The 57,671-nt window shown below is 43.5% G+C and carries 49 protein-coding genes and 1 tRNA gene (2 of these 50 cut by a window edge); 26 read left to right on the forward strand and 24 right to left on the reverse strand.

Annotated elements, in window-relative coordinates:
- Positions 1-976: the 3' portion of a PAS domain-containing sensor histidine kinase gene (locus HMPREF9010_RS20060; protein WP_032852455.1), read on the forward strand. It extends 896 nt beyond the left edge of the window; 976 of the gene's 1,872 nt are visible here — the last part of the coding sequence; its start codon lies beyond the left edge, outside the window; its stop codon occupies positions 974-976.
- 72 nt (positions 977-1,048) lie between these two features.
- Here HMPREF9010_RS20060 and HMPREF9010_RS20055 read toward each other — a convergent pair.
- Positions 1,049-1,121 (reverse strand) — tRNA-Lys (locus tag HMPREF9010_RS20055).
- A gap of 120 nt (positions 1,122-1,241) precedes the next feature.
- Here HMPREF9010_RS20055 and ettA point away from each other — a divergent pair.
- Complete coding sequence (gene ettA / locus HMPREF9010_RS20050) at positions 1,242-2,933, forward strand: energy-dependent translational throttle protein EttA (RefSeq protein WP_004300352.1); 1,692 nt, start codon at positions 1,242-1,244, stop codon at positions 2,931-2,933.
- A 216-nt stretch (positions 2,934-3,149) separates the two neighbouring features.
- Complete coding sequence (locus tag HMPREF9010_RS20045) at positions 3,150-6,455, forward strand: TonB-dependent receptor domain-containing protein (RefSeq protein ID WP_032852456.1); 3,306 nt, start codon at positions 3,150-3,152, stop codon at positions 6,453-6,455.
- 171 nt (positions 6,456-6,626) lie between these two features.
- On the opposite strand, the gene HMPREF9010_RS20040 is transcribed toward HMPREF9010_RS20045, so the two are convergent.
- The 11 genes from HMPREF9010_RS20040 to HMPREF9010_RS19990 all read right to left on the reverse strand — a co-directional run bounded on the left by HMPREF9010_RS20040 (position 6,627) and on the right by HMPREF9010_RS19990 (position 20,433).
- Entirely contained in the window at positions 6,627-7,727 is a 1,101-nt protein-coding gene (locus HMPREF9010_RS20040; RefSeq protein ID WP_008647233.1) for an endonuclease/exonuclease/phosphatase family protein, read from the reverse strand.
- A gap of 77 nt (positions 7,728-7,804) precedes the next feature.
- On the reverse strand, positions 7,805-10,426 hold the full coding sequence (locus tag HMPREF9010_RS20035; RefSeq protein ID WP_032852457.1) for an ATP-binding protein: 2,622 nt from the start codon (positions 10,424-10,426) through the stop codon (positions 7,805-7,807).
- Positions 10,427-10,497: 71 nt separating this feature from the next.
- A complete protein-coding gene (locus tag HMPREF9010_RS20030; RefSeq protein ID WP_008647235.1) occupies positions 10,498-11,712 on the reverse strand; it encodes a glycosyltransferase family 2 protein in 1,215 nt (404 codons plus the stop codon).
- A gap of 64 nt (positions 11,713-11,776) precedes the next feature.
- The gene (locus HMPREF9010_RS20025) at positions 11,777-13,276 is read right to left on the reverse strand and encodes a hypothetical protein (RefSeq protein ID WP_008647236.1); all 1,500 of its coding nucleotides are present in this window, start codon (positions 13,274-13,276) and stop codon (positions 11,777-11,779) included.
- Between the two features lie 13 nt (positions 13,277-13,289).
- Entirely contained in the window at positions 13,290-14,144 is an 855-nt protein-coding gene (locus tag HMPREF9010_RS20020) for a glycosyltransferase family 2 protein (protein ID WP_004300359.1), read from the reverse strand.
- A gap of 14 nt (positions 14,145-14,158) precedes the next feature.
- Positions 14,159-15,316, reverse strand: coding sequence for a glycosyltransferase family 4 protein (locus HMPREF9010_RS20015; RefSeq protein WP_004306344.1), 1,158 nt, complete (start codon positions 15,314-15,316; stop codon positions 14,159-14,161).
- 39 nt (positions 15,317-15,355) lie between these two features.
- Positions 15,356-16,483 carry a glycosyl transferase gene (locus HMPREF9010_RS20010; RefSeq protein ID WP_008647237.1) on the reverse strand — a complete coding sequence of 376 codons (1,128 nt, stop codon included), beginning with the start codon at positions 16,481-16,483 and terminating at the stop codon, positions 15,356-15,358.
- Positions 16,484-16,546: 63 nt separating this feature from the next.
- Positions 16,547-17,458, reverse strand: coding sequence for an SP_1767 family glycosyltransferase (locus HMPREF9010_RS20005; protein ID WP_008647238.1), 912 nt, complete (start codon positions 17,456-17,458; stop codon positions 16,547-16,549).
- Between the two features lie 2 nt (positions 17,459-17,460).
- Positions 17,461-18,915: a lipopolysaccharide biosynthesis protein gene (locus HMPREF9010_RS20000; RefSeq protein WP_008647239.1), complete on the reverse strand. Its 1,455-nt coding sequence runs from the start codon at positions 18,913-18,915 to the stop codon at positions 17,461-17,463.
- On the reverse strand, positions 18,908-20,020 hold the full coding sequence (locus tag HMPREF9010_RS19995; protein ID WP_008647240.1) for a hypothetical protein: 1,113 nt from the start codon (positions 20,018-20,020) through the stop codon (positions 18,908-18,910). Before HMPREF9010_RS19995 ends, HMPREF9010_RS20000 begins: the two co-directional genes overlap by 8 nt.
- Positions 20,021-20,094: 74 nt before the next feature.
- Entirely contained in the window at positions 20,095-20,433 is a 339-nt protein-coding gene (locus HMPREF9010_RS19990) for a hypothetical protein (RefSeq protein WP_004306338.1), read from the reverse strand.
- A gap of 148 nt (positions 20,434-20,581) precedes the next feature.
- On the opposite strand from HMPREF9010_RS19990, the gene HMPREF9010_RS19985 reads away from it, so the two are divergent.
- From HMPREF9010_RS19985 to HMPREF9010_RS19980, 3 genes are read left to right on the forward strand one after another with little or no spacing between them, the layout of a single operon-like run.
- Positions 20,582-21,550, forward strand: coding sequence for a Lin1244/Lin1753 domain-containing protein (locus tag HMPREF9010_RS19985; protein ID WP_032852598.1), 969 nt, complete (start codon positions 20,582-20,584; stop codon positions 21,548-21,550).
- Positions 21,538-21,693: a hypothetical protein gene (locus tag HMPREF9010_RS26285; RefSeq protein WP_008647253.1), complete on the forward strand. Its 156-nt coding sequence runs from the start codon at positions 21,538-21,540 to the stop codon at positions 21,691-21,693. Before HMPREF9010_RS19985 ends, HMPREF9010_RS26285 begins: the two co-directional genes overlap by 13 nt.
- A gap of 16 nt (positions 21,694-21,709) precedes the next feature.
- Positions 21,710-23,503, forward strand: coding sequence for a bifunctional DNA primase/helicase (locus HMPREF9010_RS19980; protein WP_032852458.1), 1,794 nt, complete (start codon positions 21,710-21,712; stop codon positions 23,501-23,503).
- A gap of 132 nt (positions 23,504-23,635) precedes the next feature.
- On the opposite strand, the gene HMPREF9010_RS19975 is transcribed toward HMPREF9010_RS19980, so the two are convergent.
- Positions 23,636-23,893: a DUF4248 domain-containing protein gene (locus HMPREF9010_RS19975; RefSeq protein WP_004300371.1), complete on the reverse strand. Its 258-nt coding sequence runs from the start codon at positions 23,891-23,893 to the stop codon at positions 23,636-23,638.
- 180 nt (positions 23,894-24,073) lie between these two features.
- Here HMPREF9010_RS19975 and HMPREF9010_RS19970 point away from each other — a divergent pair, with 180 nt between their 5' ends.
- The 4 genes from HMPREF9010_RS19970 (at position 24,074) to HMPREF9010_RS19955 (ending at position 27,183) form a co-directional block, all read left to right on the forward strand.
- Positions 24,074-25,633 carry an ATP-binding protein gene (locus tag HMPREF9010_RS19970; RefSeq protein WP_008647255.1) on the forward strand — a complete coding sequence of 520 codons (1,560 nt, stop codon included), beginning with the start codon at positions 24,074-24,076 and terminating at the stop codon, positions 25,631-25,633.
- Between the two features lie 194 nt (positions 25,634-25,827).
- The gene (locus HMPREF9010_RS19965) at positions 25,828-26,370 is read left to right on the forward strand and encodes an HU family DNA-binding protein (protein ID WP_008647256.1); all 543 of its coding nucleotides are present in this window, start codon (positions 25,828-25,830) and stop codon (positions 26,368-26,370) included.
- A gap of 56 nt (positions 26,371-26,426) precedes the next feature.
- The gene (locus HMPREF9010_RS19960) at positions 26,427-26,732 is read left to right on the forward strand and encodes a hypothetical protein (protein ID WP_008647257.1); all 306 of its coding nucleotides are present in this window, start codon (positions 26,427-26,429) and stop codon (positions 26,730-26,732) included.
- A gap of 4 nt (positions 26,733-26,736) precedes the next feature.
- A complete protein-coding gene (locus HMPREF9010_RS19955) occupies positions 26,737-27,183 on the forward strand; it encodes an N-acetylmuramoyl-L-alanine amidase (protein ID WP_008647260.1) in 447 nt (148 codons plus the stop codon).
- A 103-nt stretch (positions 27,184-27,286) separates the two neighbouring features.
- Here the strand turns inward: HMPREF9010_RS19955 and HMPREF9010_RS19950 are convergent, their stop codons facing one another.
- The 7 genes from HMPREF9010_RS19950 to HMPREF9010_RS19920 all read right to left on the reverse strand — a co-directional run bounded on the left by HMPREF9010_RS19950 (position 27,287) and on the right by HMPREF9010_RS19920 (position 36,262).
- On the reverse strand, positions 27,287-28,405 hold the full coding sequence (locus HMPREF9010_RS19950) for a glycosyltransferase family 4 protein (RefSeq protein WP_008647262.1): 1,119 nt from the start codon (positions 28,403-28,405) through the stop codon (positions 27,287-27,289).
- A 26-nt stretch (positions 28,406-28,431) separates the two neighbouring features.
- Positions 28,432-29,625 (reverse strand): glycosyltransferase, encoded by a 1,194-nt coding sequence (locus HMPREF9010_RS19945; protein WP_008647264.1) that lies wholly within the window; start codon positions 29,623-29,625, stop codon positions 28,432-28,434.
- Between the two features lie 5 nt (positions 29,626-29,630).
- Positions 29,631-30,557 carry a glycosyltransferase family 2 protein gene (locus HMPREF9010_RS19940; protein ID WP_008647266.1) on the reverse strand — a complete coding sequence of 309 codons (927 nt, stop codon included), beginning with the start codon at positions 30,555-30,557 and terminating at the stop codon, positions 29,631-29,633.
- Complete coding sequence (locus HMPREF9010_RS19935; protein ID WP_008647272.1) at positions 30,554-31,882, reverse strand: O-antigen ligase family protein; 1,329 nt, start codon at positions 31,880-31,882, stop codon at positions 30,554-30,556. The genes HMPREF9010_RS19940 and HMPREF9010_RS19935 overlap by 4 nt, the downstream gene beginning before the upstream one ends.
- Positions 31,872-34,094 (reverse strand): GumC family protein, encoded by a 2,223-nt coding sequence (locus HMPREF9010_RS19930; protein ID WP_004326955.1) that lies wholly within the window; start codon positions 34,092-34,094, stop codon positions 31,872-31,874. Before HMPREF9010_RS19930 ends, HMPREF9010_RS19935 begins: the two co-directional genes overlap by 11 nt.
- 12 nt (positions 34,095-34,106) lie before the next feature.
- Complete coding sequence (locus HMPREF9010_RS19925; RefSeq protein WP_004300382.1) at positions 34,107-34,853, reverse strand: TolC family protein; 747 nt, start codon at positions 34,851-34,853, stop codon at positions 34,107-34,109.
- 137 nt (positions 34,854-34,990) lie between these two features.
- The gene (locus HMPREF9010_RS19920; protein ID WP_004300383.1) at positions 34,991-36,262 is read right to left on the reverse strand and encodes a BamA/TamA family outer membrane protein; all 1,272 of its coding nucleotides are present in this window, start codon (positions 36,260-36,262) and stop codon (positions 34,991-34,993) included.
- 218 nt (positions 36,263-36,480) lie between these two features.
- Between HMPREF9010_RS19920 and HMPREF9010_RS19915 the strand changes: the two genes are divergently transcribed.
- From HMPREF9010_RS19915 to HMPREF9010_RS19840, 16 genes are all read left to right on the forward strand, one after another.
- The gene (locus HMPREF9010_RS19915) at positions 36,481-37,875 is read left to right on the forward strand and encodes a C1 family peptidase (RefSeq protein ID WP_008647276.1); all 1,395 of its coding nucleotides are present in this window, start codon (positions 36,481-36,483) and stop codon (positions 37,873-37,875) included.
- Between the two features lie 172 nt (positions 37,876-38,047).
- Positions 38,048-39,397, forward strand: a complete 1,350-nt coding sequence (locus HMPREF9010_RS19910) for a Na(+)-translocating NADH-quinone reductase subunit A (protein ID WP_008647277.1) — start codon at positions 38,048-38,050, stop codon at positions 39,395-39,397.
- A 121-nt stretch (positions 39,398-39,518) separates the two neighbouring features.
- The gene (locus tag HMPREF9010_RS19905) at positions 39,519-40,691 is read left to right on the forward strand and encodes an NADH:ubiquinone reductase (Na(+)-transporting) subunit B (RefSeq protein WP_008647278.1); all 1,173 of its coding nucleotides are present in this window, start codon (positions 39,519-39,521) and stop codon (positions 40,689-40,691) included.
- A gap of 13 nt (positions 40,692-40,704) precedes the next feature.
- Positions 40,705-41,379, forward strand: a complete 675-nt coding sequence (locus HMPREF9010_RS19900; protein WP_004306320.1) for a Na(+)-translocating NADH-quinone reductase subunit C — start codon at positions 40,705-40,707, stop codon at positions 41,377-41,379.
- Positions 41,380-41,400: 21 nt separating this feature from the next.
- Entirely contained in the window at positions 41,401-42,042 is a 642-nt protein-coding gene (locus tag HMPREF9010_RS19895) for an NADH:ubiquinone reductase (Na(+)-transporting) subunit D (RefSeq protein WP_004300389.1), read from the forward strand.
- A gap of 124 nt (positions 42,043-42,166) precedes the next feature.
- Positions 42,167-42,793, forward strand: coding sequence for an NADH:ubiquinone reductase (Na(+)-transporting) subunit E (gene nqrE / locus HMPREF9010_RS19890; protein ID WP_004306319.1), 627 nt, complete (start codon positions 42,167-42,169; stop codon positions 42,791-42,793).
- Positions 42,794-42,811: 18 nt separating this feature from the next.
- Complete coding sequence (gene nqrF, locus HMPREF9010_RS19885) at positions 42,812-44,086, forward strand: NADH:ubiquinone reductase (Na(+)-transporting) subunit F (RefSeq protein WP_008022130.1); 1,275 nt, start codon at positions 42,812-42,814, stop codon at positions 44,084-44,086.
- 250 nt (positions 44,087-44,336) lie between these two features.
- The gene (locus tag HMPREF9010_RS19880; RefSeq protein ID WP_004300393.1) at positions 44,337-44,516 is read left to right on the forward strand and encodes a hypothetical protein; all 180 of its coding nucleotides are present in this window, start codon (positions 44,337-44,339) and stop codon (positions 44,514-44,516) included.
- Between the two features lie 46 nt (positions 44,517-44,562).
- The gene (locus HMPREF9010_RS19875; RefSeq protein WP_008647280.1) at positions 44,563-45,897 is read left to right on the forward strand and encodes a DEAD/DEAH box helicase; all 1,335 of its coding nucleotides are present in this window, start codon (positions 44,563-44,565) and stop codon (positions 45,895-45,897) included.
- A 205-nt stretch (positions 45,898-46,102) separates the two neighbouring features.
- A complete protein-coding gene (gene serC, locus HMPREF9010_RS19870) occupies positions 46,103-47,170 on the forward strand; it encodes a 3-phosphoserine/phosphohydroxythreonine transaminase (RefSeq protein ID WP_004300395.1) in 1,068 nt (355 codons plus the stop codon).
- 99 nt (positions 47,171-47,269) lie between these two features.
- Positions 47,270-48,190 carry an NAD(P)-dependent oxidoreductase gene (locus HMPREF9010_RS19865; RefSeq protein ID WP_004300396.1) on the forward strand — a complete coding sequence of 307 codons (921 nt, stop codon included), beginning with the start codon at positions 47,270-47,272 and terminating at the stop codon, positions 48,188-48,190.
- A gap of 162 nt (positions 48,191-48,352) precedes the next feature.
- Positions 48,353-49,600, forward strand: coding sequence for a DUF1015 domain-containing protein (locus HMPREF9010_RS19860; RefSeq protein WP_008647282.1), 1,248 nt, complete (start codon positions 48,353-48,355; stop codon positions 49,598-49,600).
- A gap of 255 nt (positions 49,601-49,855) precedes the next feature.
- Positions 49,856-50,473 carry an IMPACT family protein gene (locus HMPREF9010_RS19855; RefSeq protein ID WP_004300400.1) on the forward strand — a complete coding sequence of 206 codons (618 nt, stop codon included), beginning with the start codon at positions 49,856-49,858 and terminating at the stop codon, positions 50,471-50,473.
- 96 nt (positions 50,474-50,569) lie between these two features.
- A complete protein-coding gene (locus tag HMPREF9010_RS19850) occupies positions 50,570-51,316 on the forward strand; it encodes a C39 family peptidase (RefSeq protein ID WP_008647284.1) in 747 nt (248 codons plus the stop codon).
- A 35-nt stretch (positions 51,317-51,351) separates the two neighbouring features.
- Positions 51,352-52,437, forward strand: a complete 1,086-nt coding sequence (locus HMPREF9010_RS19845) for an HpaII family restriction endonuclease (RefSeq protein WP_004311625.1) — start codon at positions 51,352-51,354, stop codon at positions 52,435-52,437.
- 68 nt (positions 52,438-52,505) lie between these two features.
- Positions 52,506-53,075 carry a nitroreductase family protein gene (locus HMPREF9010_RS19840; protein WP_004300403.1) on the forward strand — a complete coding sequence of 190 codons (570 nt, stop codon included), beginning with the start codon at positions 52,506-52,508 and terminating at the stop codon, positions 53,073-53,075.
- Between the two features lie 186 nt (positions 53,076-53,261).
- On the opposite strand, the gene gcvP is transcribed toward HMPREF9010_RS19840, so the two are convergent.
- The 4 genes from gcvP to HMPREF9010_RS19820 all read right to left on the reverse strand — a co-directional run.
- Entirely contained in the window at positions 53,262-56,111 is a 2,850-nt protein-coding gene (gcvP, locus tag HMPREF9010_RS19835; protein ID WP_008647286.1) for an aminomethyl-transferring glycine dehydrogenase, read from the reverse strand.
- Positions 56,112-56,223: 112 nt separating this feature from the next.
- On the reverse strand, positions 56,224-56,862 hold the full coding sequence (locus HMPREF9010_RS19830) for an MBL fold metallo-hydrolase (RefSeq protein ID WP_004311627.1): 639 nt from the start codon (positions 56,860-56,862) through the stop codon (positions 56,224-56,226).
- A 43-nt stretch (positions 56,863-56,905) separates the two neighbouring features.
- Positions 56,906-57,526 carry a 16S rRNA (guanine(527)-N(7))-methyltransferase RsmG gene (gene rsmG, locus HMPREF9010_RS19825; protein ID WP_004300406.1) on the reverse strand — a complete coding sequence of 207 codons (621 nt, stop codon included), beginning with the start codon at positions 57,524-57,526 and terminating at the stop codon, positions 56,906-56,908.
- Positions 57,527-57,639: 113 nt separating this feature from the next.
- Positions 57,640-57,671, reverse strand: the final stretch of a protein-coding gene (locus HMPREF9010_RS19820; protein ID WP_004326964.1) for an RsiV family protein. It continues 820 nt past the right edge of the window; the window shows 32 of its 852 coding nt (coding positions 821-852); its start codon lies off the right edge, out of view — the gene reads right to left on this strand; it ends in the stop codon at positions 57,640-57,642.

The following is a 57,671-nucleotide window of genomic DNA, read 5'->3' on the forward strand; positions in this document are numbered from 1 at the left end:
AGCGGATGAAACTCCGTTGTCCGACATCTTTGGCACATACCAGCATTTCCACCCCGATGACCGTGCCTTGTTGATTCGGTTTTTGGACGACGCACGAAAGGGGCTTACTACCAAACTTAGCAAAGAGATGCGTGTCCTTAGGGAGGATGGCACATACACATGGACGCATGTCAATCTGTTAGTAAAGAAATATGCCCCGCAAGACCGGATTATCGAAATTATCAGCATCAATTATGATATCACAGAACTGAAAAGGACAGAAGAAATGCTTGTCAAGGCACGTGATAAAGCTGAAGCATCCGATCGGTTAAAGTCTGCTTTCCTGGCTAATATGAGTCACGAAATCCGTACTCCTTTAAATGCTATTGTCGGCTTTTCAAGCCTGTTGACTAGTACGGAAAATGCAGCGGAAAAGGAACTATATAATTCTCTGATTGGACATAACAACAAACTATTATTAAATCTGATTAATGATGTAATTGATCTTTCTAAAATAGAATCCGCTTATCTGGAATTGCGTCCGGACTGGGTTAATCTTACCGAGCTTCTTGACGAGAGTGTAGCGGAGTATGCTCATCAAGTACCATCCGGCGTTGAACTTCTGACTAACTATCCGGCACATGATTCTCTGGTAGAACTGGATAGCCTGCGTATCAAACAGATCTTGAGTAATTTTCTTTCGAATGCCTTAAAGAACACTACCACCGGACATGTGGAAGTCTTCTATGAGGTAGACCACCAATCTGTCAGAATCGGTGTTAAAGATACCGGTCGGGGCATCCCGCAGAATATGCTTGAAAAGATATTCGAAAGGTTTGAGAAGTTGGATTCCTTTGCTCAAGGGGCCGGTTTGGGTTTATCTATCTGCAAACTAATCGTTGAGAAGATGAACGGGCGGGTATTAGTTGATTCCCAACTGGGGATCGGTACTACTTTTGTAATCGAACTGCCGTGTCGTTCTATGCTTGTTGAGTAAGTATATGTGAAGAATCTTAAAAGAAAAATCCCTTGATAACGACTGATTATCAAGGGATTAATTTTGTTTTTGTGATCCGCCTGGGGCTCGAACCCAGGACCCCAACATTAAAAGTGTTGTGCTCTACCTGCTGAGCTAGCGAATCGGTCCTTCAGTGCTTTCTTTCGAATGCGGGTGCAAAGGTAGAACATTTTTTTATAACTCCAAAAGAATTCAAACATTTTTCTTATCTTTGTGCCATTATCAACAATATATAATCATACGTATGGCTGCTGACGATAAAAAAATTATCTTCTCGATGGTGGGAGTGAGCAAGGCTTTCACCCCCAATAAGAATGTGCTGAAAGACATTTACCTGTCGTTTTTCTATGGAGCGAAAATCGGTATTATCGGTTTGAACGGTTCCGGTAAATCAACGTTATTGAAGATCATCGCCGGTTTGGAGAAATCCTATCAGGGAGAAGTGGTGTTCTCTCCGGGATATTCCGTGGGTTACTTGGCACAGGAACCTTATTTAGACAACACAAAGACAGTAAAAGAAGTAGTAATGGAAGGCGTGCAACCCATTGTTGACGCACTGACAGAATACGAAGAAATCAATCAGAAGTTCGGTTTGCCGGAGTACTACGAGGATCAGGATAAGATGGATGCTCTTTTTGCTCGTCAGGGCGAACTGCAAGATATCATTGATGCGACTGATGCATGGAATCTGGACAGCAAACTGGAGCGTGCGATGGATGCTCTCCGTTGTCCGCCTGAAGATCAGCCGGTAGAAAACCTGTCCGGAGGTGAACGTCGCCGGGTAGCTTTATGTCGTTTGTTGTTGCAGAAACCGGATGTGCTCTTGCTGGACGAACCTACCAACCATTTGGATGCAGAATCTATCGACTGGTTGGAACAACATCTTCAGCAATATGAAGGTACGGTTATTGCCGTGACGCACGACCGTTACTTCCTCGATCATGTTGCCGGATGGATTCTCGAACTAGACCGTGGTGAAGGTATTCCCTGGAAAGGTAACTACTCTTCCTGGCTGGAACAGAAGACAAAACGTATGGAAATGGAAGAAAAGACCGTCAGCAAACGTCGCAAAACACTGGAACGTGAGTTGGAATGGGTGCGCATGGCTCCCAAAGCCCGTCAGGCAAAGGGTAAGGCACGTCTTAACTCTTATGACAAGTTGCTGAATGAAGACGTGAAAGAGAAAGAAGAAAAACTTGAAATCTTCATTCCGAATGGTCCGCGTCTGGGTAATAAAGTCATTGAAGCGAAACAGGTGGCTAAAGCATACGGCGATAAACTGTTGTTTGACGATTTGAACTTTATGCTTCCTCCTAATGGTATTGTTGGTGTGATCGGTCCCAATGGTGCGGGAAAGACGACACTGTTCCGTCTGATTATGGGATTGGAGACAGTAGATAAAGGAGAATTTGAAGTAGGAGAGACTGTAAAGGTGGCGTATGTAGACCAGCAACACAGAGACATTGATCCGAATAAGAGTGTTTACCAGGTAATTTCCGGTGGTAATGAGCTGATCCGCATGGGAGGACGTGACATCAATGCACGTGCATACCTTTCTCGTTTCAATTTCTCCGGAGGCGATCAGGAAAAACTTTGCGGTGTACTGTCCGGTGGTGAAAGAAACCGTTTACACTTGGCGATGGCTTTGAAAGAAGAAGGCAATGTACTGTTGCTCGATGAGCCTACCAATGATATTGATGTAAACACACTGCGTGCTTTGGAAGAAGGTCTGGAAGATTTTGCCGGCTGTGCCGTAGTTATTTCGCATGACCGTTGGTTCCTCGACCGTATCTGTACACACATTCTGGCTTTTGAAGGAGACTCCAATGTATTCTACTTCGAAGGGTCTTATTCAGAATACGAAGAAAACAAAATGAAACGTTTGGGAAATGAAGAGCCGAAGCGTGTTCGTTATAGAAAGTTAATGACTGACTAGTGTAAAGTAATAGATTGAAGCATTTCTAATGCTTTCTGTTTCAAAATAAAAGGCTCTGCAAATATTGTAGAGCCTTTATCGTTTTATAACGTGGCGAAACGTTTATCTCTCTTAAAAAATTGTAGTGTAATCGTAATGTAGTTCTAAATATTATTAATTATATTTGTGCACAGTTTTTAAAAGCAAACAATTTATATTAACTAATCAACTACATTTATGTTAAAGAGAATGCGATCTTTCTTAGTGCTAGTAATGTTGTTTATTGCTGTCACGATGAGCGCGCAGGTTACAACAGCCACGATGAGTGGTAAAGTGACCGCACAAGATGAACCAATCATTGGAGCAACAGTCGTTGCGGTTCACGAACCATCAGGCACTCGTTATGGTACAGTGACTAACGTCAGTGGTCAATTTAATCTGCAGGGTATGCGTACCGGCGGCCCTTACAAAGTAGAAATTTCTTATGTTGGTTATCAAACAGCAATTTACAAGGGAATTAATCTTTTACTGGGAGAGAATTATGTTTTAAATGTTTCTTTAAAAGAGAGTTCAGAACTGTTGGACGAAGTAGTAGTGACTGCTTCTAAAGAGAGTAATATGAAGTCTGACAGAGCAGGTGCTATTATGAATGCCAATCGTGATATGATTAATAGTACTCCGACTATTTCTCGTAGTATTAGCGATATCATGCGTCTTTCTCCACAAGGTGCTGATGTTGGTAACGGTTTTGCAGTAGGTGGTGGTAACTATCGTCAGTCATTTGTAACAGTTGATGGTGCTGCTTTTAATAATACATTCGGATTAGGAGGTAATCTCCCGGCTAACGGATCTCCAATATCTTTGGATGCTTTGGAACAAGTTACAGTGGCTGTAACTCCGTTCGACGTTCGTCAGAGCGGTTTTACAGGGGGGGCAATTAATGCAGTAACCCGTTCAGGAGATAATCAATTCCGTGGAACTGCCTATATGTATTTTAATAATGAGAATCTAAAAGGCAGCAAGGTTGATGATTATGAACTTTTACGCTCCAAAGCTCAATATTATACTTATGGTGCAAGCTTTGGTGGTCCGATTATAAAAGATAAGTTGTTCTTTTTTGTGAATGGAGAATATGAAGACAATGTAACTGCGGGATCAAGTTATCGTCCTCGTACTGCACTTGGAGAAAGCTATAGCGGTGGTAATGTACATCGCCCTCTTCAAAGTGATATGGATGACATACGCAGTTTCTTATTAAAAAAATACGATTTTGATCCAGGAAAGTATAATGGCTATTCAACGGATACTCCTGCTTATCGTATTATGGCACGTGTTGATTGGAATGCCAATCAAGATAATAAGGTTAGTTTCCGCTTTACCAGAACGCATACTAAAGATTCTAACTTCCCTACTAGTTCAACCAATCCATTGTATTCATCAGATCTTTATCCAGGAGGTAAATCTAATGAAGTTATAGATGGTAAGCCTGTTGGTGACATTGCCAAAGGACAGGGACGTACTTCTAAATATGCCTTGAGTTTCTCGAATTCCAACTACTATCAAGTGCGTGACTTTACTTCTGTTGCAGGTGAATGGAACTCGCGTATGGCTCAAGGAGCAATGAATAATATGTTGCGTTTTGCATATTCCTATCAAGATGAGCCTCGTTCATTTGATGGTCCTCTTTTCCCGACAGTTGATATTTTACAAGATGGTGCCGTATATGCTAATTTTGGCGCAGACCTTTTCACAGCAGGTAATCTGCGTCAGACAAAAGTATTCACTATTACAGATGAGTTCAACTGGAATGTAGGTATTAATAAGTTTATGGCTGGTTTCCAATATGAGCATACGAAAGCTATTAATGGTTATATGTTAGGAGGTGCTGGCTACTATGTCTATTCAACTTGGGATGATTTTGTAAATGATAGAACTCCGCAGGCTTTTGCTATAACTCACTCAAATTCACCTGATATGTCTCAATTCCTTGCAGAATTGAAATTTCAACAATATTCTTTGTATTTGCAAGATGAGATCTCTATTTCAGAAAACTTTAAAGTAACAGGTGGACTTCGTTTTGAATTGCCGACTTATCCTTCTTTAAAGAATAATTATAATGAAGAGTTTGCCAAATTAGATTTTGGTGGTCAGCATTATTCTACAGATCAACTTCCGGGTGCGAAAGTATCTGTGTCGCCGCGTGTTGGTTTTAATTGGGATATAACAGGAGACCGTAAGTATGTACTTCGTGGTGGTACAGGTCTATTTGTTGGACGTATGCCTTTCGTATGGCTGATTTCTGCTGTAGGAAATTCAGGAGTGGGACAAACTACTTATTATTATACAGATGCTGCTACTGCTCAATACAAACCGAGTTTCCATGCAAACCGTGATGAGATACTGAAAGATCTCTATGGTGGCCAGACACATTCAAAAGTAGAGCTTCCTAAAGACCCTACCATTATTGATAAAGATTTGAAGATGCCTTCTACTTGGAAGACTTCATTAGCCCTTGATATGAGATTGCCGGGTGATATTAATTTTACATTAGAAGGAATTTATAGCCGTGATTATAATCCTGTTGTGATAACTAATCGTGGTTATGAGGTGCAAGATGCAAAATTAACTCTTTCTCCAAATGACGTTCGTGATACATATAAGATATATAATAAAGGTCAGAATGTTTATCTTTTAGAGAATTGGAAAAAAGGTGCATATTACTATTCAATTTCAGCTCAATTGCGTAAGAACTTTGATTTTGGTTTAGATTTATCATTTGCTTATACGCATTCAAAATCTCGTTCATATAGCGATGGTATTGGTGATCAGGTAACTTCTGCCTATAAAACTAATACTTATTCAGTAAATGGTATTAATGAACACGAATTGGGTTATGGCACTTATGTAGCTCCTGACCGTATCTTGGCTACAGTTGGTTATAAGAAAGAATATGGTAAGCATTTTGCAACCAGTGTTTCTTTATTGTATGAAGGAATGCAGATGGGATATGCCGGAACATGGGGATATAGCCGTTACTCATATACTTTCTCTGGTAATGTTGTTGGTGATGCGGGTGCAAATAGCTTATTGTATATTCCTGCAACACGTGAAGAATTGGATAACTGGAAGTTTAGTGATGCTGCTTCTTATCCTGCTACACAACAAAGAGATGATTTCTGGAATTATATTAACCAAGATAAATATCTGAAGAATCGCAAAGGTAAATATGCTGAAAGAGGTGGAGCTGTTATGCCATGGCATCATCAGGTTGACTTTAAATTGAATCAAGACTTCTATTTAAACGTTGGTGGTAAGCGTAACTTGTTGCAAGTAGGAGTTGATATCAAAAATCTTCCTAACTTGTTAAATAACAGTTGGGGACTTTATAAGCAAGTAATCAATTCTAGCTTGTTGCAATATAAAAATGGAGAATTCACTATGAATAAGAATGCTGGTGAGACGCTGACAAGCACTTATCGTGATTTCCAAAGCTTTAAATCTACTTATTCAGTACAGTTTAGTGTACGTTATATCTTCAATTAATAGTAGTTTAATATCATAATAAAAGAATGCCGGGCAATTTTTAAATTGTTCGGCTTTCTTTTATATTATAAGAATAATATTCAATTAAAGATTTACTTTAAAGAATAATCCCTTATATAGACCTTATTCATTATAATGAGGAAACTAATATAAGGGATTTCTTATCTTCTTTTATAACTTCACCCTCATCACCACCGGATTATGATCGCTATAAGTAAGATCCGGCGAGAAGTAATCCGTACTATTCACTTCCGGTGAATGGAGAATATAGTCGATTCTTAACAGATGCTTGAAGAACTTGAAAGTATACATATACCCATGACCACTCGTCTGAAAACCATCCTGCAACTTATCACCTTTTACAGTGTGATAAACATACGAAGACGGCAGAGAGTTAAAGTCACCGCAGATGATAGTAGGATAGGGAGAGGCAGCTATCAGTTGCTTTAGAGTATTAGCTTGTACGGCACGTTTCCGGAAATTCTCATGTAATCCGTCAATCAATCCCAAAGCAGCACGTTCCACCCTTTGAGAATCATCCGTGCGGAGTCCCTTTTCCAGTTTGCGCTTGTTCTGGCTCACTTCCGTTGTTTGGAGATGATTGTTGAACAGGCGGATAGTACGGGCATTAGTCTCAATATCACACCAGAGACTGCAATTTTTCGAATCAGGATAGACGATAAGATTCTCCTCCTTGATGGGGTAGCGGCTGAAAACAGCCAGCTGCAACAAATTTTTTCCTTCGGGAGAAATAGGGATATAATAATACGGCCAATCAGAAAGAACCGCAGCTATACTGTCTACACCAAACTCATCATTAATGCCAAACTCCTGAAAACAGAGAATATCTGCTTGCAGATTTCTCATGTAAGAGGCTATCTCTTTGCATGAATAACCGGTATGCTCATGATTAAAAGCGTCAACATTGTAAGTAGCAACAGTTAAAATACCAGGAGTATACGCGTTCATTTTGACCATTGGAGCCGAAGCCGGGCTGAAAAAAGGAGATTGAATCACACAACTAATATAGCTCCAGTTACTAAATATAGCAATCAGAGGGATGAAAACCCAACACCGCCAACGGATCGTCCAGTAGATGACAGAAGCAAGGTTAGCCAACAAAAGTATCGGTAAAATCAAACCTATGAAAGGCATAAATTTGAAACTATCCGGTGCGGCATTACCTACGAAGGCGCCCGCAATGGTAACTCCTGCCAAAATACTGGTCAGCACGATGGATATGTAATAAAACAGTCTGTAAAAGGCTTTCATCTAATCTAAGTTATTGGGTGATTATATCACTATTAAAGCGTTTTCTATACAATATGTACTCTATAATATGTGCCCTTTTACGGAGGCGACAACCATTTATGAATCATAGCTTTCAGCTTATCATCCGCTATCGGTTTAGCTATAAAATCATTGCATCCGGCCTCTTTTGCCGCTTTCCGGTCCTGCTCATAGGCAAAGGCACTTTGAGCAATGATAGGAACAGTGGCAGACAGCTCCCGAATGATTTTCGTTGCCTCCAATCCATCCAAATTCGGCATTTTGATATCCATCAGGATAAGATCGGGTTTCACCTCATCGAACATCGTGACAACCTCCATTCCGTCATGCGCACGAATAATCCGGTGCTCCTTACCTAAGATAGCCTCCAATAAATCAAAGTTACTGTCCGTATCCTCGGCAACCAAAATACAAGCATGCCGTGTATTTATAGCACTGCTCATACCTCCGCTTGTCTCATCACCATTCTCTTTCTCCGAATCTGCATTTACAGATTTTGCAACCGTATACGGCAAAGTAAATGTAAACGTCGTTCCCTTACCAAATTCGGAGCTGACGGAAATCTTGCCCCCGAGACGTTCAACGATAGACTTACAGATAGATAATCCCAACCCAGTGCCCTGTGCATGATTGTTCAGCTTGGCAAAACGTTCGAACACACGACCCACTTTCTCCGGCTCAATTCCTGTTCCGGTATCCGTTACGTGGAAAACAATCTGGTTATCCACCAGCTTATAACCATAACTGATACTTCCTTCTTTCGTAAACTTAACAGCATTCCCAATCAGATTCGAAATCACCTGGAACACTCGATTCTTGTCCGTCTCAATCATCAGACTCTCGTCCGAAGACTCATAGACAAGGTTCACTCCCTGCGGCGTACGGAATATATGGGCATCGTGTACTTCCCGGCAGAGATTATGGAGACTAGCCGGTCCGAAGGAAAACTCAATAGTCCCCGATTCAATCTTCGAGAGATCGAGAATCTCGTTGATAAGTTGCAAAAGACGCTCGTTGTTCGCGTTTACGATGTTGTAGTACGTCTTTCGTTCTTCCGCATCATCACTTTCGGCAATGAGATGCGAGAACCCCACAATAGCATTCAGTGGAGTACGTATCTCATGACTCATATTGGCAAGGAAAGCCGATTTCAAACTATCAGACATTTCCGCTTTTTCCTTCGAAGACAGTAGCTCCCTCTTCATCATTTCCAGTTCCGTGACATCCCATTCGATGCTGACGATGATAGGCGAAGACAATTCGTCCCCATCCACCCGGATCTTCCGCTTGTCAAGGATAATCAGGTTTCCGTTCCGGTCCTTTCCTTCCACCGTCCAGTGCATACCTTTTCCGCTGGTGGCCACTTGAATATCCTCCTGTCTCTTCTTCTCTGCCACGATAGGCGGGTAGAAATCGAAGTCATTCTTACCGACAGGATCGTTCTTGTAAAGATCGCGGTTATAAGCCTCCCGGTTCCGGTAAATGTACCGGAAATCATTATTGATCTCCTTCACAACAATCCCCGCGGGGAGATTATTGATCGTCGTATCCATGATTTGATTCAGCCGTTTGATTTGGGCTTCATACCGAATCCGTTCGGAAATATCATGGGCAAACGACCAGTAACTTTCTTCACCGGAATCATTGGTGACGTTGTACATCGTACCTTCGTAAGCCAATATATCTCTATTGATTTTCGACGGATGGTGAGCCACAAAGTTACTGCTGCCACCGTGTATGACATCTTTGCAACGTTCGTTCCAAGCCTCTTGCGTAGGCATATCTGCGGCAACATTGTAAATCTTTAATTGACTGATGTCTTCGTTTTCTGAAATACCATGATTGTACAGGAAACGACGGTTAGCGAAGATAATCGTGCCATCGGGTCTGGCGGCAAAGATACTTTCTTTGGCATTGTTGATGGCATGAGTCAGTGTGTTGATGTCATTTCTGCGATGCTGTATATCCGTGATGTTCTGAATATACCCTTCGATGTTGAAACTACCGTCGGGGCGCTCTTCACGCAAATAAGTCTGGATACGCATATAGAAGATTTCTCCGTTCAGGCGAACGCGATAACTGATGCTCTCCATGTTGAGCTCTTTCTCGTTCACGTGGCACCATTCAATAAAACTCTGACGATCTTCTTCTACAATCAGTTCCACATATTTCTCAATGGCAAGGTTTTGTACATTTTCCTCGCACAAAACACCAGTATATCCAAGATAATGAAAAATATTCTGTTTCGTATTATACGTCCATTGTCCTATCTGGGCTACCTTTTGAATGGCCCGCAGGGTGAGATTTGCCTGTTCCAACTGTCTTTTTACGTTGCTTCTTTGCGTGATGTCGCGATATTGGCAAAGCACCATACCGTCATAAGGGAACATGAGGCATTTGAAGTAAAAAGTTTCGTCTTTCAGCACCAACTTGAAGTTCTTGCTGATGCTTCTTTGTTCTTCGAGTACAATCTGGAAGATGGGCATCACCCTCTCTCTCGTATATTCTGGTAAAAGCTCAAATATATTTTTTCCTAAAAGTATATCCTCTTGCAGAAACCATAGATCACAATGAGGTTCAATGTCTACGCAGACTCCGTGCCTGTCAACCAATAGCATTGTATCTGCCGTCAGTTTCAATATTCTTTGTGCGTTATTCGCATCATGTAATATTCTGTTCATGTCTGTTTTTTATTAGATGATAGAGACTAATGTCTTAATAGTAAGGATAACAAAAGATAATAGTATTTGTTTTACCTTTCGGCACGCTTCGCCTTTTCCCAGGCTCCGCTTCCTTTTTTCTTTTTCAGATAACGGATGCCTTTCAATACATTGACATTCATAAATAGGAAATAGTAGGGGATAAAAAGCAACTTGTTTTTTATCTGTTTGGTGGATAGATAATATCCCCAATATCCCAATCCGTAAAAAAGAACCTGCATGGCAAGCAGCACTCCGTAGAATATCGCGGAACCGCCCAACAGCAGAATTACAATATTCAGCGGGAAGAGCGCGAACAACAGGAACGGAGTAATAGACCACCGCAATACCCGGTGCGACGTATATTGAAAGCTAAGTATCCCGTAACGGAAAGGATTCAGCAACGGACGAAGTCGCCAGATAGACTGCAATCCTCCGGCAGCGATGCGCACTTTCCGCTTTTCTTCTTCGCGCATATCTGCCGAACCGCTTTCGATGGCGTAAGCATTGGTGCAATAAGCAATGGTGTAACCTTTCATGGTGATCCGGAGCGAAAGAATAAAATCATCGAGCAACGTGTCCGGTTCCATTGCTTCGAATAGTTCACGACGCACGGCAAACAGTTCGCCTGCTGCTCCTACGGCCGAGTAGAGCCGTGCATCAAGTGCTTTCAGGGTTGATTCGTATTTCCAGTAAATACCTTCACCACCGGCAGCCGCCCCGTCTTTGGTCTGTACGGCGATCCGTTTTTCGCCGGCCGCGCAGCCCACTTTCGGGTCTTGGAAAGCAAGTACGATTTCCCGTATGGCTTCCCGGTTTACCATGGTGTTGGCGTCCGTAAAGACGACGAGCGGAGTGTCCACCAACGTCATTCCACGTGTCATTGCAGCCGTCTTACCCTGTCGTAGGGGTTGGAAGTGTACGGTCGCTTTCCCCTGCCAACGGGTTTGCAGTCGTTCGTTCGTACCGTCATCGCTTCCGTCCGTCACCCATACGATGTGCAGCTTGTCCGCAGGATAATCCAGCTCAAGACTGTTCTCCATCTTTTCGTCTACAACATCTTCTTCGTTGAATGCCGTAATGAAGAGGGTAACTTCCGGCAGGTCTGCGTCCGATGCCGGCAACGAACGCTTCACAGGCTTCACGAAAAGCTCTTTCAACTTGACAAGAATATAAAGCACAATTCCGTAGCCCAGGTATGTGTAGAATACAATGAACAGGGCAAGCCAGAAAATAATTTCAAGACAAAGGGTAATGGTTTCGTTCATAGCTATATTTGTTTATTTTTCTTGTATCGTTTACATTCAGCTCTTATTAGCCTCTTATTTCATTTTATTCAGCTCGTTTCTTCAACTCCGTCTTTTTATCCGAATCTTTCAGCATATTCACAAAGTAGTTGGCGTCCGCTTTGGCAGAAACATCTGTCGGATTCGCTTCATATCGTTTCACGAAATTCTCGGCGTGTTCCGCTAGGTATTTCCGGCAGTCGATATTTAGCATGAAGAAATCTTTATGGTCACCATAAGAGAGTCCTGTAACATCTTCATTTGATTTTATGCTTTCAATGTCCTCCATTTTAAGCCCGAAAATATTTACAGTCACGGAAGGGTAATAGAAAGGAGCGGAGTCCTCTCCATTCAGATTTAGTGTCAGTTTCCACGTGTGCGTATTTACCTGTTTGATTTCCGGTTTGCTGTGCAAACGATAGTAATAATATTCATAATATTCTTCCTGGTTGGTAAACCACATAGAGTCGTCACCATCTCGTCCGTATGTGTCGTTGAGCCATTCCAAGAAGTTTACCCAACCGGTATCTGTATTATGGGCACCTATAGAAATAGCTGCCCGCTCTTCTTTTGGATTTTCCATTTCCTTGAGAATAGCCGCCTTAATCATATCCGGATTTGTCAGCCCGCTACCTTCGGGTGGGTCATAGAAAGCTCTTTCGATCACTACTTGTTCAATATCTCCGTTTTCTTGAAATGGATAGAGTTTTGTAGCTCCGCTTTGTGCACACAGGGTTCTGATTTTATCATATCTCAAAGCCGCTTTGATATAATTTTTATCTCCATTAGGCTCTGCCAGCATTTTACAAGTTCGATTATTCAGTTTCTCACGTATCATGCTTTGAGCAACAGGAAATTGTGCCAGCAACTTATCTTCTGTTTTATCTTCGTCAGGTAGATTCAAGTCATGGAAAGCGATGCTTACTCCGTAATTCATCATTTCCTGCAAGTTGCCCCATACTAACATTGTTTTTTTATAAAAGCGGAAATAATCTCTTGTATATCCATTTTGTACCCATGTTTGTGTGTTCATTAAATCATCGTCGGCAGCCACGGTAGTTCCGAAAGAGAAACGTACTTCCTGTCCGGTACCATTGGTGGTAGCTAATGTTTTTCCCAATGAATAATAATCAGGAGGCAAATCACCGTTTTGCAGATGAGCCAGATCGCAGTAGTAAATATAAGATAAAGGTTTGCCATGAATGGCAGCCCATGTATATGAAAAGGCTGAATGCATACAGTCGTCCTGTGTCATCAGAAACAGCCAATCTTTGTTATATTTCAATGTTGGTATTTCCGTATACAGATATCCTACCTGTCTGTCTGCTTTCAGGTGGATGGTTATTTCTATTTCTTTATCGGCTGTTTCATTACCGAACGGGTATATGAATTCCGTTTCGCAGATGACATCCCGCCTCTTTCCATTATCCTTGTTTTCATCCTCGTCTTTATCTCCTTGATATAGATTCAGTTTGCGGATACATCCCGACATAACTAAGCCAATAATTAAAAATAAAACGATACCGATATTGAGATTCTTGCACATAGGCTTTCCTTTCTTACTTCTTTTTTACTAGATTACTCTCCTCATCCTTATATTCCTTCTTTTGGGTGAACAGTCCTCCGATACCTTTTAATCTGCTGACGACACGCACCTTGAAACTATTGAACAGAGTTCCGTCGGCTCCCACCGTCCCATATCCGGTGACGGCACGCGCACGTCTTTTCCGTACAAATGCAATCTTTCCAAATTGCTTGAGCTGCAAAGCCAGATATCCGTCTTCACCGCGGATAATATCCGTGCGGATTCCCGTTTTCCTCGCACATTCCGTCCGGTAAGCAAATACCAGTCCGCGCACACTAAGCTCCGGACGCTTGAAAGACTGCAACCATAAATGCAAGTCGCGTGCAGCCTCATAGATTTTCAGCCCCATCCAAGAGTGATCCTTGTCGGGAATATAACTCCAAAGCGAGCTGACAGCCACTACACCCGGCTTTTCGAGCGCATCCACCATTGTTTCCACATACTTTGCCGGATACATCGTGTCAGAATCAATGTTGATATGATATTTTCCACGGGCATGGTTCAGTCCGCAAAGACGGGCAAAACCACAACTATGTTGCGTTTCCGTGAAATAAGGCACACCGCAAGCCTCGTAAATCTCCGCAGTGCGATCTTTCGATTCGTTGTCCACACCAATGATTTCTACAGGATATTTACATTTCATCTCGCTCAACGACCAGAGACAGGCGAGCAGATGTTTTTCCTCATTGTATCCGATGAGTGATACAGTGACAAGCGGTTCGTTACTCTGCAATCCGGCCAGATTGCGGCGTACTTCCTCGATAACGGCTTGCGGAGCTTCCGCAAAAGGTTTCTCATAAACCTGTAAATACTTAGAATACCATTCCATAGATATTGAATGCTTTATTTGTTTTCATTAACCGGGATAATCAGGCTTTCAAATAGTTGTTTCCATTGTTCGGCAATATTTTCTATTCGGAAGCGCTGGACGTCCATACGCGCCTGCTGTCCCATTTTCTTACGTATATCTTCATTCTCTATTAAATAAGAGATTTTCTCCGCCAGTTGTTCGATATTCCCGTCTTCTACCAGCAGACCGTCTTTTCCGTCGCTGATAATATCACGCGGGCCGCAGGGACAGGTGAATGATACGGGCGGCACGCCACATGCCATTGCTTCTATAATAACCATTCCAAAACCTTCGAAACGTGATGAAAGGGCAAAAATTGAACTTTCACAGTACTTGTCGACAATATTGGAAACAGTAGGTTCCAATATACAACTGGCAGTAATTCCTAAAGAGTCAATCTGCTGTTGCAGTTGCTCACGCATACCGTCTCCGTAGATACGCAGTATCCAGTCGGGATGCTTTCTGGCAACGAGTTGCCAAGCCGGGATCAGGCGGTCGAATCCTTTCTGCGGAACATATCTCCCTACCGCTATTACCTGTTTATGGCTATTGTCAGATATTTGGTCGGGAAAAAAAGGAAGAGGGTTATGGATCACTTCAACATTATCCAGTTCCGTCCATTCCTGTGCATCCTCGTGGCTCAATACGATGAAACGTTTCAACTGGCGAAGTTGCCGGTATAACTGCTCTCTCCAATAATTGCTTACGATTGCCCGTAAGAATGCGGGCAGACGGCTGTTGCTGAAATCTCGGTAATTAGATTTGTTAAAGTGTATTTCACCCAACTTTGTGCTGCCGTCTGTCATCCGATTGATGAAATTGATGTCACGACGGAGCAGGGAGATAGTAATGTCCGGACGAATTTGGTGCAGACATTCGTTGAGTTTCTTTTTAAAACGTCCTTGTTTCGCAATATATTTAGGTAGTTTTTTATAGAATGACATTCCGTTCAATTCATCATAATCAATGTCAAGTTGATGAAGAGTGATGGACGGATGCAGTTCGTAGTACGGTTTCTTGCCCTTCCCGTCTGTGAGGATGATATGTATTTCATAACCAAACACTTCGGCGAAGTAATTTGCTTTCAGGGTCAATACTCGTTCCATGCCGCTAGGGTAGTAGAGGGCGGGGATGCAGTAGGCTATTTTCATGTTTATCAGAATATTGTTTGTTATTAATTGTGTTTTTGTTTATTTATCTTTGGTCTTTATGGCGTCGATCACTTTCTGCATTTGCGCCTTCCACGATAGTGGGCAGACTGATTCGCGTATCTCGGCAGGCGTCATTTTCAGCGTTTTCCGGAAGTCGATCAGTCCCTGAATATCCACCGGAGATTCGTCGGGTTCCACCTTCCATACATACGGCATGTGGTCGAAGTCGTCGTCGGTTTCCGAGTAAGTGAACGCGAAGCCACGTGCGGCATACTCTCGGTTTTTCAACGTTTTGATATACGTAATTCCGCTGCGGTGGCGTCCCAGGCTGCCAATGGCAAAATCTGCTTTTTCGAACATCGCATCCAGTTCGTCGCCATGCAAAGGACCATGCAGAAGAACATACGGTTCGAGATGGTTGTCACGGACAACAGGCAAGATCCCCGCCCGTTCCCGTTCGCCGGACAGCGGGCCTACAATATGGAAATATACTTTATATTCCGGATTGTTGCGGTAATAATCTGCCAATCCGCGCACAAGGCGGTCGAAGCCGTGCCAGTAGTGCACTTCCGCCACTCCGATCAAGTGCAACTCTTTCGAAGTGTCATTCTGCTGCTTCTTCATCGGAATCGCCTCAAAATCAATTCCGTTGGAGATGCGTATGGTGTTTCCGCCAAATATTTCTTCCGCATTGGAGAAAGTGACGATACCGTCCAGAGCCTTTGCGAGCTTGTGACGGAAACAGCGGTCGATGGCTAGATGAAATTTCATGGAACGGGTGACGTACTCCTGATCGTAAGGATAAGTAGGAATTTCCATCACCACTTTTGCGCCTGTACGTTTCAACGACTTCACCAGCCGGAGGGTGAACGGACTGGCATTGTGAAAAGAGCGCATATATACAAAGTCGATTCCTTCGCGGCGTGCATAGTCAAGAATAGGAGAGTAGTAGACACGTTTCCAAATCTTTGCGGCAAAGCCCGTGCCGAAATCAGCGATCACTTCGTCATCCACCATCCAACGCTGTTCGCCATAAGAGGTCACATCATAATGACACAAGCGAACATCCACTCCACAATCTTTGAGGGCTTTCACCTGATAACGTATCTTCTTACTAATTCCGTTGGCCTCATTGAAGCCGTGAAATATAAGGAAAAGAGCTTTCATTCTTATTTTCAGTATTCAATAATTGTTTATTCTGTTTTTTCTTTCTCAAATTGTTTTTCTTCCTCAAACGATTTGGGCGATGATTTGTTTCCGGTATTCTTCTCCGGCATCCGCCACTTCGCTGCCAATGGCAGTTTCGTTGACATATTTTCGTTCCAGTTTCACTTTTTTATGGGCTCCCATCCGCCACCATTCATACTCTACGTCCACATGACCAACGTCGATGGCCTGATAGCCGGCTTTAAACAAATCGTAGGCCAACACAGTGGCTGCAGGGCCGAGGGCAATCAGAAACAAGGCTTCTTTTTCCACTTTGCAGGCCTCCCGCTTGATGTCTTCCAGGCGTTCGAATGCATCTCTGGGCGGACAAAGAATACGCCGGATGCTCCGGGCATTATCGAAAAGATCGTTGCCCACTCCGAGCCGGCTTTTCTCCCCTTCGATGAAGACGATGTCCCGGTTGTCCCAAATGCCTTTCATGTCGTGAAACCATCGGGCGGAATCTTCTTTGCGGGCAAAGTCCATATAAGGACGGGTGACGAATGTATTGTAATATTTTCGTCCCGCTACCAGCAAACGGTCCCACCACGAACCGTACAGATAAAAATGAGTTCTCCAGAACCGGCGACTTTTGCGATTGTAGCGATACAAATCGCGGAATGCGTCGGAGATGCAGACAATATGTCCTTCTTCGTGACTTTGCAGCACTTCGGTTAGTCTTTTAGCCAATAACGGGTCACCTTTCTGGAAACGGATTTCCTTTTCCGGACTGGTGAGCAACACTTCACCATCGCCAAAACGGCTGACAGAGCAACGGTCGTCGATGATTTTACGTATCGTTTCGTCGATGGAAGCTACTTGCGGTGTGATTTTTCTCTTTTTTCGCAAGACGATGTACCAGAAATTGTACCATTCCACAGTGCTACCATAACTTATTTTATAACGTAGCGTTATAAAAATGTCGCGTATATTCATAGCTATAGACTTTTTTTTCTTAACGACCGCACTTTACCGATCATGTCATACTCATGCATCATCTGTATATAAATGCCAAAGATAATAAAACTAACGATACCTTTAGCAATAATTGTCACAAAAATATTCATCCCTTCCAGTGCATATTGCATTGGAATGAGGGCTAATGCTATCAAAATGCTAATCACCAACGGAGAAATAAGCTGACGGATGAACGGCCAGGCACTTTGCCGGAAGGTCACCCGGTACATCTGCCAATAACACTGTATAAAGTTGATGGTGAATGTCACCACAATGCAACTGGCCACTGCTGTCAGGGTTCCGAAATGGAAGATGCCGAGCAAAATTCCCGCCACGTTGAACGCGGACGAAAACACTCCGCACACAAACAAACTTCGTGTATCGCCTGCTGCCTGAAAGATGGAGCCGGACGAAGAGAGTATAATCTGAATCCCTACGGAGAGTGACAGTATCCGGAACACGGGTACGGACGGCATCCATTGATCGCCGAAAATAATAAGCGTCACTTCCTCTGCCGTGAAGAAAAGCAGCACGCTAAGCGGCAGACCGATAAAGGCGAGGAAACGGACGATGCGTTCGTAGGAACTCAACAGTTTTCCCTTGTCATTCTGGAAATCGCTGAAGATAGGGTGCATTACCGGAGTGATTACCTGCGTGATATTCTGCAAGGGCAGCATCATCAAGCGATACGATTTTTCGTAATATCCCAGATCGGACATACTCATATATTTACCAATCAGCAGTTTGTCCAGATTGCGGCTGAAATAGTTGATGACATTGAACAGGAATTGATAGGCGGAATAGGAAAATATCTTCCGGAGTACCGTCAGTCCGAGTGTGAAACGCAACCGTTGCGGGTAACGCTGAAAGGAAATTACGAAGATCAGTACGCTGGATACGATTGGATTGATAATCAATGCGTACAATCCTGCTCCGCAGAGGGCGGCGGTTACCGCGGCTGCACCTGCCGAAATCTGAATGACGAAGCTACGGATAGCAATGAATTTAAATTCTTTGTTCCGGTAGAACATGGCTCCCGGCACAATGGTGGCGGAGGCGAAGAACAGGTTGACGGACAGCAGTTGGCACAGGATGCGCAGGGTGTCACTTTGGTAGTAATCGGCGATGATCCACGAAGAAGCGAAAAACAGAATGCTGATTCCGATGCCCGTCCATATAGTAAATGAGAAGATGTCCGACAAATCATCTTTAGTCAGCGATTTGTGCTGCACGATGGCGGGAGACACTCCCATGTCGGTGAGAAGATTGAAGAAGGCGATGATGACGGTGGCAACAGCTACGATGCCGAAGTCGTCCGGTGATAGCAGACGGGCCAGAATTCCTGCCACAACAAGGGATATGACGACGCCACTGTATTTGGCCAGCGCTGTGTAAAATACCCCCGAAAATAGTTGACTCTTAATGTTATTAGCCATTGATTGCTTGTTTATATGTTTGCGCGTATGCTTGTCCCACTTTGCGGATGCTCATGTTTTCCATACCGTATGCGTAATTCACTTCCCCTTGTCCCCATGCGGCAAGTCGGCGGGCTTCTTCGAGTGCTCGCAGGATGTCTTTCTTGTCGTCGGGATCGAAAGTAGGGTTGCCGGTTTCGGAAAGCAGTTCGCCGATGTTTCCCACCTTGGGACCCACCACGACTTTGTGGTAGAGGAAGGCGAGGGGGACATTACCCGAATTCAGTATATCTTTCCGCTGGATGAATATCACGTCTGAAGCAGCCATATAGTAGGGCAGATCGCAGTTGTCTATCAGCTCGTCGTTGGCTCCCGCCTGTAGTTTATACATACGGTTGAGCAGCGGCATGAGCAGATAGTATCCGGCTTTTGAAATCCATCGTTTGATGAAATTCCTGCCATAGCTGTTGCGTCTCGAGAAAGGGTAGAGGCGCGGAGCCAGCAGCATCTTGTGCTCCTCGTCCCAGGCGCGGAAAGCTCCGAGCACCATGCGTATTTCTTCACGGTTGCGGAATTTTCCGAAAGCCGTGACGATGAATGCATCTTGCGAGAGGTTGAGATACTGACGTGCACGCTCTACGCTGATATCTTCTTTATAGGTATACTGGTAAATGTGATGAGGAATGACAATATTCTGACTGTCAGGATATTTTGTGAGAAATTCATCCCGGCTAAACCGTCCCATGTGTACAACGATATCACTCTGCGATTCGATAATGTCGTAGGCCCGGCTGATGATTCCGTTTGCGTAATGCGGGCGGATATTATGTCGTGTGTATACGAAATGGGCTCCCCGTGAGCGGAAGAAAGCGATGCGTTCTTTCAGACGGCGGATGACGTCGTGGTCTTCGCATATCCAGCCCACTACCTCCTCCGGCCATTGGAAATGGATGATGTCATAAGTGGTGTCCGATTCCCAAAAATCTTTCTTGGAGCATCTTACGTCGATTCCAGCCATTCTGATAGCATCGCATAAGATAGGAACAAATAGATTGTCGGTTTCTCCGTTTTCTCTGAAAACGATCAGTGCTTTTATTGATGGGCTGTCTGTTTCGCTATCAATCATTTTTTAAGTTTTAAAGACTTTTATTACATTGCAAATGTAATAAAACTTATGATAAGTTTCTCCTTTTCTGTGTTTTAATTGCAGTTTAAGTTGCTATTTGAGGAAATCTGAAACAGGTCTAATGTTTTTATAAGCCGTTTTTCTTCTTGGGTATAAGGAATGTGGTTGCTTTCGATATATTGCTTGAGGAAGAGACAAGCATGTATGAAAATGTCTGCTTTCATATAGCTGGTGAAATTTATGTAACGGTAGTAGGAGGCTTCACTGATGTTGATATGCACGCAGAGGTCTACTGTGGCTAGCCGTGATGTTTTCAGGAGCTCTTTTATCAGCATTATTCTGTTCCGATAATGCTCGCTTACTATTTTATTTTCTTCTATTTCTTCCAACGTTTGGTTGCGTTTTGTGTCCATATTGTTTGGGATTATTGATAATTTTTGGCAAAGGTCTGATAAAAAATATATAATCCCCCTCTCATTTTTGCGATAGCTGGAATAAAATACATTTCGCACCTTTGCGCCCCGGAAGTATTAAATGTGGAATAATAAATGATAAATGAAAATGAAGAAAGATCAGTATTTCAATTTGGAGGTAAATTTGTTGAATGACGACAATATTGCCAGTATGATGTCGGAGATGAATGCCGCGGAAGCACTCGGAATTTACGTGATCTTGTTGTTGCATCTGCGCACTAAAGATGCTTATGAGGCGTCGTGCAAACCGGTTTTACTGAAGGCCATGGCCCGGCGGTATGATGTGGATGTAGTTGCGGTGGAGCGGGTACTTCGCGAATTCGATCTCTTCGAACTGGATGAGGAACGACAGATGTTTCGTTCTTCTTACTTGGATAGGGTGATGAAAAGCTTGGAAGAGAAGCGGAAAATGGACATCGAAAACGGTAAAAAAGGAGGGCGTCCGAAAAAGGTGGCAAAAAGTGCTGAAACGCCTGTCAGTAAAGGGAGAAAACCCACTGAAAACCAGAAGAGGAGAGAAGAGGAGAGTAAAGAAGAGGAGAGTAAAGGAAGTGTTTCTGTTGTAAACAATAATAGGAGTGATATAGAAACACCGTCTCTTGTGAGCCGTTTGGCGGATGAAGGCAATCATGGTCCGTTACAACCCGTGTTGCCTTGGGAAAAGTTGGTGGACCAACTTTCTACTTTCCAGTCATATATGGAATTGGCCGGGCAACATTCCGGTTTGGGAAAGCTTTTTGTAGACCATCAAAAACTTATTTTGGAAATCTTCAAAAAACATATCCGGCTTTATGACAAAGGAGCCGGACTGCTTTTCCCGGAGGACGTGAAACGGTATTTTTCAAATTATATCGCGGCCGGTTCCGTTACTTGCCGCACGTTGAGGGAAACCTTGCTGAAAGAGCTTGAGAATACGGTCGACAAGGATGTGAACCGCTTTGAAAGCGTCGTCGACGGGCGGCGAACGTATCTGGGACATCTTATTCCGGCTGATGCGCCGCCACGTCCCGATGCATCGGCTGTGTGGGATGATGTGAAGAAAAGATGGGCGCATTAATCCGGCAGATGACTGGCTTCGTCCGGCAGGTGGCCGATGTTCGTCCGGCAGGTAACGGAAGTTCGTCCGGCAGGTGGCAGACACTCGTCCGGCAGGTAAGTCTTCTGCGTGTGAATGATTATTTTAAACTATTTTTTAATTAGAAAAAAGGAAAAAATTATGAGAAATTTTGCCAACTATGATGTCGACATCCACGGTAAATCGAGTGGAGTGCTCAAGACGATTTGTAAAAAATGTCTTCCTACCCGCAAGAATAAGCGCGACCGTTCGCTACGTGTCAACGTCGACACGGGCCACTGTCACTGTTATCATTGTGGCGCTGATTTTTATGTTCCCGATGATGTAGAAGAGCGTAAGAATGCCGAACGTGTGGCAGCCCGCAAGCGTCGTGCGGCAGCCATTCCGCAGCATTTTCAGCGTCCGATGTTCGATGTCTCGAAAACCACGCTTTCCGAAGACACGGAGCGTTGGCTGGTGGAGACGCGTTGCATCCCGCAGTCTGTCATAGCCGCTCTGCGTATCACCGAACAGGAAGAATTTATGCCGCAATCCGGCAAAAAGGAACGTTGCATCTGTTTCAACTATTTTGAAGGGGAGCAACTGATAAACACCAAATTTCGCGCTCTCCCGAAACTTTTCAAAATGGTGCAGGGTGCCGAACTGATTCCCTACAACATCGACTCCATTGTGGGGCAGACCTCCTGCATCATCCACGAGGGCGAACTGGATGCTGCTTCCTCCATCGCCGCCGGATTTCAAAGTGTCATCTCCGTGCCGGCCGGAGCCAATTCGAACCTCTCCTGGCTCGACCGTTTTATGGAGACGCACTTCGAGGACCTGAAAGAAATCATCATTGCCGTTGATGCCGATTCTGCCGGAATCCGGTTGCGCAATGAACTCATCAACCGGCTGGGAGCTGAACGCTGCCGGGTGGTGACTTACGGTCCGGAGTGTAAAGATGCCAACGAGCATCTCTGCAAATATGGTATCGCCAGTCTCCGTATCGCCATCGAACAGGCAGCAGAAGTTCCGCTCGAAGGTATCTTCACCGCTACCGACTTGCATGACGATCTGCGGGCTCTTTTCGACAACGGCTTCGGTCCCGGAGCGGAAACGGGATGGGAGGAGATGGATAAGATCTGCACGTATGAACGTGGGCGAAGTGTCTACGTCACCGGAGTTCCCGGTGCAGGAAAATCCGAGTGGGTGGACGAATTGGTGTTGCGTCTCTGCCTGCGGCATCAATGGAAAATCGGGTTCTTTAGCCCGGAAAATACCCCTATCGTCTATCATCTCCGCAAACTGATTGAGAAACTCACCGGACACCGTTTTCAAAACGGCTGTGGCATGACGGAGGGACTCCTTGCGAACTCGGAAGATTTTCTGACTGAAAACGTCTCTCATATCTCTCTGAAAGGTAATGTTTCTCCGGATCGTGTATTGGCCAAGGCTCATGAACTTGTTGTCCGCCGCGGCTGCCGCATTATTGTCTTCGACCCGCTCAACCGTTTCGACCATAACCCGCAGCCGGGACAGACGGAAACGCAATATATTTCCAACCTGTTGAATAAATTTACAGAATTTGCCGTGCAGCATAATTGCCTGCTCGTGGTCGTAGTCCATCCTCGTAAAATGAACCGTAATCCTGTCACGGGCATTACCCCTCGTGTGGAAATGTACGACATCAACGGCTCTGCCGATTTCTATAACAAAGCGGATTATGGTATCATTGTGGAACGTGACAAGGAGGTTGGTGTCACCCGTGTATATGTGGACAAGGTGAAATTCAAGCATCTTGGTGTCGGTGGAATGGCATCCTTTGTCTACGATCCCGTAAGCGGACGATACCTGCCCTGTGAAGAATCTCATGACCCTTCTCTCTCCGCTGACCAGCGTGTCCGAAATACGATGTTCGACAACTCCTGCTGGCTACCTGAAAAAGAACTGTTTTAGGGTATTAGGTATCAAGTATTAAGTATTAGATGTTAAGTATTATGATGTTAAGCATTATGATGTTATCCGTTGTTGTGATGCGTTTACCACGGTTAATACTTGATACCTAATACCTAATACTTGATACTTTAATTAGGGTTCTTGTAGCACTTCGATGATGAGCCTTACTTGTGCGGGAGTGTAGTATCTGGCGCGTGGATTCATGCCGGTGGCCAGGAGCCGTTCTTTTAGTCCGGGTGCAGCTTCAATCCATTCGTTGAATCGGTCTACTGCGCTTTGTTGCAGGATATTGGGGAGGTACAACAAGGCAAGTTCGCCTTTCCCATAGGTGCGGTATTGGAATGTTTTTTCTTCTTCTTGTTCGGGGAGAATCTTGTTTTTTGTTTTCATTTATAGTTGTGCCTTTAGATTGTTATATTTGAAGTAAAGTTACTCATTTTTAGTGGGATAGGCAAATTTTGAGAGCAGATGTTCGAGCGTATTCATAAAAGAATTGATACTAATAGAATACCGATTCTTGAAATTTATCGTATCTTTGTTTACGTTTCACGTTAAAAGCATAGAAAAAGGATGGAAGGAATATTCAGGCGTTATCCGATAGGGATACAGAGTTTCGAAGATTTACGCAATAATAATTGTGTGTATATTGATAAGACAGAGTTGATTTATCGTTTGGCTAATTCGGCTAAGACTTGTTTTCTTAGCCGTCCCCGACGCTTTGGAAAGAGTCTATTAGTTTCCACTCTTGAAGCCTATTTCTCTGGTAAAAAAGACCTGTTCAAGGGTCTGATGATGGAACAGTTGGAGAAAGACTGGACGGTTTATCCCGTGTTGCATATTGATTTCAGTATCAGTAAGTATATGAATGCGGGGATGCTGCGCTCCGCTATCAACAATCGCTTGGTGGAATGGGAACGAATTTACGGATGCGACACGAGCGAAGACACTTTCAGTCTCCGTCTGAAAGGTATTATCAAACGTGCTTACGAGCAGAGCGGGCGTCAGGTTGTGTTACTTGTAGACGAATATGATTCTCCTATGTTGGATAGCAACAACAATGAGGAGTTGCAAGCTGAAATACGTGGCATCATGCGCGACTTTTTCAGTCCGTTGAAAGCGCAGGGAGAATATCTTCGTTTTCTTTTTCTAACCGGTATCAGTAAATTTAGTCAGATGAGCATCTTTAGTGAATTGAACAATCTTCAGAACATAAGTATGCAAGATGCTTATAGTGCCATTTGCGGTATAACGGAAAATGAATTGCGTACACAGTTGGAAGAAGATATAAGAAGGATGGCCGAGGCGAACGGTGAAACGTATGATGAAGCGTGTATGCATCTGAAGCAACAGTATGATGGGTATCATTTCAGTAAGAAATGTGAGGATGTGTACAATCCGTTTAGCTTGTTTAATGCATTTGCGCAGAAAAGTTATGAGAATTTCTGGTTCTCTACCGGCACTCCCACTTTCCTGATAGACATCTTGCAGCAAAGCGATTTCGATATTCGTCAACTGGATGGCGTTTCGGCTACTGCCGAGCAGTTTGATGCACCTACCAATGTCATTACAGACCCGCTTCCGGTACTTTACCAAAGCGGTTATCTCACTATCAAAGAGTATGACCGGGATTTTCAGATCTATACATTGGCTTATCCTAACAAAGAAGTTCGGAAAGGCTTTATCGAATCATTAATGCCGGCTTATGTGCATTTGCCTGCTCGCGAGAATACATTTTATGTAGTATCGTTTATCAAAGACTTACGGGTCGGCAATCTGGATCAATGTATGGAGCGGATCAAATCATTTTTCGCCTCTATCCCCAATGATATGAATAATAAGGAGGAGAAACACTATCAGACCATCTTCTACCTCCTGTTCCGGCTGATGGGGCAATATGTGGATGTAGAAGTGAAGAGCGCTGTTGGCAGGGCTGATGTTGTGATAAAGATGCAGGAGGCTATCTATGTATTCGAATTCAAAGTAGACGGTACTCCTGAAGAAGCGTTGGCGCAGATCAATAGCAAGCAGTATGCGATTCCTTATCAGGCAGATCATCGGAAAGTCGTTAAAGTGGGAGTTAATTTCGACAGTAGTACGCGAACTATTGGAGAATGGGTCATTGAAAACTAGGGAATGATCTTACATATTCCTACATATTTCCACATATTCCGGTATAATTTGTATAATTCGGTGTAATCCGTTTTAATCCGGCATAATCCGGTGTAGTCCGGTGCAATCCGGCAAGTCGTCAACGTGTTGTCGTATCTTTGTTTCACCAACAGAAAGGGAGAATGTACTTCTTTTCGTAGAAACAATTTTTAAATATGGCAACAGTTACAGTTGTGCGCTACAAGCGCAGAAAACGGCTCGGTGATGATAAATCACCGATGATGTATCTTCTCAAGCCCAAGGCTGGGGAGTCGAAAATCTATTCAATCGATTCACTGGCACAGGAAATCGAGTCTATCGGGTCGCTTTCGGTGGAAGACGTGTCGCATGTGATGAAATCCTTTGTCCGTGCGATGAAAAAAGTGCTTGTGGCAGGGAATAAGGTGAAAGTGGATGGACTGGGTATTTTTTATACCACACTGACCTGTCCGGGTGTGGAACAGGAAAAGGATTGTACGGTGAAAAATATCACTCGCATCAATCTCCGTTTCAAAGTCGACAACTCATTGCGTCTTGCCAATGACAGCACGGCAACTACTCGTGGCGGGGATAATAACATGATGTTCGAATTGTATACGGAGAAGAAGTCCGCTGCCGGAGGAAACGGTAGTGACGGCTCCGATGATGATGGTAAAGGCGATGGGGGAGAACCCGGTGGTGGTAGCGGTGGAGGAGAAGCTCCGGATCCGGCAGCATAAACCGCTTTGATTGACTCTGTTCTCAATTTATTAATTTATCATCTCAATCTATTAAAATGTTAGATAAAATTATCGAAATCATCATGACGATTCTGCCTTTTCTGGGCAGTAGCCGCAAGAAGCGCCAGATTATGGCGCAAGAAGTGAAAGAGTTCAGCGAACTAGTGAAAGACCAGTATACTTTTCTGATGCAGCAGTTGGAGAAAGTATTGAAGGATTATTTCGACCTTAGCTCGAAAGTGAAAGAGATGCACGCGGAGATTTTCTCGTTGAGAGGACAGTTGACGCAGGCTGCGGCTCTGCAGTGTAGCAGCAAGGAATGTGTGCAACGAGTACAGATGGTCGCTGAAACGGAGGGATGAATTTATGCGAACCATCAATTTGATTGTGATCCACTGTTCCGCCACAAGGGCGGACAGGGATTTTACGGAAGATGATTTGGAAGTGTGCCACCGTCGGCGTGGTTTCAACGGGACGGGTTATCATTTTTATATCCGTAAAAATGGAGATATAAAGACCACCCGTGAGATTGAACGAATCGGTGCGCACGCAAAAGGACACAACCAGAACAGTATTGGCATCTGTTATGAGGGTGGACTTGACTGCCATGGTCATCCCGCCGATACCCGTACCGAATGGCAAGTTCATTCAATGCACGTACTGATTCTTACGCTCTTACGCGATTATCCCGGCTGCCGGGTGTGCGGACATCGGGATTTGAGCCCCGATCTGAATGGAAACGGAGAGATTGAGTCCGAAGAATGGATTAAGGCATGTCCGTGTTTCGAGGTGAAAGCCGAGTGGAATGGTTAGATAAAATCACCTTCGCTACAACTATCTGTGGCGAAGGTGATTTCGTTAAAAAGGGTAGTTTTGACACATTCTCTTTTTGATTTAGTTATTGCTTTTTGGTATTTTACTTGGCAAGTTCTTTGTATATTTTCAGCAGCGATTCTGCCGTATTCCGCCATGAAAACAACTGGCTGCGTTGTATGCCATATTCCACTTGTTGCTGATAGAGTGTCTGGTCGTTTTCCAGTTGCAGTATTTTTTCAGTAATATCATTGGAGTTGAACGGATCTGCCAGTAAAGCCCCCTCGCCTGCAATTTCGGGCATGGCTGATGTGTTTCCCGCAATGATGGGCGTTCCGCAAGCCATTGCCTCCAGCATCGGGATGCCGAAACTCTCGCGAAGCGATGGATAAAGGAATGCGAATGCACCGCAATAGAGTGCCGCAAGATCAGTATTCGCAATGTATCCCGGAGCGTGGATATAACTCTTGATTTCTCTAATATTTTCTTCTTCCAATATCTGGTCGATAACATCTCCTTTGAGGTCGGCAATGAGCAATGGCAACTTTTGGGTGGATTGTTTCAGATAGTCGCTATATGCTTTCAGCACTCTGGGAGTGTTCTTCTTTGGGTCGGTGTTTCCCAGAAAAAATAGATAATTGTCTGCATCAATATATTTTCGGGTAATTTCCGGAGCTTTGGGTTGTATATGGAAATGACTGTTGAAACCGTTGTACACGGCTACTAATTGTTCTTCCGGCAGATGCAACACGTCAAGGATTCGTTCACGCTCAAACTGCGAGACGGTGATAATTTTCTCACAGTTGGCCAATACGCGTGGTACTACCATTCGTCGATAAAACCATCCCATTTCCTGATACCAGGTGAAGCTGGAAGAATGACGCTTTTCTAAATAAATAATGTCGTGTAGTGTTAGTATTAATGGTACGGGACATTGCAATGGGGCAGTATTGCTTGTGCAGTGCAATAAATCGGGCATGATTTTTTTTACTGCGCGTGGAAGAGCCACTTGTTCCCAAAGGGGGTAAGTGGGGCATTTTAGTTCGATAATATGCACATTTTCCGATTCTTCCAAGCATCTGTCTTCACCAGGAGCAACGAAAATGAAATATTCGTTCTCATGGTCTATTTTTTGCAATTCCCGGATAGTTTCAAGAGCAACGAAATCCATTCCGTGTTTATTAGTGCGGAAAATTCGTTGGGCTTCAATAGCGATTTTCATTGTTATTTTCTTGTTATGTTTGATTTTTATTTATGGTGTTCACCATGCTCCGTATGGATAAACTTTTTATTGGCTCCTTTCAATTTAAATAAGTTACCAATCATAGTAACAGCCAGCATAGGCATTTTGGTGATTGCTTTCCCTACCTGTTTGCTAAATAGTCTGCCGCCCGGTACGGGTAGCGTCATGGCCGCTACTTGTGCAGCCGACAATATCCACCATTTGATGGCTATCATCCATTCGTTGCTGCCATTGCATAGGCTCAATATAAGGCCGATAACGGTAAAGACAAAGGTCAAGCCGAATACTCCTGCCAACTGAATCAATCGTGGCGGAAGCATCCATTGGCATATCTTGTCGCAGTAATCGAAATTTCCTTGCAAAAATGCTTTGGGTAGGTGAGGCAGCGAAGCACGGAGTGCACCGAATTGTGCAGCTATCCAGCGTTTGCGCTGGTTGCTGATGGCCTCTTTCTTTTGCGTTTTCTCGTCGAACACAAGCAGGTCGGGCAGATAAACGGTATAGATGCGCTGTTGCAGGAGCATGGCTTCCAATTCTTTGTCTTCACCTGCTGTCTGGAGATATTTCACGTTCTGATGAAACCATTCTGCTTCGAATGCCATTCCCGAACCGGATAGCCCGGCAGAAAGTCCTACTGCGTTGTGTCCGCTGCGGAAGAATCCATTGTTTATTTCTTCGCTGGCGCTGTCGAGTACGGAAATGTCTGTGTTCAGATTCTTTCCTGTCCGGTGCGCCTGTACGGATTTTATGCCGCTGTCAAAAACACGGTTGATGGTAGACAGGAAATCGGGCGTGGTCATGTTGTCGGCATCCATGATGACTACAATGTCGTATGCATTTGTATCAATGGAATCCATGGCCATTGCCAGTGCTTTGGCTTTCGAACTTTCCTTGTAATTCGCCATCAACAGGCGGATGGGAAGGGCTGCCAGAGCGTCGTTTGTTTCCGGTCGCATCTGATCGGAAATGACTATGATCTCATAGAGTTCTTTCGGATAATCCTGTTCAAGAAAGCTCTGTATGGAAGCAACAATCACGCGGTCTTCCTTGTAGGCGGGAAAGAGCACGACGATGCGTCGGAGCGTACGTGCTTCGGGGTATTGGGGAGCCCGGTAAAACTTGGAGGCAATAGCGTATAGCAATAGGTAGCATACGCAAAATACCAGGGGAATGTAGAGAATCCAGTCAATAATGTTCATAGTATCTAGAGTTTTTTAAGTGTGCTATTGTTAGTATCTGATGAAGACATGAATAGCCCTGTGCAGACTCCATAATAGGTGGCACAAAACAGGTCGAAACGGCCTTTGAAAGCGAATGACAGACTGTTTTTGCCGGCTGCAATGGTGCTCTGGTAAAGTACGGACATCAATCGTTCCATGCCTTTCATATTACGGCGGGCATAGAGCAGGCGATTTCGTGTCAGGAAATAGGTGCGTAGTTTGCTTAGTTGACCGGTGCTTTGGCTTTCTTTATGAAAAACAGTGCAACGCGGCTCATACCATAGCTCGTAGCCGGCACGGGTCATACTTGTGCTCCAGTCGAGTTCTTCGTAATAAAGGAAGAAGATTTCCGGCATCATTCCGATTTTTTCGATCACTTCGCGTTTGATAATCATGGCTGCCCCGTGTAGATAGGGGGTAGGATGGGGGGTATCGTAACTTCCGTCATCGGGACAGTCGAAACCCAGCATATTGTTGCGCAATGTTATCTTTGTCAGCGGGGTAAATCCTGCAAACTGTATGTGTTGCGGCGGAAAGGCGAAACGTATTTTAGGAGACACGCCTCCGATTTCCGGACGACTTTCCAATCGTTCCACCAAGTAGGCGATTTCATCGGATTCGATATATGTATCGTTATTGATAAGGAAAATGTATTTGCCTTTTGCTGCACGGATGCCAATGTTGTTGCCACCGGAAAAACCTCCGTTCTCATTGCTGCGGATGCTGATAACCGTTGGGTATAATTCGTGTATTTTGGCTGCTTCATCTTCGCGTGAAGCATTGTCTACCACTATGATTTCATAGCTCACAGACTTCAGCTTTTTGTGCAGTGATTCTATCAGTTCACAGGTGTCTTTGAACCCGTTGTAACAGATGGTAATAAATGATATGTCGGGACTATTGTTTGTCATTCTTGTTCGTTGATTTCGTTATTAGATAGCTGCCGTTCTTTTTCTTTCGCTTTCTTCTTTTTTTCACTGATGCGCTTGTCGATATGTGGAGCTGCAAAACAGAGTGCAAAGCCTATGTATACGGGCAACTGGTTGGGATACTGCATAATGTCGTTGACATAAGTGGCGATAAAAAATCCGGCATCCATACAGAGCCATGCCGCGATAAGTCCACGCAGGCCTTTGTTGCGTACTTTAAACATGAGTATCCAGGAGCACCAGGCAAAGAGAATACCGTGTATGGAAAGGTAGAGTATCAGTCCCACAATTCCCGTTTCCACCCATACGCTGACTAGCCAGGAGTCGGGAGGGTAGGGCATCTGCTCTCGTGAATCGAAGTTACCGGCTTTAGAAAGCCCAATGCCGTAGCCTAACGGTTTCTTTGCCATCAACTCTTTCATTCTTTGCCGGTTTTCGACACGCACCTGGTAGGAAGCGTCTTCGGACGGATGGAAAGAGGAGCGCATCTTGTGGATATATTGGTTCCCGCTTCCGATATTGGTATAACTGAAGAACACGAAAACGCTGATGGATATGAATATACCTGCCAATAACGCTTTCCAATTTTTGGCAATGACGGTTATCATCAACATTCCTCCCATGATGACTCCCATAGCTGCACGGGTTCCCGAAATACCCATTCCGTAAAGTCCCTCGACGGCGATGCAGAGGAAGTAAATGCGTAGCCATTTGGACTCCACAAAGAAGGCGGAGATGGCAAAGACTACAGCGGACATGGCGGCATGTACTCCGTAGTTTGCTGCGTCGGAGAAGCAGGAAAAATAGCGGATACCCGACCAGATGATATGTGTACGCCATCCACCCAGCACGTGCAGGAAATAGAGGTCTTTGGAGCTGAAACCATAGTTTTTTTGCCAGTAACCTTTTATCGTAAAGACGAGGACGAATACCGACCAGATGATTAATAGCAGCTCGATGTCTTTTTTTGTGCGGACAACGAGCGGAACAACAAAGGCGCATATTAAAGGTATCAGCGCATAAGGTGTAAGGTTGATGTTCCATGCTGCCAGCACGTTGTTGGGATTAAGAATTTCGAGAAGATAGAAGCACAACCAGATTGTGAACATATAGGTCATGATGTTTTGACCTGCTTTCCTGTTGGTTTGTTCATCATTGTTAAGTTGTATCAAACAGATAGTAGTAAATAACAAGATAATTATCATAGAGAATAACCCTATCTTGATATTTACTAACATACCTGCTGCAACCAACACAAATTGTAAAGCAAACAGGATATGGAAAGTCACTATCTTATTATTCGTCATCGTCTTCTTCAGTCTCTTTCGCTTTTCTACTTAGATTGAATATGATTTTTTCTGTAAGTGACAATTGGCTGAAACGATAGCTGACTCTGCGTAATAAGGTATATGGCGGAAGTTGTCCGGTGAAATCTTCCACTGCCTCACGCTTGGCGTTGGTCAGGCACACACGGAACGGAACATCCGTTTTACCCATTTGTGTCGTGAGCTGTTCGCAAAGTTGTTTGTCGATGGTTTTCCATCCGCGGTCTGCCGGGCTGACCAAAATGTTGACATTAGCGTCGTGCAACAGTGCAGTCGGGATATTGCTTGACGACAATGGCGGATAGGCAACGATCAGTATGTCTTCTCCTTGCAGGGTATAAAAATCGGTAATGTTTTTTGCAAGCAGGTATTGAGTAGAATCTGTGTTAAAATCTTCTCCATACGTGATGAATCTCGTATTTAACATTCGGCTTTGCATATATCCGCAGATCAGATTTCCAACGATGTCCTCACCGGAGTTTTCGCTGGTACTGAACAGGTTGATGATAAATACTCCGGGGGATTTCCGCTTTGTCAGGAAGCGGAGTATGGAGTTGCTCAATTCTTTGATGGAGAGTTGGACGTAAGTTTTGGCTAGTCCGCCATAACGGGAAGAGGAGGGGCTGGGAACGGCTCCTATTACCTTAAATCCGGTCACTCGTTTGGTTCGGTTTGCATCACGCAACGTTCTGTCAAGAATCTCGATTAATAATAATAGAGCGATGATTATCAGAAAACTACCTATGCAGGCGGCAATGACAATCTGCTTGCGGTTGGTTGAATTGGATGCAATCGGATAGGTCGGTTCATTGAGCACTTTCAATGTAGCAGAAGTCATTTCCAGATTTTTCTTTCTTAACAGGGCTTCGTTGTAGCTTTGTAACACGGTCAGGTAACTGCGTTCCGTAAAGTTGATGGAACGTTCTTTTTGCTTGATGGTGGTACCCACAGGGGCAAAAAATACATAACGGTCGTTCAATTCCTGACGGGCATTTTGTACAATTAGTAGTTCGGCCTTAGCTTTTTCAAACAACAGGGTTTGTTCCAGCCATTGGTCGATGATATTGGTCCGGCTGGCACCTTCTTTGGTGTATTTATGACTTACGTAGGAAGTGGTTAAATCATTTAATTCTTGTTTAAGTTCGCTCAACCGTTTTTTGTCACCTGTCAGAGATCCGGTATCTTTTTGTTTGGAGTCGCTCATTGCTTCCACTTCCGAGATTTTGCTGGTGATATTGGATGCTTCTCTTAATTTGTCCACAAATTCCATATTCTTGAGCACTTGCTTGGCATTGCTGTCCATGTGCTTCTCCAGTTCTTCGAGCATCGACTTGGTACTGTTGTATGCAAAAAGTGCATCTTGTTCCCGCAGCTCGAATTCTTTACTGATGGCCGCGATTTCTTTGGTTTCGTCCAGATAGTTGATGATACGTTTTTCTACGTTGTACTTGGTCAGGTCGTCTTCCTCCGAGTTGAGTTTTTTGCCGATGCGTTTCAACTCTTCCTCAAAGTATTTGATGACTTTGTCTGTTTCTCCGTAGCGAATACGGCGGTATTCTTCCACAAATTCGTCCATCAGGATGCTTACCGTGTTGTAGGCTATGCCGGGATCGCCGGAAGTATAGCTGATGTCCAGCAAATCACTCGTGAGCCGGCGTTGCACTTTGATGTTTTTCAAAGCGTTGTAGCTATAGAAAGGGTGATTGTAGTAGAACATTTCATAGATGTAGTTACCTTTTTTCGGACGCATATATGCTTCCAGATTGGCAACTGTTTTATCTTCGCTCGATTTGTCGATCAGCTTTAATATTTCCGGTCCATGCGGACTGTTTTTTAAGTGGTTATAGGTGTAATTGTAGCTGGATGGGGTGACTCCGTCATTGTCATTGTCCGGATTTCCCTGGATAAGTACACGGGCAAATAATCGCAGGAATACTCTTTTCAGGGTGCTCTCGGCTTGCATGATACTTATCAGGTTGTCCATCGAATTTTGTACTGTCGCCCAGTCTGTGCGTTTATCGCTTTCCAAGTTGTATCCCGAGGCTACTCCGGTATAAAGTGTTGCTTTCACGTCGTATCCACCTTGCATGTGACGCGTATAGTAGAAGACGAGTAACGTGAAGATAGCGGTCCCTACCAGTATTAGCCAACGGTGGCGAAAGAGGGTCCGTATGATAGAAATGATGAAGTTCATATCTTAGTTTTTTTATTTTCTTATGATGGGAGTACGTGAAATAACCTCGAGTATCATTAAGCTCTTTGTCAATTCAAACTTGCTATTCTCATATGCCTCACGTGCAGTTGACTGCCTTTCTTTATCTACGGCCAAGTCGGAAGATTCTATGGTTCCGTTGGCAAAATTCTTTTCAGAAATTTCATATTGCACATTAGCAAGTACCAAACTTTCACTTCTCATTTTAAGTACTCTTATCTGTGAGGTAGCCATCGCATACATCTCAATAATATTCTTCTTGATTTCGTCGTACTTCACTTCCCGTTCCAATTCTGCACTGCGTAATGTGAGCCTTTGCCGGCTGATTTTACCCTTGAGGTCGAATAGGTCGTCTAAGGGGATGCTTAGACCGGCACCTACTGTGTAGCCATTTTGTGCCTGGGTGGAGTAGGTGAGGTATGGGGCGAGTGCCACGTCCGTATAGGTGGACTCATTGCCGAACATTCCGTATTGATAGCTTCCCCGTAGACTGAAGAAACCCAGAAATGACCATTTCTCTTTTTGGAGTAATTTGCGCTCGATTCTCGCCTTTACGTCCGCCATCTCATAAATGGGGCTGTTCTTGGCATTTTCGAATAAAACGGATAGAGGGGGAAGTACTATTTTAGTATAATCTTCTTCACTTAGTTGAGAATAGTCAGACACTTCTTGTGCAACTACACGAGTGGTAGAGACGAACAGAAGTAATAACCCCGAAAAAAAACATATAAATTGCTTCATAAAAAAATCCTATTATTTGCTCTTGCTGTGTTATAGCTTGCGCAAATATAAGGATTAATTTCATTTATGTGCAGTCTTTTATTATCTATTTTACAATCTTTCTTGTAATTTGTGCACAATTTGTCGCGTAAATGGCGTCAAAAGGCTTCTGTCATGTTAAAGTAGAACAAATTCTGCTTGTTCACCATGTCTCTGCCGAAGTCAAGGCGTACATTCATACGGGGTTGAACTTCAACGCGTAACCCTAATCCGAGGTTGGGAAGCACACCTTCTATCTTGCCTGGAGTGGGTCCCATGAATCCGCATCCTCCCCAGGCTACATATCCTATATGACTTAACATCTTTTTTACCCAAGTGCTTTTGTCCGTATTTATCATCTGGCGGTATTCGGCCATCATGACATGCGAGGACTTGTCGCGAAACTGCCCCATGTAGTAACCGCGAAGATCGAAGGGGGTTCCGCTAAGTACATATTTTGTTAGGGGTACATCTCCGAATGCGTTTTTGCTTTGCACTGTCCAGGCTATCACTTTGCGGCGTCCTACTGTTTTGTATTGGCGGTAGTCGATTTCCAAACGGTAAAAGTTATTATCGCTGCCGAATACCTTGTTATACATCATTCCCCGAAAGTCGAGGTAGGTTCCGCTATATGCATTTGCAGGAATATCACGTGTGTCATACGTCAGCAGGAAACCAAGTCCGGAACTGAAATTTTTGTATCCGTGTTCTGTTCCTCCTGCCGCTATATATGAGGGCTCATTAACCATTCCGGCAGCCGGTTTGGTAATTTTATCATAGTTCAAATCGACTTGAGGACCTGCAAAAATATTGCTTTCTCCCAGACGGAACAGGAACCAGGGGTTTACTTGGATGCCGCTATAACGGTATTCACTGGTATCTTCTCCACGTTCATAATCTTTATTAGTGGAATATCCGATGCCATAAAAATTTTCGATTGTATTTTTATATGAGAAAGTTCCGAAGATACGGAAGCGGTCGCCTTTAAAAAAGAGCTGTGGTTTTGTCATCAGGTTCAAGCCGCCTTTGAACATCAAGGCAATGGCCATCGGCACTACCGAACGTCGTTGGGTGGTATCACTCGGATTCATCCGGAATGTCATCAGTGCGCTACCGCCCACCAGTAAACCAAAATCCGGCGTATAACTGGGACCACCCAATATGTTATAGTGTAAATTCCGGTTTGCCACGCGCTGGCGACGCAGCTCGCGCTTTGAAAGGACAGGAATGGTATCTGACGGGATGTCTTCAATATCTGTAGGAGTAGTATCACTGATAGAAGTTGTAGACCTTTGCAGTTCATCGCTCTTTACTGCCGTACTATCAGCCGCGGCTGACATCATATTGATGGATGGAAGCATCATCAATATTCCTATTATATATTTCTTCATAATTTCTCTGTGAGGAATTCGACTGCAAAGAAAACTCTTTTATTTTGATTAGTTTTGAAGTTCTTAGATAATAAATCTAAAAAAGAATCGTATTTTTGCGGAATATGATGTTTTTCGATATGCTGATAAATAAAATCGCATGATTTAATCTCATACATTTAAACCGTATTTATTAGTGTATCATGATCCGTCAGCCTATTAATTAATTACTTATATCAATGAATAAACAGATTTTATCAATATTTGTTTTATGTGCTTTTTCTTATTCTACACAAGCGCAAGAAGTGAAAGGAGGCATCAGCGACTCCATGATGCAACAAATCAAGCAGAGTTACGCAAACACTCCTACCGACAAGGCTATCCGCAATGCTATCGGTAGCAACGACATTCGTAAACTGGCTCTCAATCAGGATAACCTGAAAGGGATGGACACACATTTCTCCATCAAAGTGCCTTCCAAAGGTATCACCGATCAGAAATCTTCCGGCCGTTGCTGGCTTTTTACAGGTTTGAATGTGATGCGTGCCAAAGCGATCGCCAAGCATAACCTCGGTTCCTTCGAATTTTCGCAAACTTATCCTTTCTTCTTCGATCAACTGGAGAAAGCTAATCTCTTTCTGCAAGGTATTATCGACACCAGCAGTAAGCCGATGGATGATAAAATGGTGGAATGGCTCTTCCGCAATCCTTTGAGTGACGGTGGAACATTTACCGGTGTAGCCGATATTGTCAGTAAATACGGGCTTGTTCCCAAAGATGTGATGCCGGAAACCAACAGTAGTGAAAATACCTCCCGTATGGCAGGTCTGATCGCCCTGAAACTTCGTGAACAGGGGCTTCAACTCCGTGATCTCGCTGCGCAAGGTACCAAGCCTGCTGCCCTTGAGAAAACAAAAACAGAGATGTTGAGCACCATCTACCGCATGTTAGTGTTGAATCTCGGTGTTCCTCCTACTGAATTTACCTGGACTGAATATAACGCTAAGGGTGAGCCTGTGTCTACGGAAACTTACACTCCGCTTTCTTTCCTGAAAAAGTATGGTGACGAAAAACTGATTGATAATTATGTCATGTTAATGAACGATCCGAGCCGTGAATATTATAAGTGTTATGAGATAGACTACGATCGCCACCGTTACGACGGCAAAAACTGGACGTATGTCAATCTTCCCATCGAGGATATCAAAGAAATGGCTATTTCTTCTCTCAAGGATAGCACGATGATGTATTTCTCTTGCGATGTGGGTAAGTTCCTAAACTCTGACCGTGGTCTGCTGGATGTCAAAAACTACGACTACGAATCTCTTATGGGTACTTCTTTTGGCATGAACAAGAAGCAACGTATCCAAAGTTTTGCTAGTGGCTCCAGTCACGCCATGACTCTTATGGCCGTCGATCTTGACAAAAATGGAAAACCGACGAAATGGATGGTTGAAAATAGTTGGGGCCCTGCTGCCGGTTATCAGGGTTATCTCATCATGACGGATGATTGGTTTAACGAATATATGTTCCGTCTAGTAGTAGAAACGAAATATGCATCGAAAAAAGCTCTCGAGGTGTTGAAACAGAAGCCTATCCGACTTCCTGCTTGGGATCCTATGTTTGCTGAATAGTTCTTTTTCTTTGCTTCTGTCTTTTGTTCCGGAACAAAAGATAAAAGATTACGTGCACGAACACGAAAGGAATTACGGATATTTTTCCGTAATTCCTTTCTTTTTTCCTCCCGAATCCCAATCTTATTTATTACTTTTGCGGCAAATTTATGAAACCATTATTTTATCTAGCATGGCAAATGTAATAAAGTTACGTAAAGGCCTTGACATAAACCTGAAAGGTAAAGCTGCTGAAACGTACGCAACAGTAAAAGAACCGGGGTTCTACGCACTCGTACCCGATGACTTTCCTGGAGTGACGCCTAAGGTAGTCGTGAAAGAGCAGGAATATGTAATGGCTGGTGGACCCTTGTTTATCGACAAGTATCATCCTGAAGTGAAATTTGTTTCGCCGGTGAGCGGCGTGGTGACGAGTGTTGAACGTGGTGCTCGTCGTAAGGTGTTGAACATCGTTGTGGAAGCTGCTGCAGAGCAGGACTATGAAGATTTTGGGAAGAAGAATGTTGCTTCGATGGATGCTGAAGCTGTGAAAACCGCTTTGTTGGAAGCCGGACTTTTCGCGTTTATCAAACAGCGCCCTTATGACATCATTGCTGACCCGACGGTCACTCCGAAAGGAATCTTTGTATCCGCATTCGACACTAATCCGTTAGCTCCGGATTTCGAGTTCGCCCTCAAAGGTGAAGAAACAAACTTCCAGACAGGACTTGATGTTCTTGCCAAACTGGCAAAAACCTACCTGAATATCAGTGTGAAACAGAACGCTGCTGCACTGACACAGGCTAAGAACGTTACAATCACCGCTTTCGACGGACCGAACCCTGCTGGTAATGTAGGTGTTCAAATCAACCATCTCGACCCTGTATCCAAGGGAGAAACGGTATGGACCATTGATCCGCAAGCCGTAATCTTCATCGGTCGCCTTTTCAATACAGGCCATGTAGATTTCACCCGTACAGTAGCTGTGACAGGTTCCGAAGTGTTGAAACCTGCATACTGCAAACTCCAGGTAGGCGCATTGCTCACCAACGTGTTTGCCGGCAATGTAACAAAAGACAAAGACTTACGCTATATCAGCGGTAACGTACTGACAGGAAAGCAAGTTTCTCCGAACGGATTCTTGGGCGCATTCCACAGCCAACTGACTGTTATCCCCGAAGGTGACGACATTCACGAAATGCTCGGATGGATCATGCCGCGCTTCAACCAGTTCAGTGCCAACCATTCTTATTTCAGCTGGTTGATGGGTAAGAAGGAATATACGTTGGATGCCCGCATCAAAGGTGGCGAACGTCACATGATTATGTCGGGTGAATACGATAGGGTATTCCCGATGGATATCCTGCCCGAATATCTGATTAAAGCAATCATCGCCGGTGACATCGACCGTATGGAAGCACTTGGCATCTATGAAGTGGCTCCTGAAGATTTCGCTCTTTGCGAATTCGTCTGCTCTTCGAAGATGGAACTGCAACGCATTGTTCGTGCCGGACTTGATATGCTCCGTTCGGAAATGGCATAGGAGAATTAAAAAAGTAAAAAGTAAAAATTAAAAATGATAGTTGAGACTTTATGAAATTGTCTTCTGGTAAACACAGCGTAGCCTTTTCTCGATTCTCAATTTTCAATTCTCAATTTAATAAATGAAAGCGTTAAGAAATTATCTCGATAAGATAAAGCCGAACTTTGAAGAGGGCGGCAAATTCCACGCATTCCAGTCGGTGTTTGACGGCTTCGAAACATTCCTGTTTGTGCCCAACAAGACTGCGAAAACGGGAACGCACATACATGACGCAATTGATAGCAAGCGCATCATGTCGATTGTGGTTATTTCGTTGGTACCGGCTTTGCTGTTCGGTATGTATAACGTAGGTTACCAGCATTTCACTCACACGGGTGCTAGTGGTAGCTTTATCGAAATGTTTGCATACGGATTCCTGGCAGTACTGCCTAAAATTATCGTATCTTATGTAGTAGGTTTGGGTATTGAGTTCGTGGTAGCTCAATGGAAGAAAGAAGAAATACAGGAGGGGTTCCTCGTTTCCGGTATCTTGATCCCGATGATCGTTCCGGTAGACTGTCCGCTGTGGATTCTTGCCGTAGCTACTGCATTCTCTGTTATCTTCGCAAAAGAAGTATTCGGTGGTACAGGTATGAACGTATTCAACGTTGCGTTGATTACTCGTGCATTCTTGTTCTTCGCATATCCGACTAAGATGTCCGGTGACGCCGTTTGGGTGTCAGGCGACAGCATTTTCGGTCTGGGACAAAGCGTAGACGGACTTACCGTTGCTACTCCACTGGGACAAGCTGCTACATCTGGTAGTGTTCCTGCATTCAACATGGATATGATTACAGGTCTGATTCCGGGTTCGATCGGTGAAACCAGTGTAATTGCTATCCTGATTGGTGCGGTTATCCTGCTTTGGACAGGCGTTGCTAGCTGGAAGACAATGATTTCCGTGTTTGTCGGTGGTGCATTTATGGCATGGGTATTCAACTCAATCGGCATGGAAAACAATACAATGGCTCAAATGCCTTGGTACGAACACCTCGTTCTCGGTGGTTTCTGTTTCGGTGCCGTATTTATGGCTACTGACCCTGTGACTTCCGCACGTACGGAAAGAGGTAAATATATCTTCGGATTCCTGATCGGTGTGATGGCTATCGTTATCCGCGTACTGAATCCGGGTTATCCGGAAGGTATGATGCTTGCCATCCTACTGATGAACATCTTCGCTCCGCTGATCGACTACTGTGTAGTGCAGGGTAACATCAGCCGTCGCGAAAAACGCGCTATCAAGTCTAACCAATAAATACCGAAAGAAAATGAATACGAATAGTAATAGTTATACTATCATTTATGCTTCGGTAATGGTTATTATCGTAGCATTCCTGCTGGCATTCGTTAGTTCTTCATTGAAATCTACACAAGATAAGAATGTGCAGTTGGACACTAAGAAACAGATTCTCGCTGCACTGAACATTAAAAATGTGGAGGATGCGGATGCTGAATATAAGAAATATGTGAAAGGGGACATGCTGATGAACGTAGACGGTACGCTGACCGAAAATACGGGCGAATTTGCTACCAACTACGAGAAAGAAGCAAAAGAACAACAACGTCTGCACGTGTTTGTATGCGAAGTGGACGGTCAGACTAAATATGTAGTTCCTGTTTACGGTGCCGGTCTTTGGGGCGCTATCTGGGGATACGTTGCACTGAACGAAGATAAAGATACCGTTTACGGTACTTACTTCTCACACGCTAGTGAAACTCCGGGTCTGGGTGCTGAAATTGCAACCGAACATTTCCAAAACGAATTTGTAGGTAAGAAGACTTTGGAAAATGGAGCTATCACTTTGGGAGTCGTAAAAAATGGCAAGGTAGAGAAACCTGATTACCAAGTGGATGGTATCTCCGGTGGTACAATCACTTCAGTAGGTGTAGATGCCATGTTGAAGTCTTGCCTGAATAGTTACTTGAGTTTTTTAACTAAATAATAAGGAGGAGAAAGATAGAATATGGGACAACTGTTTTCAAAGAAAAATAAAGAAGTATTCTCTGCTCCGCTGGGAATTGATAATCCGGTAACCGTACAGGTGCTCGGTATCTGTTCTGCACTTGCTGTTACCGCAAAGCTGGAGCCTGCCATCGTGATGGGACTTTCAGTAACGGTGATTACTGCATTTGCCAACGTTGTTATTTCACTGTTGCGTAAGACGATTCCTAACCGCATCCGCATCATCGTCCAGTTGGTTGTGGTAGCTGCTTTGGTAACTATCGTAAGTGAAATCCTGAAAGCGTTTGCTTACGACGTAAGCGTACAGCTCTCTGTTTATGTAGGTTTGATTATCACCAACTGTATCTTGATGGGACGTCTGGAAGCATTTGCCATGCAGAACGGTCCTTGGGAGTCTTTCTTGGATGGTGTAGGTAATGGTTTAGGCTATGCTAAGATTTTGATTATCGTTGCTTTCTTCCGCGAATTGTTTGGTTCGGGAACATTGCTTGGTTTCAATATCCTGAATTATGAACCGATTCAAAATATCGGATACGTAAACAACGGCTTGATGTTGATGCCGCCGATGGCATTGATTATCGTAGCATGCATTATCTGGTATCAACGTGCACGTCATAAAGAATTGCAAGAACAAAGTAATTAATTATTTCTGATTTCTGAATTATGATTTATGTCTAGCTTTATAGTCATAGTCGCATGATAAGTCTGCTGAATCATAAATCATAAATTATAAATCATAAATCATAAATCATAAATCAAAAAGAATTATGGAACATTTATTAAGTTTATTCGTCCGCTCTATCTTTGTGGACAACATGATATTCGCATTCTTCTTGGGTATGTGTTCATACCTGGCTGTTTCGAAGAATGTGAAGACTGCCGTAGGACTGGGTATCGCCGTGACTTTCGTGTTGCTGGTGACGCTTCCGGTCAACTACCTGTTGCAAACTAAGGTGCTGGCTGCCAATGCTATCATTGAAGGTGTCGACCTTAGCTTCTTGAGTTTTATTCTTTTCATTGCCGTAATTGCCGGTATCGTGCAATTGGTGGAGATGGTGGTAGAACGCTTCACTCCGTCACTGTACGCTTCGTTGGGTATCTTCCTGCCGTTGATTGCCGTTAACTGTGCGATCATGGGTGCCTCTCTGTTTATGCAACAACGTATTAACGTTGGTCCGAGTGATCCGAAATACATTGGTGATATTTGGGATGCCCTCTCTTATGCATTGGGTTCCGGTATCGGTTGGTTGCTGGCTATCGTAGGTCTGGCTGCTATCCGCGAGAAAATGGCTTACTCTGACGTACCTGCTCCATTGAAGGGCTTGGGTATCACATTTATCACAGTAGGTCTGATGGCAATCGCGTTTATGTGTTTCTCTGGTTTGAACATCTAAAAAGAAAGGAATAAGACAATGGATATGAATTTAATATTAGCGAGCATTGGGGTATTCCTTGTGGTTATTCTGTTGCTTGTTGTAATCTTGTTGGTTGCCAAGAATTTCCTGGTACCATCAGGAAACGTAAAACTGACAATCAACGGCGAAAAGGAATTGGAAGTGGCTTCCGGTTCTACTTTGTTGAATACGCTGTCTGTAAATGGGATATTCCTGTCATCTGCTTGTGGTGGTAAGGGATCTTGCGGACAGTGCAAATGCCAAGTACTCGAAGGAGGCGGCGAAATCCTGCCTTCTGAGGTTCCTCACTTCAGTCGCAAACAGCAGCAAGACCACTGGCGTCTGGGTTGTCAGGTGAAAGTGAAAGGCGATATGTCAATCAAGATTGACGAATCTGTACTTGGTGTGAAAGAGTGGGAGTGTGAAGTAATCTCCAACAAGAATGTAGCTACATTTATCAAAGAGTTCATCGTTGCTCTGCCTAAAGGCGAACACATGGACTTTATCCCGGGTTCTTATGCGCAGATTAAGATTCCTAAATTTTCAATGGACTATGATAAGGACATTGATAAGAGCTTGATTGGTGACGAATATCTTCCTGCATGGGAGAAATTCGGTTTGTTAGGTTTGAAATGTAAGAACGACGAGGAAACAATTCGTGCTTACTCTATGGCCAACTATCCTGCCGAAGGTGACCGTATCATGTTGACAGTACGTATCGCTACTCCGCCGTTCAAACCGAAAGAACAAGGTCCTGGATTTATGGACGTAATGCCGGGTATCGCTTCTTCTTATATCTTTACTCTGAAACCGGGTGACAAGGTAATAATGAGCGGTCCTTACGGAGACTTCCACCCAATCTTCGATTCTAAGAAGGAAATGATGTGGATTGGTGGTGGTGCGGGTATGGCTCCGTTGCGTGCGCAAATCATGCACTTGACCAAGACATTGCATACTACTGACCGTAAGATGTCTTACTTCTACGGTGCCCGTGCGCTGAACGAAGTGTTCTATCTGGAAGATTTCCTGCAAATCGAAAAGGACTTCCCGAATTTCACTTTCCATTTGGCTCTCGACCGTCCGGACCCTGCTGCTGATGCTGCAGGCGTGAAGTACACTCCGGGATTCGTTCACAACGTAATTTACGAAACTTACCTGAAGAATCACGAAGCTCCTGAAGATATTGAATACTATATGTGTGGTCCTGGTCCGATGTCGAAAGCTGTAGAGAAGATGCTCGACGATCTTGGCGTTCCGGCACAGAACCTGATGTTCGACAACTTCGGAGGATAATTCGCAGAAGAGAACAAACCGGTCGGAACAATGACCGGAAAGGTTACATAAACACAGAGCGGGAAATCTGAAAAGCAGTAATGCTTCTTCGATTTCCCGCTTCTTTTTGGTATTATCTCATAATGTCTTTCCGTTATGGTTTGTATCTATTTTATGTCTGTTTTAAAGATAGTTCTCCTTTTTTATCCGTACTTATCTATTATATTCGTATATTTGGCTACACAATAGAATTATTAAAGTACAATAGGTTATGGAATATCATCGTATATCTTTTATTCACAATGATACAGAGTATTCATTTATCAAAGCTATGAGTTCAAGTTTAACGGGATATGCCTTGGTGACAGCTTGTAGGGCAGAAGTAACCATTTACATGAAAGAGAATAATCTGAAAGGTTATTATATATTGACCGGCATGGCTAAAGTTTGATTGTATTTTTATCTCCGTACTCTTTCCTTTTTGTATCTTTGCCCCCATGTTAGAGAAAAATGAAATTATACAGTCGGCTCTCCGCAATTTGAAGATTGAGGAGCTGAATCCGATGCAGGAAGCATCACTTGAACAAGCTACCGGAAGAAAAGACGTTATACTGTTGTCACCGACAGGATCGGGCAAGACATTGGCCTATCTGTTACCTTTACTCCTTACTCTAAAACCGAACGATGACAGCGTGCAGGTTTTGATTCTCGTTCCTTCGCGTGAGCTGGCCTTACAGATAGATTCTGTATTCAAAGCAATGGGGACATCCTGGAAAACCTGCTGTTGTTACGGTGGACATCCTATCGCCGAAGAAAAGAAAAGTATATTGGGCAATCATCCTGCTATCATCATTGGTACTCCGGGACGTATCACCGACCATTTGTCGAAAGGCAATTTTAACCCTGAAACCATTGAAACTTTAATTATCGACGAGTTCGACAAATCGTTGGAGTTTGGTTTCCACGATGAAATGGCAGAGATTATCACCCAGCTTCCGGGATTAAAAAAACGTATGTTGCTTTCAGCTACCGATGCGGCAGAGATTCCCGAATTTACAGGATTGAACCGCACAGTTAAGTTGAACTTCCTTTCGGACGATTCTGAAGAACAAGAGTCGCGCTTGAAATTGATGGAGGTGCTTTCGCCTTCCAAAGATAAGATTGATACTTTATATAACCTGCTTTGTACATTGGGGAGCGCTTCGAGCATCGTGTTTTGTAATCATCGGGATGCGGTGGACCGTGTACATCAGTTATTGGCGGATAAAAAACTACTCGCAGAACGTTTTCATGGTGGTATGGAACAGCCGGACCGTGAACGTGCGCTTTACAAGTTCCGTAATGGCAGTTGTCATGTATTGATTTCTACCGATCTGGCTGCCCGTGGACTGGATATTCCGGAAGTCGGACATATCATCCATTATCATTTGCCGGTCAATGAAGAAGCCTTTACGCACCGCAACGGACGAACAGCACGTTGGGATGCGACCGGAACGTCTTATCTGATTCTTCATGCCGAAGAGAAACTTCCTTCTTATATTCTGGAAGAAATGGAGATAGTAGTGTTGCCTGAAAACCCTCCCCGGCCTCCGAAATCGGTCTGGGCTACCATTTATATAGGTAAAGGAAAAAAGGAGAAACTTAGCCGGATAGATATTGCCGGATTCTTATATAAAAAAGGAAATCTGACCCGCGAAGATGTCGGAGCGATTGACGTCAAAGAACATTATGCTTTTGTCGCTGTTCGCCAGGCTAAGGTGAAGCAACTCTTGAATCTGATTCAGGGGGAGAAAATCAAAGGAATGAAGACTATTATAGAAGAAGCGAAGTAAAGATCTTTTCTGTAAGATACCTTACTTGACATCTATGGATAACAAAATGGTGTATATATCCTGTATAAACCAATAAAAAGAAAGGAAAATCTGCTTTAAAACAGTATTTTTATAAGGAAAGATTTGTGCGGCGGAAATAAATTCGTAAATTCGCAAGGTCAAAAGACAAAAGTAACGAAATTGTTAAACCAAAAACAAACTTCAAATGAAAAAGCATAATTTCAATGCAGGACCTTCCATTCTTCCGCGTGAGGTGATAGAGGATACAGCGAAGGCTATTTTAGATTTCAACGGCTCTGGTCTCTCTTTGATGGAAATCAGCCACCGCGCCAAAGACTTCCAACCTGTGGTTGACGAAGCAGAGGCATTATTCAAGGAATTACTCAATATCCCCGAAGGCTATTCGGTACTGTTCCTGGGTGGAGGTGCTAGTATGGAGTTCTGCATGGTTCCTTATAACTTCCTCGAAAAAAAAGCTGCTTACCTAAACACCGGTGTATGGGCAAAGAAAGCTATGAAAGAAGCTAAAGGGTTTGGTGAAGTTGTAGAAGTTGCTTCCTCTGCTGAAGCTACATATACTTATATCCCCAAAGATTATACAATCCCGACAGACGCAGATTATTTCCACATCACGACTAACAACACAATTTACGGTACAGAATTGAAGAAAGACCTCGATTCTCCGGTTCCGATGGTTGCCGATATGTCTTCTGATATTTTCTCACGTCCGATCGACGTTTCTAAATATATCTGTATTTATGGTGGTGCACAAAAGAATCTGGCTCCTGCTGGTGTTACATTCGTTATCGTTAAGAATGACGCATTGGGTAAGGTTTCCCGTTACATTCCAACGATGTTGAATTATCAGACTCATGTTGACAGTGGCTCTATGTTTAACACTCCTCCTGTTGTACCTATTTATGCAGCATTGCAGACGCTTCGCTGGATCAAAGCACAGGGTGGTGTGAAAGAAATGGAACGTCGTGCCATTGAAAAAGCGGATATGTTGTATGCTGAAATCGACCGTAACAAAATGTTCGTGGGTACTGCTGCCAAAGAAGACCGTTCACGTATGAACATCTGTTTCGTGATGGCTCCCGAATACAAAGACTTCGAAGCTGACTTCTTGAAGTTTGCTACTGAAAGAGGTATGGTAGGTATCAAGGGACACCGTTCTGTAGGTGGTTTCCGTGCATCTTGCTACAATGCTCTGCCGAAAGAAAGCGTACAAGCTTTGATTGATTGTATGCAGGAATTTGAAAAACTTCATTAATAATATTTTCACCACAGATTATACAGACGGACGCAGATTTTTTTTATTCTGTGAGAATCTGGGTAATCTGTGGTGAGTCTTTATAAACAGAATTAGATTATGAAAATACTTGTAGCTACTGATAAACCGTTTGCTAAAGTTGCAGTAGACGGTATCCGTAAAGAAATAGAAGCAGCCGGATACGAGTTTGCTTTACTTGAGAAATATACAGAAAAAGCCCAGTTACTGGATGCAGTGAAAGATGCTAATGCCATCATTATCCGTAGTGATATTGTTGATGCAGAGGTGCTTGATGCTGCTAAAGAATTGAAAATCGTAGTTCGCGCCGGTGCAGGATACGATAATGTGGACCTGGCTGCTGCCACAGCTCACAATGTATGCGTGATGAACACTCCGGGACAGAATTCTAATGCTGTTGCCGAACTTGCTTTGGGTATGATGGTATATGCTGTCCGTAACTTCTATAACGGAACTTCCGGTACAGAATTGATGGGCAAGAAATTGGGTATTCATGCTTATGGAAACGTAGGCCGCAATGTAGCTCGTGTTGCCAAAGGTTTCGGAATGGAAGTGTATGCTTATGATGCATTCTGCCCGAAAGAAGTAATCGAAAAAGATGGTGTGAAAGCACTTGATTCTGCAGAAGAATTGTACAAGACTTGCCAGGTGGTATCTCTTCATATTCCGGCAACTGCCGAAACAAAGAACTCTATCAATTATGCTCTGTTGAAAGATATGCCGAAAGGTGCTATGTTGGTAAACACTGCCCGTAAGGAAGTGATTAACGAAGCAGAACTAATCAAACTGATGGAAGAGCGTGCAGACTTCAAATATATCACAGATATTATGCCTGCTGCTAACGCAGAGTTTGCAGAAAAGTTTGCCGGACGTTATTTCTCAACTCCTAAGAAGATGGGTGCTCAAACTGCCGAAGCAAATATCAATGCCGGTATTGCTGCTGCTCAACAAATTGTGGGCTTCTTGAAAGATGGTTGCGAGAAATTTAGAGTAAACAAGTAAGATTCTGAATAAGTCTGCCGGATTTTTCAGGATAACTATGGTAGTATCTGAATAAAAACAATCCGTTGCAGAATGTCTTTTTTAGAAATAAGTAGTATATTTGAGCCACAGATTTTCAAGAAGTCTGTGGCTTTAATTTTTTACATATAAAATACTAATATCATGGCAATAATCAAACCTTTCAAGGGCATTCGTCCTCCGCAAAACCTCGTAGAACAGGTCGCTTCACGTCCTTATGATGTACTGAACTCTGAAGAAGCCCGCGCAGAAGCGGAAGGTAACGAAAAGTCTCTTTATCATATTATTAAACCGGAAATAGATTTCCCTGTTGGTATGGATGAACACGACGAACGGGTGTATGCTAAAGCTGCCGAGAATTTCCAACTGTTTCAGGACAAAGGCTGGTTGGTGCAGGATAATAAGGAAAACTATTATATCTATGCCCAGACGATGAACGGGAAAACGCAATACGGATTGGTGGTCGGTGCTTATGTTCCCGATTATATGAATGGTATTATCAAAAAGCATGAGCTTACCCGTCGTGACAAGGAAGAGGATCGTATGAAACATGTACGTGTGAACAACGCAAACATTGAGCCTGTTTTCTTTGCTTATCCTGATAATGAGAAGCTGGATGTTATTATAAAGAAATATACAGCAAACAAGCCGGTTTATGACTTTATCGCTCCGGGTGATGGCTTTGGACATACTTTCTGGATTGTCGACCAGGATGCAGATATTGCTACCATTACTGCCGAATTTGCTAAAATGCCTGCTCTTTATATTGCTGACGGGCATCACCGTTCTGCCGCTGCTGCATTGGTGGGAGCAGAGAAAGCAAAGCAAAATCCGAATCATCGTGGTGATGAAGAATATAATTACTTCATGGCTGTTTGCTTCCCTGCAAACCAGCTAACCATCATCGATTATAATCGTGTAGTGAAAGATCTCAATGGTTTGACTCCCGAGCAATTCCTGGCTGCACTTGATAAAAACTTTATAGTAGAAGAGAAGGGTGCGGATATCTATAAACCATCCGGCTTACATAATTTTTCACTCTATTTGGGTGGTAAATGGTACAGCTTGACTGCTAAGGCCGGTACGTATAATGATAACGACCCTATTGGTGTGCTTGATGTTACAATCTCTTCCTACTTGATTTTGGATGAAGTTTTAGGTATAAAGGATCTGCGTTCTGATAAACGTATTGATTTTGTCGGTGGTATCCGTGGATTGGGAGAGCTCAAGAAGCGTGTGGATAGCGGTGAAATGAAAGTGGCTTTGGCTCTCTATCCCGTATCTATGAAACAGTTGATGGATATTGCAGATACAGGCAATATTATGCCGCCGAAGACTACTTGGTTTGAACCGAAACTTCGTTCGGGACTGGTGATTCATAAGTTAGATTAAAAAATATCTGTAAGATGATGCGAAAATCATTGTTGATAGGGACTATATCAGTAGATGTGACGCTTGATTGATGTAGAAAAAATAGTGACGGGATATGCCCGGGATAGTGACGGTATCGTTGTGGTATACCGTCACTATTTTTATTGGATAGCGTCACTATTTTTAATTCCCCCAACTGCCTATCATCGATAAGTGGAACATTAATATTTCCAAATGATAGATTGACTTTTCTCATTAAAGCCGTATCTTTGCAACATGACTGCTGAAGATACTTATAAAACCATCATTGAGCCTTCCGAAGGTATTTATACGGAAAAACGAAGCAAGTTCATTGCTATAGCCCTTCCTGTGCGTACTCTCGATGAGATAAAGATGCATCTTGAAACGTATCAGAAAAAGTATTATGATGCACGGCATGTATGCTATGCTTATATGTTGGGAGCTGCGCGAAAGGATTTCCGTGCCAATGACAACGGAGAACCTTCCGGAACAGCGGGTAAACCTATTCTCGGACAGATAAACTCGAATGAACTGACGGATATACTGATTATAGTAGTTCGTTATTTTGGAGGAATCAAGTTGGGGACAAGTGGATTGATTGTTGCTTACAAGGCCGCTGCTGCCGAAGCGATTGCTGCCGCTACTATTATAGAAAAGACGGTAGATGAGGATGTGACGGTAATGTTTGAATATCCTTTTATGAATGATGTCATGCGCATTGTGAAAGAAGAGGAACCGGAGATTCTTAATCAGTCGTATGACATGGATTGTAGCATGACATTGCGGATTCGTCGTTCGATGATGCCTAAGTTGCGTGCACGTTTGGAGAAGGTGGAGACAGCGCGGATTCTTGATGATGAGAATATTTTGTAGGTAAAGTATTAGAAGTAGTAATAGAGATAGAGAGTGGATTGCATGATAAATAAATGTCACATAATTTTTAGTCTGTTTTTAAGTTCCTTTGTATGGATGAGCGTTCAGGCGCAAGCACAAATACAGGAAACTCAAAAACTGGCTCCTAATAATATTCCTGTTCCGTGGTATTCGCAGAAAATCGCGGGATGCCCTTACTCGCATTGCTCTCTGGCTTCTTCGTTAATGGTCTTTGATTATTTTAAGGGAATGACGGCTGATACACAACGTACAGCCCAGGATGCAGAAAAGAAACTGATTGAATATCAGCGGAACTACTTTCTGAAAAAACGTGCTCCTTTCCGTCGCCGTACTTCAATAGGGCAGGGAGGATATTATTCTTTTGAGATTGATTCGTTGACACGTTATTATGAAAACATGATAAGTGCCGAACATTTCCAGCAGAAAGATTATCGGATATTGAAAGATTATATTGATCGTGGCATTCCTGTGCTTGTAAATGTGAGATATACAGGTGCAGTTCGTGGTTTGCGTCCTGGTCCGAGAGGGCACTGGATGGTGCTTCGTGGCATTGATGATAAACATGTGTGGGTGAATGATCCCGGACGTTCGCCGGAGATGCGGACTAAAGGAGAAAACATCTGTTATCCCATTAAGAAACAGCCGGGTAACCCTTCCTATTTTGATGGTTGTTGGACGGGACGATTTATCATAGTCACTCCCAGAGAATGGATACGAAACTCCCTGTTTGCACAGGTAGGCAAGCTCCCTCCATTGGAGGAGGTGACTCATATAGTTCCTCCGATTGTGTCGTCTGTAATATCAGTAGTAGAATTAAGATAGAACATTTGTAGTAAAATAAAGAAGAACAAAAATATATGGCATTTGAAGCAACCAAAAAAGAATGGTGCGAACTCTATTCTTTCTTTCGTCTCTTAGCAGATGGAAAAGTAGTGTTAGGCACAGCAGAAGCAAAGGCGGGAGATACATTTTGGCCTGTTGCAATGATTCAACGGGAAGAACATGATGGAACACGTCAATATTATATTGAAGAAGATACGATTCGTATAGAAGGAGAGAATGGGAGTAAGTCCATGCCTCGTGAAGATTTTGGTATTGTAGCTGATCTGATATTACAGGCTGTGAAATCTTCGCCGGAAAATGATGTTGCTTCTCCAGAAGGAGTAGAAGAGTTTTTAGACGAAGCTGCCATTTTCGATTTGGAAGCAAAAACAGAAGATCGCACAGATTTTTCCATTACATTTTGGCATCCGAAAGCTCCGTTAAGAGGTTTCAATGTCCGTTCACGGTTGGGCGTAATGAATCCGTTGTTGGACGGAGGACGTGCAGCGAATCTTAAACTGGAACAGAGTGGAGTCAAATTTGCCACTCCAACAGTGAATAAAATCAATGCTTTGCCTGAATCTCCGAATGAAGTTGCCGAACGGATGATGATGATCGAACGTTTGGGGGGCGTACTTAAATACGCTGATGTAGCCGACCGCGTATTCCGCAGTAATCTTTTGATGATTGATCTGCATTTTCCACGTGTACTGACAGAAATGGTTCGTATCATGCATTTGGATGGTATCTCCCGTATTAGTGAGTTGACGGAAGTTATTAAACAAATGAATCCGTTGAAGATTAAAGATGAACTAATCAATAAGCATAAGTTCTATGAATTCAAGATGAAGCAGTTCTTGATGGCATTAGTATTGGGAATGCGTCCTGCAAAGATTTACAATGGATTGGATTCGGCAGTGGAAGGTATTCTATTGGTGGATGGAAATGGAGAAGTGCTCTGTTATCATAAATCGGAAAAGCAAATAATGGAGGATTTTTTGTTTTTAAATACCCGTTTAGAAAAAGGATCTTTAGAGAAAGACAAATACGGGTTCCTGGAGAGAGAGAATGGAGTCTATTATTTCAAACTGAATGCAAAGATTGGGCTGGTCAAACGGTAGAAAAGTATAATGTATTGATGCAGTTAAACTAATAATGATGGCATACTTATATAAAATACTTGTTATCCATGAAAACAAATGAAGTTTTAGAGAACATTAAAGCACGCCGTAGCGTACGGGCTTATACTGGCCAGCAAGTTTTAGAAGAGGATTTGCAGGCTATTTTGGAAGCTGCAACTTATGCACCGAGTGGAATGCATCTGGAAACATGGCATTTTACGGCTATTCAAAATATGGATAAGTTGACAGAACTGAATGAACGGATTAAAGGGGCTTTTGCAAAAAGCGACGATTCTCGTTTGCAGGAACGTGGACATAGTAAGACTTATTGTTGCTATTATCATGCTCCGACTTTAGTGATTGTATCTAATGAGCCTACTCAATGGTGGGCTGGTATGGATTGTGCTTGTGCCATAGAAAATATGTTCCTGGCTGCCCAGTCTTTAGGTATCGGCTCTTGTTGGATCAATCAGTTGGGGACAACATGTGATGATCCGGAGGTTCGTGAATTTATTACTGCTTTAGGTGTTCCTGCCAATCATAAAGTCTACGGTTGTGTAGCTTTGGGTTATCCTGATTCGAAGATTCCAATAAAAGAGAAAAAGGTAAAGGCTAATACAATAACTATCGTTAGATAGAATACAGCTTCTTGTCTGATAAAATAAGAGGCTGTGTCGAAACTCTCATATAAAAATCACCCTCGCCACAGAAAGTTGTAGCGAGGGTGATTTCGATAAAAGGGGAGTTTTGATACATCCCCTTATTTTTGTGAGGTGATTCTTTAAGAGACAGTGCTCTGTAAATCTCTTTGGATAGACCTCTTTTTACTCGAAAGTACCATAGCGAGTGGGTAGTAGCTTACGGTCTCCCAAGGTGTTATCTACGCGAGCTACATTTATCCAGAATTTATTATCACGTACACTTTCTATAGGATAAGCTGCTTTCTCGCGTGTATATGAGTGCTCCCAACGATCACTTACAATTTCATATTCTGGATGAGGAGCATTAATCAATACATTATCATCTTTATCCGCTTCGCCATTCTTCACTTCTTGAATTTCTTTCCAGATATTCAGCATGACATCTACGAAATTGTCTAGTTCTGCCAGACTTTCACTTTCTGTTGGTTCAATCATCAACGTACCGTGGACGGGGAAGGAGAGGGTAGGAGCATGATAACCGTAATCCATCAGGCGTTTGGCAATATCATTCTCCGAGATTCCTGCTTCTTCATGTACTTTCCGGCATTCCAGAACCATTTCGTGCCCTACGAAACCGTTGGCTCCCCGATAAACAACTCCATACGTATCTTTCAGACAAGTAGCCAGATAATTAGCGTTCAGGATCGCAATTTTAGTTGCCTGTGTCAGTCCTTCTGCACCCATCATGCGGATATATCCGTATGTGATAGGCAGAATACCTGCACTGCCGAATGGAGCTGCCGATACTTGATTTTGTGAATTGCCGAAGATTCCGTGTCCGGGAAGGAAAGGAACCAAATGTTCGGCTACGCAGATAGGACCGACTCCCGGACCTCCGCCACCATGAGGGGAAGCGAATGTTTTATGAAGATTCAAGTGACAGACATCTGCACCGATGAATCCCGGATTGGTTAATCCTACCTGTGCATTCATGTTGGCTCCGTCCATATATACTTGTGCACCACAGGCGTGAATGATGTCGCAAATCTCTTTTATCTCGGTCTCGAAGATACCATGTGTAGAAGGATAAGTAATCATCAGTGCAGCCAATTCATCTTTATTTTCTTCAGCTTTTACACGTAGGTCAGCCATTTCTACATTCCCCTGCTCGTCGCATGCACAGGTAACAGTTACGAAGCCTGCCTGTATAGCAGACGCAGGATTTGTTCCGTGAGCCGAAGCTGGAATCAAGACTTTGTTACGGTGTCCCTGACCGATACTTTCGAGATAGGCGCGAATCACACGAAGGCCTGCATATTCTCCTGCAGCACCCGAATTGGGTTGTAGGCTGACCCCTGCAAACCCGGTGATAACTTTCAAATCTTCACTTAGGTTCTTGATTAATTCACGATAACCTTCTGCTTGGTCTTCCGGAACCAGCGGGTGCATACCCATAAACTCGGGACGGCTTAAAGGCAACATTTCTGCGGCTGCATTCAGCTTCATTGTACATGAACCGAGGGAAATCATGGATTGTGCAAGAGAAATATCTTTGCGGTCCAGACGTTTGATGTAACGCATCATCTCTGTTTCCGTGTGATACTTGCTGAATACTTCATGTGTCAGGAAAGGAGTTGTACGTTTTAAATCCTTGTCGATGTTGCTTCTTTCCGGAATGTCGTCTACTTTCTGGTAATCTTTTCCGGCGGCAATGGCAAAAATCGAGAGCAACACATTGGCAGCTGCCACATCTGTTGTTTCGTCAATGCTGAAACCAACATTGCCATTTTCATAATAGCGCAGATTAACTTCTTTGGTAAGTGCTATCGTGCGGATTTGCTGTGCCGAAACGTGTTCGGGCAATTCGAAACGTAAGGTGTCAAAGTATTGAGCGTTGACTTGTGTATATCCGCATTTCTTTAATTGCTTTTCAAGAAATACAGTAATGCTGTGTATACGTGATGCAATTGTAGTGATACCCTCCTGACCGTGATAAACGGCGTAAAAGCCTGCCATAGTAGCTAATAATGCTTGTGCGGTACAGATATTTGAAGTTGCTTTTTCCCGTTTGATATGTTGTTCACGTGTCTGTAAAGCCATTCGGTAGCAGAGTTTGCCATATTTGTCTTTAGACCATCCGATGATTCGTCCCGGCATATTCCGTTTGTATTCGTCTTTGGTAGCAAAGAAAGCAGCCGATGGACCGCCATAGAACATTGGGGTACCCAAGCGTTGTGTGGTTCCGAATACAATATCTGCTCCCCATTCTCCCGGAGGAGTTAGCAGGGCGAGACTTAAAATATCAGCGGCAACAGCTACTTTGCAGTCTGCGGCATGTGCTTTTTCGGTAAATTCAGAATAGTCCTCTACGTTTCCATGTGAGTTCGGATATTGCAGAATACAGGCAAACACTTCCGGTGAAGGTTCAAAATCTTTATATTTACCTACACGTAGTTCGATGCCTTGAGGTACGGCACGTGTAGTCATGACAGCTAATGTCTGCGGAAAAATATTCTCGTCTACGAAGACTACGTTCGCATTGGCTTTCTGTTGCGCGCGGGAGCGTAAGGCATACATCATGCTTACGGCTTCGGCGGCGGCAGTTGCTTCGTCCAGAAGTGAGCAGTTGGCGAGTGGCATGGCAGTAAGATCACATACGGCTGTCTGGAAATTCATCAATGCTTCCAGACGTCCTTGCGATACCTCTGTCTGGTACGGAGTGTAAGAAGTATACCATACTGGGTTTTCGAATACATTCCGCTGGATAACGGCCGGAGTGATCGTGTTGTACCATCCCAAACCGATATATGTGGTATATAGTTTGTTTTTAGCTGCCAGTTCAGCGATGTGTTTTCCAAATTCGTATTCCGTCAGTGGACTAGTCAATGCAAGCGGCTCTTTCAGCCGTATATTGGCGGGAATTGTCTGATTAATCAGTTCGTCCAGTGAGTTCACGCCAATTTTGCGGAGCATTATGGCTGTATCTTGTTCATTGATGCCGATGTGACGGCTAGCTAACAAATCGGTTTTCATAATAATCAAGTATTAAATTAAGTATTAAGTATCAAGTATTAAGTATTACTGCGGTTAATGGGCGATTAGCCTTGTTAATACCTAATACCTGATACTTAATACTTCTTTTTTATTATCTAAAAAATGGGTTTTCAGCTTTTTCCATTCCGATAGTCGTGGGAGCGCCGTGTCCCGGATAAACGACTGTTTCGTTGGGAAGAACAAATAAACGGCTGCAAATATGTTCTATCAGTTCATCGAAGTTGCCTCCTGTGAGATCAGCACGGCCGATGCTGCCTTGGAACAGGACGTCACCGGAGAACATGCAGTTGTCTTCTTTGCAATAGTACACCAAGCTGCCGGGTGAATGTCCGGGCACGTGTATTGCTTCCAGTTTGGTATGTCCGAAAGTGATGATATCTCCGTCATGCAGGTATTTGCCCAGTGGTACAGGTTCTTCCTGCAACTGAAAACCAAACATTCTGCTTTGTTTCGGTGCTTCGTCAATCCAGTACTCGTCTGCTTTGTTTGCTTCTGCCGATAACCCGAATTCTTTCAGCATGAACGGATTTCCGAAGATATGATCTAGGTGTAAATGAGTATTCAGCAGATGCTTTACATTCAGTTCATTGGTAAGAATGAACTTTTTCAGTGCCTGCTTTTCTTCTTCATAGAAACAGCCCGGATCAATTACGACTGCTTCTTTAGTGTCATCCCATAATACGTAGCAATTTACGGGAAACATATTAAATTCAAATCTTTTTATTTTCATGGTTTCTCTATGATTTATCATCTATCAGAACATATAGTCTTGTTTAAATCGGAACATATACCACTTTTTTTGTTTTAAAGAACTCTTCCTCGAAGTTGTCGCTCAAGCTATGAATGACCGTTTTATGTTTGAACGGCATTGTTTCATGCTCCAGTTCACCGCCTTTGAGACAGATAAGTCCGTTGGGCAATGCATTCTGTTGTTTCGAAGAGATATTCTTTTTAATAATCTTAATCAAATCCGCCAAAGGCATTACGGCACGGCTGACAACAAAGTCGAACGTTCGTTTCTCCTCTTCTGCACGGGCATGGCGGAAAGTCACATTTTTCAGTCCGATGGCATTTGCCACTTCGGTTGCTACACGTACTTTTTTGCCGATACTGTCTACGAGGTGGAATTTTACCTCGGGAAACAGGATTGCTAAAGGAATGCCGGGAAAACCTCCTCCTGTACCCAAGTCCATGATGCTGGTTCCGGGGCGGAATTGGATGACTTTGGCAATGCCTAATGAATGGAGCACGTGATGCTCATATAAATTCTCAATGTCCTTGCGGGAGATAACGTTGATTTTTGAATTCCAGTCAGTGTAGAGGTCGTATAGAGCTGCGAATTGTTTGCGCTGCTCTTCCGTCAGATCAGGAAAATATTTCAGTATGATTTCCACTGTTTGAATTTTGAATTATAAGTTTTGAATGATAGATGTGGATGAATATCCTATTCTGTCACATGGAAGTGATAACAACAGGATATTCATTGGTGTTCAGCTTTTTATGATTTTTAATTTTTTAGCTCTCCCAGAATCGGGTTAC

This window comes from Bacteroides sp. 3_1_23 (assembly GCF_000162555.1).
GTDB lineage: Bacteria > Bacteroidota > Bacteroidia > Bacteroidales > Bacteroidaceae > Bacteroides > Bacteroides ovatus.

Coding starts and splice junctions, on each gene's coding strand:
- ettA (WP_004300352.1), top strand. CDS start 1,242: ATGGCTGCTGACGATAAAAAAATTATCTTCTCGATGGTGGGAGTGAGC.
- HMPREF9010_RS20045 (WP_032852456.1), top strand. CDS start 3,150: ATGTTAAAGAGAATGCGATCTTTCTTAGTGCTAGTAATGTTGTTTATT.
- HMPREF9010_RS20040 (WP_008647233.1), bottom strand. CDS start 7,727: ATGAAAGCCTTTTACAGACTGTTTTATTACATATCCATCGTGCTGACC.
- HMPREF9010_RS20035 (WP_032852457.1), bottom strand. CDS start 10,426: ATGAACAGAATATTACATGATGCGAATAACGCACAAAGAATATTGAAA.
- HMPREF9010_RS20030 (WP_008647235.1), bottom strand. CDS start 11,712: ATGAACGAAACCATTACCCTTTGTCTTGAAATTATTTTCTGGCTTGCC.
- HMPREF9010_RS20025 (WP_008647236.1), bottom strand. CDS start 13,276: ATGTGCAAGAATCTCAATATCGGTATCGTTTTATTTTTAATTATTGGC.
- HMPREF9010_RS20020 (WP_004300359.1), bottom strand. CDS start 14,144: ATGGAATGGTATTCTAAGTATTTACAGGTTTATGAGAAACCTTTTGCG.
- HMPREF9010_RS20015 (WP_004306344.1), bottom strand. CDS start 15,316: ATGAAAATAGCCTACTGCATCCCCGCCCTCTACTACCCTAGCGGCATG.
- HMPREF9010_RS20010 (WP_008647237.1), bottom strand. CDS start 16,483: ATGAAAGCTCTTTTCCTTATATTTCACGGCTTCAATGAGGCCAACGGA.
- HMPREF9010_RS20005 (WP_008647238.1), bottom strand. CDS start 17,458: ATGAATATACGCGACATTTTTATAACGCTACGTTATAAAATAAGTTAT.
- HMPREF9010_RS20000 (WP_008647239.1), bottom strand. CDS start 18,915: ATGGCTAATAACATTAAGAGTCAACTATTTTCGGGGGTATTTTACACA.
- HMPREF9010_RS19995 (WP_008647240.1), bottom strand. CDS start 20,020: ATGATTGATAGCGAAACAGACAGCCCATCAATAAAAGCACTGATCGTT.
- HMPREF9010_RS19990 (WP_004306338.1), bottom strand. CDS start 20,433: ATGGACACAAAACGCAACCAAACGTTGGAAGAAATAGAAGAAAATAAA.
- HMPREF9010_RS19985 (WP_032852598.1), top strand. CDS start 20,582: ATGAAGAAAGATCAGTATTTCAATTTGGAGGTAAATTTGTTGAATGAC.
- HMPREF9010_RS26285 (WP_008647253.1), top strand. CDS start 21,538: ATGGGCGCATTAATCCGGCAGATGACTGGCTTCGTCCGGCAGGTGGCC.
- HMPREF9010_RS19980 (WP_032852458.1), top strand. CDS start 21,710: ATGAGAAATTTTGCCAACTATGATGTCGACATCCACGGTAAATCGAGT.
- HMPREF9010_RS19975 (WP_004300371.1), bottom strand. CDS start 23,893: ATGAAAACAAAAAACAAGATTCTCCCCGAACAAGAAGAAGAAAAAACA.
- HMPREF9010_RS19970 (WP_008647255.1), top strand. CDS start 24,074: ATGGAAGGAATATTCAGGCGTTATCCGATAGGGATACAGAGTTTCGAA.
- HMPREF9010_RS19965 (WP_008647256.1), top strand. CDS start 25,828: ATGGCAACAGTTACAGTTGTGCGCTACAAGCGCAGAAAACGGCTCGGT.
- HMPREF9010_RS19960 (WP_008647257.1), top strand. CDS start 26,427: ATGTTAGATAAAATTATCGAAATCATCATGACGATTCTGCCTTTTCTG.
- HMPREF9010_RS19955 (WP_008647260.1), top strand. CDS start 26,737: ATGCGAACCATCAATTTGATTGTGATCCACTGTTCCGCCACAAGGGCG.
- HMPREF9010_RS19950 (WP_008647262.1), bottom strand. CDS start 28,405: ATGAAAATCGCTATTGAAGCCCAACGAATTTTCCGCACTAATAAACAC.
- HMPREF9010_RS19945 (WP_008647264.1), bottom strand. CDS start 29,625: ATGAACATTATTGACTGGATTCTCTACATTCCCCTGGTATTTTGCGTA.
- HMPREF9010_RS19940 (WP_008647266.1), bottom strand. CDS start 30,557: ATGACAAACAATAGTCCCGACATATCATTTATTACCATCTGTTACAAC.
- HMPREF9010_RS19935 (WP_008647272.1), bottom strand. CDS start 31,882: ATGACGAATAATAAGATAGTGACTTTCCATATCCTGTTTGCTTTACAA.
- HMPREF9010_RS19930 (WP_004326955.1), bottom strand. CDS start 34,094: ATGAACTTCATCATTTCTATCATACGGACCCTCTTTCGCCACCGTTGG.
- HMPREF9010_RS19925 (WP_004300382.1), bottom strand. CDS start 34,853: ATGAAGCAATTTATATGTTTTTTTTCGGGGTTATTACTTCTGTTCGTC.
- HMPREF9010_RS19920 (WP_004300383.1), bottom strand. CDS start 36,262: ATGAAGAAATATATAATAGGAATATTGATGATGCTTCCATCCATCAAT.
- HMPREF9010_RS19915 (WP_008647276.1), top strand. CDS start 36,481: ATGAATAAACAGATTTTATCAATATTTGTTTTATGTGCTTTTTCTTAT.
- HMPREF9010_RS19910 (WP_008647277.1), top strand. CDS start 38,048: ATGGCAAATGTAATAAAGTTACGTAAAGGCCTTGACATAAACCTGAAA.
- HMPREF9010_RS19905 (WP_008647278.1), top strand. CDS start 39,519: ATGAAAGCGTTAAGAAATTATCTCGATAAGATAAAGCCGAACTTTGAA.
- HMPREF9010_RS19900 (WP_004306320.1), top strand. CDS start 40,705: ATGAATACGAATAGTAATAGTTATACTATCATTTATGCTTCGGTAATG.
- HMPREF9010_RS19895 (WP_004300389.1), top strand. CDS start 41,401: ATGGGACAACTGTTTTCAAAGAAAAATAAAGAAGTATTCTCTGCTCCG.
- nqrE (WP_004306319.1), top strand. CDS start 42,167: ATGGAACATTTATTAAGTTTATTCGTCCGCTCTATCTTTGTGGACAAC.
- nqrF (WP_008022130.1), top strand. CDS start 42,812: ATGGATATGAATTTAATATTAGCGAGCATTGGGGTATTCCTTGTGGTT.
- HMPREF9010_RS19880 (WP_004300393.1), top strand. CDS start 44,337: ATGGAATATCATCGTATATCTTTTATTCACAATGATACAGAGTATTCA.
- HMPREF9010_RS19875 (WP_008647280.1), top strand. CDS start 44,563: ATGTTAGAGAAAAATGAAATTATACAGTCGGCTCTCCGCAATTTGAAG.
- serC (WP_004300395.1), top strand. CDS start 46,103: ATGAAAAAGCATAATTTCAATGCAGGACCTTCCATTCTTCCGCGTGAG.
- HMPREF9010_RS19865 (WP_004300396.1), top strand. CDS start 47,270: ATGAAAATACTTGTAGCTACTGATAAACCGTTTGCTAAAGTTGCAGTA.
- HMPREF9010_RS19860 (WP_008647282.1), top strand. CDS start 48,353: ATGGCAATAATCAAACCTTTCAAGGGCATTCGTCCTCCGCAAAACCTC.
- HMPREF9010_RS19855 (WP_004300400.1), top strand. CDS start 49,856: ATGACTGCTGAAGATACTTATAAAACCATCATTGAGCCTTCCGAAGGT.
- HMPREF9010_RS19850 (WP_008647284.1), top strand. CDS start 50,570: ATGAGCGTTCAGGCGCAAGCACAAATACAGGAAACTCAAAAACTGGCT.
- HMPREF9010_RS19845 (WP_004311625.1), top strand. CDS start 51,352: ATGGCATTTGAAGCAACCAAAAAAGAATGGTGCGAACTCTATTCTTTC.
- HMPREF9010_RS19840 (WP_004300403.1), top strand. CDS start 52,506: ATGAAAACAAATGAAGTTTTAGAGAACATTAAAGCACGCCGTAGCGTA.
- gcvP (WP_008647286.1), bottom strand. CDS start 56,111: ATGAAAACCGATTTGTTAGCTAGCCGTCACATCGGCATCAATGAACAA.
- HMPREF9010_RS19830 (WP_004311627.1), bottom strand. CDS start 56,862: ATGAAAATAAAAAGATTTGAATTTAATATGTTTCCCGTAAATTGCTAC.